The organism is Variovorax sp. CF079 (assembly GCF_900101545.1).
GTDB lineage: Bacteria > Pseudomonadota > Gammaproteobacteria > Burkholderiales > Burkholderiaceae_C > Variovorax.
Map to the genome: position 1 here is coordinate 110,597 of NZ_FMZU01000015.1, position 55,041 is coordinate 165,637.

Annotated in this window: 56 protein-coding genes, 4 tRNA genes and 1 pseudogene (2 of these 61 only partly in view); 38 read left to right on the plus strand and 23 right to left on the minus strand. The window is 67.1% G+C overall.

Going from position 1 to position 55,041, the window contains the following annotated elements; all coding sequences use genetic code 11:
- The 4 genes from BLS74_RS20540 to ureC form a co-directional block, all read left to right on the plus strand.
- Positions 1-186 carry the 3' portion of an urease subunit gamma gene (locus BLS74_RS20540; RefSeq protein WP_093108993.1) on the plus strand. The gene continues 117 nt to the left of window position 1, outside the view, so the window shows 186 of its 303 coding nt (coding positions 118-303); its start codon lies off the left edge, out of view; its stop codon occupies positions 184-186.
- 19 nt (positions 187-205) lie between these two features.
- Positions 206-802: a HupE/UreJ family protein gene (locus tag BLS74_RS20545; RefSeq protein ID WP_093108994.1), complete on the plus strand. Its 597-nt coding sequence runs from the start codon at positions 206-208 to the stop codon at positions 800-802.
- A gap of 88 nt (positions 803-890) precedes the next feature.
- Positions 891-1,196, plus strand: a complete 306-nt coding sequence (locus BLS74_RS20550) for an urease subunit beta (protein WP_093108995.1) — start codon at positions 891-893, stop codon at positions 1,194-1,196.
- A 2-nt stretch (positions 1,197-1,198) separates the two neighbouring features.
- Entirely contained in the window at positions 1,199-2,917 is a 1,719-nt protein-coding gene (gene ureC / locus BLS74_RS20555) for an urease subunit alpha (RefSeq protein WP_093108996.1), read from the plus strand.
- A gap of 6 nt (positions 2,918-2,923) precedes the next feature.
- On the opposite strand, the gene BLS74_RS20560 is transcribed toward ureC, so the two are convergent.
- On the minus strand, positions 2,924-3,316 hold the full coding sequence (locus BLS74_RS20560) for a type II toxin-antitoxin system death-on-curing family toxin (RefSeq protein WP_093108997.1): 393 nt from the start codon (positions 3,314-3,316) through the stop codon (positions 2,924-2,926).
- Complete coding sequence (locus BLS74_RS20565; protein WP_093108998.1) at positions 3,313-3,537, minus strand: AbrB/MazE/SpoVT family DNA-binding domain-containing protein; 225 nt, start codon at positions 3,535-3,537, stop codon at positions 3,313-3,315. The genes BLS74_RS20560 and BLS74_RS20565 overlap by 4 nt, the downstream gene beginning before the upstream one ends.
- Positions 3,538-3,612: 75 nt before the next feature.
- Between BLS74_RS20565 and ureE the strand changes: the two genes are divergently transcribed.
- From ureE to BLS74_RS20590, 5 genes are all read left to right on the plus strand, one after another.
- Positions 3,613-4,191 carry an urease accessory protein UreE gene (gene ureE, locus BLS74_RS20570; protein ID WP_093108999.1) on the plus strand — a complete coding sequence of 193 codons (579 nt, stop codon included), beginning with the start codon at positions 3,613-3,615 and terminating at the stop codon, positions 4,189-4,191.
- Positions 4,191-4,880 carry an urease accessory protein UreF gene (locus tag BLS74_RS20575; protein WP_093109000.1) on the plus strand — a complete coding sequence of 230 codons (690 nt, stop codon included), beginning with the start codon at positions 4,191-4,193 and terminating at the stop codon, positions 4,878-4,880. Before ureE ends, BLS74_RS20575 begins: the two co-directional genes overlap by 1 nt.
- Positions 4,881-4,886: 6 nt before the next feature.
- Positions 4,887-5,537: an urease accessory protein UreG gene (ureG, locus tag BLS74_RS20580; protein ID WP_093109001.1), complete on the plus strand. Its 651-nt coding sequence runs from the start codon at positions 4,887-4,889 to the stop codon at positions 5,535-5,537.
- 151 nt (positions 5,538-5,688) lie between these two features.
- Positions 5,689-5,958 (plus strand): hypothetical protein, encoded by a 270-nt coding sequence (locus BLS74_RS20585; protein ID WP_093109002.1) that lies wholly within the window; start codon positions 5,689-5,691, stop codon positions 5,956-5,958.
- A gap of 41 nt (positions 5,959-5,999) precedes the next feature.
- Complete coding sequence (locus BLS74_RS20590) at positions 6,000-6,692, plus strand: aspartate/glutamate racemase family protein (protein ID WP_093109086.1); 693 nt, start codon at positions 6,000-6,002, stop codon at positions 6,690-6,692.
- 1 nt (position 6,693) lies between these two features.
- Here BLS74_RS20590 and BLS74_RS20595 read toward each other — a convergent pair whose 3' ends face one another.
- From BLS74_RS20595 to BLS74_RS20605, 3 genes are read right to left on the minus strand one after another with little or no spacing between them, the layout of a single operon-like run.
- The gene (locus BLS74_RS20595; RefSeq protein WP_093109003.1) at positions 6,694-8,664 is read right to left on the minus strand and encodes an acetyl/propionyl/methylcrotonyl-CoA carboxylase subunit alpha; all 1,971 of its coding nucleotides are present in this window, start codon (positions 8,662-8,664) and stop codon (positions 6,694-6,696) included.
- Between the two features lie 3 nt (positions 8,665-8,667).
- Positions 8,668-10,287, minus strand: coding sequence for an acyl-CoA carboxylase subunit beta (locus BLS74_RS20600; RefSeq protein WP_093109004.1), 1,620 nt, complete (start codon positions 10,285-10,287; stop codon positions 8,668-8,670).
- Between the two features lie 18 nt (positions 10,288-10,305).
- Entirely contained in the window at positions 10,306-11,481 is a 1,176-nt protein-coding gene (locus tag BLS74_RS20605) for an acyl-CoA dehydrogenase family protein (protein WP_093109005.1), read from the minus strand.
- A 130-nt stretch (positions 11,482-11,611) separates the two neighbouring features.
- On the opposite strand from BLS74_RS20605, the gene BLS74_RS20610 reads away from it, so the two are divergent.
- The 3 genes from BLS74_RS20610 to BLS74_RS20620 are packed head-to-tail and all read left to right on the plus strand — an operon-like array spanning position 11,612 to position 15,055.
- Positions 11,612-13,402, plus strand: a complete 1,791-nt coding sequence (locus BLS74_RS20610) for an acyclic terpene utilization AtuA family protein (RefSeq protein WP_093109006.1) — start codon at positions 11,612-11,614, stop codon at positions 13,400-13,402.
- Complete coding sequence (locus BLS74_RS20615) at positions 13,403-14,242, plus strand: GNAT family N-acetyltransferase (RefSeq protein WP_093109007.1); 840 nt, start codon at positions 13,403-13,405, stop codon at positions 14,240-14,242.
- A gap of 33 nt (positions 14,243-14,275) precedes the next feature.
- A complete protein-coding gene (locus tag BLS74_RS20620; RefSeq protein ID WP_093109008.1) occupies positions 14,276-15,055 on the plus strand; it encodes a ParB N-terminal domain-containing protein in 780 nt (259 codons plus the stop codon).
- Positions 15,056-15,120: 65 nt separating this feature from the next.
- On the opposite strand, the gene BLS74_RS20625 is transcribed toward BLS74_RS20620, so the two are convergent.
- On the minus strand, positions 15,121-16,950 hold the full coding sequence (locus tag BLS74_RS20625) for a pectate lyase (RefSeq protein WP_093109009.1): 1,830 nt from the start codon (positions 16,948-16,950) through the stop codon (positions 15,121-15,123).
- A gap of 572 nt (positions 16,951-17,522) precedes the next feature.
- On the opposite strand from BLS74_RS20625, the pseudogene BLS74_RS20630 reads away from it, so the two are divergent.
- Positions 17,523-18,399 (plus strand): annotated as a pseudogene (locus tag BLS74_RS20630) (tannase/feruloyl esterase family alpha/beta hydrolase).
- Between the two features lie 22 nt (positions 18,400-18,421).
- On the opposite strand, the gene BLS74_RS20635 reads toward BLS74_RS20630, so the two are convergent.
- The 7 genes from BLS74_RS20635 to BLS74_RS20665 form a co-directional block, all read right to left on the minus strand.
- A tRNA-Ser gene (locus tag BLS74_RS20635) sits at positions 18,422-18,506 on the minus strand.
- A 39-nt stretch (positions 18,507-18,545) separates the two neighbouring features.
- Positions 18,546-19,106, minus strand: coding sequence for a TetR/AcrR family transcriptional regulator (locus BLS74_RS20640; protein WP_170855670.1), 561 nt, complete (start codon positions 19,104-19,106; stop codon positions 18,546-18,548).
- A 112-nt stretch (positions 19,107-19,218) separates the two neighbouring features.
- Positions 19,219-20,397: a radical SAM family heme chaperone HemW gene (gene hemW, locus BLS74_RS20645; protein ID WP_093109087.1), complete on the minus strand. Its 1,179-nt coding sequence runs from the start codon at positions 20,395-20,397 to the stop codon at positions 19,219-19,221.
- Positions 20,398-20,474: 77 nt separating this feature from the next.
- Complete coding sequence (gene rdgB / locus BLS74_RS20650; protein ID WP_093109011.1) at positions 20,475-21,074, minus strand: RdgB/HAM1 family non-canonical purine NTP pyrophosphatase; 600 nt, start codon at positions 21,072-21,074, stop codon at positions 20,475-20,477.
- Positions 21,071-21,802 (minus strand): ribonuclease PH, encoded by a 732-nt coding sequence (gene rph, locus BLS74_RS20655; protein WP_093109012.1) that lies wholly within the window; start codon positions 21,800-21,802, stop codon positions 21,071-21,073. The genes rdgB and rph overlap by 4 nt, the downstream gene beginning before the upstream one ends.
- Positions 21,803-21,829: 27 nt before the next feature.
- Complete coding sequence (locus tag BLS74_RS20660; RefSeq protein ID WP_093109013.1) at positions 21,830-22,735, minus strand: PP2C family protein-serine/threonine phosphatase; 906 nt, start codon at positions 22,733-22,735, stop codon at positions 21,830-21,832.
- On the minus strand, positions 22,732-23,739 hold the full coding sequence (locus BLS74_RS20665; RefSeq protein WP_093109014.1) for a serine/threonine protein kinase: 1,008 nt from the start codon (positions 23,737-23,739) through the stop codon (positions 22,732-22,734). The genes BLS74_RS20660 and BLS74_RS20665 overlap by 4 nt, the downstream gene beginning before the upstream one ends.
- 91 nt (positions 23,740-23,830) lie before the next feature.
- Between BLS74_RS20665 and BLS74_RS20670 the strand changes: the two genes are divergently transcribed.
- From BLS74_RS20670 to BLS74_RS20685, 4 genes are all read left to right on the plus strand, one after another.
- Positions 23,831-24,748 (plus strand): YicC/YloC family endoribonuclease, encoded by a 918-nt coding sequence (locus BLS74_RS20670; RefSeq protein ID WP_093109015.1) that lies wholly within the window; start codon positions 23,831-23,833, stop codon positions 24,746-24,748.
- A gap of 15 nt (positions 24,749-24,763) precedes the next feature.
- Positions 24,764-25,384 (plus strand): guanylate kinase, encoded by a 621-nt coding sequence (gmk, locus tag BLS74_RS20675; protein ID WP_093109016.1) that lies wholly within the window; start codon positions 24,764-24,766, stop codon positions 25,382-25,384.
- 30 nt (positions 25,385-25,414) lie between these two features.
- Complete coding sequence (gene rpoZ / locus BLS74_RS20680; RefSeq protein WP_093109017.1) at positions 25,415-25,618, plus strand: DNA-directed RNA polymerase subunit omega; 204 nt, start codon at positions 25,415-25,417, stop codon at positions 25,616-25,618.
- A 92-nt stretch (positions 25,619-25,710) separates the two neighbouring features.
- Entirely contained in the window at positions 25,711-27,966 is a 2,256-nt protein-coding gene (locus tag BLS74_RS20685) for a RelA/SpoT family protein (protein ID WP_093109018.1), read from the plus strand.
- Here BLS74_RS20685 and greB read toward each other — a convergent pair.
- Complete coding sequence (greB, locus tag BLS74_RS20690; RefSeq protein ID WP_093109019.1) at positions 27,963-28,532, minus strand: transcription elongation factor GreB; 570 nt, start codon at positions 28,530-28,532, stop codon at positions 27,963-27,965. The two genes, BLS74_RS20685 and greB, sit on opposite strands and share 4 nt — an antisense overlap.
- A 56-nt stretch (positions 28,533-28,588) precedes the next feature.
- Positions 28,589-28,665: transfer RNA gene (locus BLS74_RS20695), tRNA-Arg, on the minus strand.
- 253 nt (positions 28,666-28,918) lie between these two features.
- On the opposite strand from BLS74_RS20695, the gene BLS74_RS20700 reads away from it, so the two are divergent.
- Positions 28,919-29,197, plus strand: coding sequence for a hypothetical protein (locus BLS74_RS20700; protein WP_093109020.1), 279 nt, complete (start codon positions 28,919-28,921; stop codon positions 29,195-29,197).
- 36 nt (positions 29,198-29,233) lie between these two features.
- On the opposite strand, the gene BLS74_RS20705 is transcribed toward BLS74_RS20700, so the two are convergent.
- A tRNA-Ile gene (locus BLS74_RS20705) sits at positions 29,234-29,310 on the minus strand.
- Between the two features lie 34 nt (positions 29,311-29,344).
- Entirely contained in the window at positions 29,345-30,349 is a 1,005-nt protein-coding gene (gene hrcA, locus BLS74_RS20710; RefSeq protein WP_093109021.1) for a heat-inducible transcriptional repressor HrcA, read from the minus strand.
- Positions 30,350-30,377: 28 nt separating this feature from the next.
- Between hrcA and BLS74_RS20715 the strand changes: the two genes are divergently transcribed.
- Genes BLS74_RS20715 through rapZ form a run of 3 tightly spaced genes read left to right on the plus strand, consistent with a single transcriptional unit; the run spans position 30,378 to position 33,830 of the window.
- Positions 30,378-31,274, plus strand: coding sequence for an NAD kinase (locus BLS74_RS20715; RefSeq protein WP_093109022.1), 897 nt, complete (start codon positions 30,378-30,380; stop codon positions 31,272-31,274).
- A gap of 1 nt (position 31,275) precedes the next feature.
- Positions 31,276-32,958: a DNA repair protein RecN gene (gene recN / locus BLS74_RS20720; RefSeq protein WP_093109023.1), complete on the plus strand. Its 1,683-nt coding sequence runs from the start codon at positions 31,276-31,278 to the stop codon at positions 32,956-32,958.
- Positions 32,955-33,830 (plus strand): RNase adapter RapZ, encoded by an 876-nt coding sequence (gene rapZ / locus BLS74_RS20725; RefSeq protein ID WP_093109024.1) that lies wholly within the window; start codon positions 32,955-32,957, stop codon positions 33,828-33,830. Before recN ends, rapZ begins: the two co-directional genes overlap by 4 nt.
- Before the next feature lie 13 nt (positions 33,831-33,843).
- On the opposite strand, the gene mutY is transcribed toward rapZ, so the two are convergent.
- The 3 genes from mutY to mutM form a co-directional block, all read right to left on the minus strand.
- The gene (gene mutY, locus BLS74_RS20730) at positions 33,844-34,875 is read right to left on the minus strand and encodes an A/G-specific adenine glycosylase (RefSeq protein WP_244503945.1); all 1,032 of its coding nucleotides are present in this window, start codon (positions 34,873-34,875) and stop codon (positions 33,844-33,846) included.
- Between the two features lie 25 nt (positions 34,876-34,900).
- Positions 34,901-36,862: a dynamin family protein gene (locus tag BLS74_RS20735; protein WP_093109026.1), complete on the minus strand. Its 1,962-nt coding sequence runs from the start codon at positions 36,860-36,862 to the stop codon at positions 34,901-34,903.
- 71 nt (positions 36,863-36,933) lie between these two features.
- Positions 36,934-37,749 (minus strand): bifunctional DNA-formamidopyrimidine glycosylase/DNA-(apurinic or apyrimidinic site) lyase, encoded by an 816-nt coding sequence (gene mutM / locus BLS74_RS20740; RefSeq protein ID WP_093109027.1) that lies wholly within the window; start codon positions 37,747-37,749, stop codon positions 36,934-36,936.
- Between the two features lie 81 nt (positions 37,750-37,830).
- Between mutM and BLS74_RS20745 the strand changes: the two genes are divergently transcribed.
- The 8 genes from BLS74_RS20745 to BLS74_RS20780 all read left to right on the plus strand — a co-directional run bounded on the left by BLS74_RS20745 (position 37,831) and on the right by BLS74_RS20780 (position 43,959).
- Positions 37,831-39,654, plus strand: a complete 1,824-nt coding sequence (locus BLS74_RS20745; protein ID WP_093109028.1) for a tetratricopeptide repeat protein — start codon at positions 37,831-37,833, stop codon at positions 39,652-39,654.
- Complete coding sequence (locus BLS74_RS20750) at positions 39,651-40,142, plus strand: lipoprotein insertase outer membrane protein LolB (RefSeq protein WP_093109029.1); 492 nt, start codon at positions 39,651-39,653, stop codon at positions 40,140-40,142. Before BLS74_RS20745 ends, BLS74_RS20750 begins: the two co-directional genes overlap by 4 nt.
- Positions 40,139-40,999 carry a 4-(cytidine 5'-diphospho)-2-C-methyl-D-erythritol kinase gene (ispE, locus tag BLS74_RS20755; RefSeq protein ID WP_093109030.1) on the plus strand — a complete coding sequence of 287 codons (861 nt, stop codon included), beginning with the start codon at positions 40,139-40,141 and terminating at the stop codon, positions 40,997-40,999. Before BLS74_RS20750 ends, ispE begins: the two co-directional genes overlap by 4 nt.
- Positions 41,000-41,067: 68 nt before the next feature.
- Positions 41,068-41,144: transfer RNA gene (locus tag BLS74_RS20760), tRNA-Gln, on the plus strand.
- A 78-nt stretch (positions 41,145-41,222) separates the two neighbouring features.
- Positions 41,223-42,197 carry a ribose-phosphate pyrophosphokinase gene (locus tag BLS74_RS20765; protein WP_093109088.1) on the plus strand — a complete coding sequence of 325 codons (975 nt, stop codon included), beginning with the start codon at positions 41,223-41,225 and terminating at the stop codon, positions 42,195-42,197.
- A 96-nt stretch (positions 42,198-42,293) separates the two neighbouring features.
- A complete protein-coding gene (locus BLS74_RS20770; RefSeq protein WP_093109031.1) occupies positions 42,294-42,956 on the plus strand; it encodes a 50S ribosomal protein L25/general stress protein Ctc in 663 nt (220 codons plus the stop codon).
- Positions 42,957-43,034: 78 nt separating this feature from the next.
- Entirely contained in the window at positions 43,035-43,667 is a 633-nt protein-coding gene (pth, locus tag BLS74_RS20775) for an aminoacyl-tRNA hydrolase (protein WP_093109032.1), read from the plus strand.
- A gap of 31 nt (positions 43,668-43,698) precedes the next feature.
- Entirely contained in the window at positions 43,699-43,959 is a 261-nt protein-coding gene (locus BLS74_RS20780) for a hypothetical protein (protein ID WP_093109033.1), read from the plus strand.
- A gap of 188 nt (positions 43,960-44,147) precedes the next feature.
- Here the strand turns inward: BLS74_RS20780 and BLS74_RS20785 are convergent, their stop codons facing one another.
- Positions 44,148-44,408: a YfhL family 4Fe-4S dicluster ferredoxin gene (locus BLS74_RS20785; RefSeq protein ID WP_093109034.1), complete on the minus strand. Its 261-nt coding sequence runs from the start codon at positions 44,406-44,408 to the stop codon at positions 44,148-44,150.
- A 144-nt stretch (positions 44,409-44,552) separates the two neighbouring features.
- Here BLS74_RS20785 and BLS74_RS20790 point away from each other — a divergent pair, with 144 nt between their 5' ends.
- The 6 genes from BLS74_RS20790 (at position 44,553) to BLS74_RS20815 (ending at position 51,224) form a co-directional block, all read left to right on the plus strand.
- Positions 44,553-45,503, plus strand: coding sequence for an ABC transporter permease (locus tag BLS74_RS20790; protein WP_093109035.1), 951 nt, complete (start codon positions 44,553-44,555; stop codon positions 45,501-45,503).
- Entirely contained in the window at positions 45,500-46,381 is an 882-nt protein-coding gene (locus tag BLS74_RS20795) for an ABC transporter permease (protein ID WP_093109036.1), read from the plus strand. The genes BLS74_RS20790 and BLS74_RS20795 overlap by 4 nt, the downstream gene beginning before the upstream one ends.
- 10 nt (positions 46,382-46,391) lie before the next feature.
- Complete coding sequence (locus BLS74_RS20800; protein ID WP_093109037.1) at positions 46,392-47,378, plus strand: ABC transporter ATP-binding protein; 987 nt, start codon at positions 46,392-46,394, stop codon at positions 47,376-47,378.
- A complete protein-coding gene (locus BLS74_RS20805) occupies positions 47,375-48,187 on the plus strand; it encodes an ATP-binding cassette domain-containing protein (RefSeq protein ID WP_093109038.1) in 813 nt (270 codons plus the stop codon). Before BLS74_RS20800 ends, BLS74_RS20805 begins: the two co-directional genes overlap by 4 nt.
- Before the next feature lie 84 nt (positions 48,188-48,271).
- Positions 48,272-49,762: an ABC transporter substrate-binding protein gene (locus BLS74_RS20810; protein WP_093109039.1), complete on the plus strand. Its 1,491-nt coding sequence runs from the start codon at positions 48,272-48,274 to the stop codon at positions 49,760-49,762.
- A gap of 55 nt (positions 49,763-49,817) precedes the next feature.
- Positions 49,818-51,224, plus strand: coding sequence for an amidase (locus tag BLS74_RS20815; protein WP_244503943.1), 1,407 nt, complete (start codon positions 49,818-49,820; stop codon positions 51,222-51,224).
- A gap of 23 nt (positions 51,225-51,247) precedes the next feature.
- On the opposite strand, the gene BLS74_RS20820 is transcribed toward BLS74_RS20815, so the two are convergent.
- Positions 51,248-52,114, minus strand: a complete 867-nt coding sequence (locus BLS74_RS20820; RefSeq protein ID WP_093109040.1) for a LysR family transcriptional regulator — start codon at positions 52,112-52,114, stop codon at positions 51,248-51,250.
- A gap of 108 nt (positions 52,115-52,222) precedes the next feature.
- Between BLS74_RS20820 and BLS74_RS20825 the strand changes: the two genes are divergently transcribed.
- Together BLS74_RS20825 and BLS74_RS20830 are read left to right on the plus strand one after the other, a co-directional pair.
- A complete protein-coding gene (locus BLS74_RS20825; protein ID WP_093109041.1) occupies positions 52,223-52,621 on the plus strand; it encodes a tautomerase family protein in 399 nt (132 codons plus the stop codon).
- A gap of 102 nt (positions 52,622-52,723) precedes the next feature.
- A complete protein-coding gene (locus tag BLS74_RS20830) occupies positions 52,724-54,082 on the plus strand; it encodes a tetratricopeptide repeat protein (protein WP_093109042.1) in 1,359 nt (452 codons plus the stop codon).
- A 27-nt stretch (positions 54,083-54,109) separates the two neighbouring features.
- On the opposite strand, the gene BLS74_RS20835 is transcribed toward BLS74_RS20830, so the two are convergent.
- Positions 54,110-54,475: an SPW repeat protein gene (locus tag BLS74_RS20835; RefSeq protein ID WP_093109043.1), complete on the minus strand. Its 366-nt coding sequence runs from the start codon at positions 54,473-54,475 to the stop codon at positions 54,110-54,112.
- 112 nt (positions 54,476-54,587) lie between these two features.
- Between BLS74_RS20835 and BLS74_RS20840 the strand changes: the two genes are divergently transcribed.
- On the plus strand, positions 54,588-55,041 hold the 5' end (the start) of the coding sequence (locus BLS74_RS20840; RefSeq protein ID WP_244503944.1) for a transglycosylase domain-containing protein. The gene runs 2,597 nt beyond the window's last position; 454 of the gene's 3,051 nt are visible here — the first part of the coding sequence; the start codon lies at positions 54,588-54,590; its stop codon lies beyond the right edge, outside the window.

Genomic DNA, 55,041 nt, shown 5'->3' on the forward strand with positions numbered 1-55,041 from the left:
TCAGCTGCCGTGATGGAAGGTGCGCGCGACGGCAAGAGCGTGGCCGCCCTGATGAGCGAGGGCCGCAGCGTCCTGTCGCGCGCCGACGTGATGGACGGGGTGGCCGAGATGATTCCGGACATCCAGGTCGAGGCCACCTTTCCGGACGGCACCAAGCTCGTGACCGTGCACCAACCCATCGTTTGAAAAACCACCCGCCACCACCATGCGCCTTCTTCGCCAAGCCCCTTTGCTCTTGATTGCGGCGCTGCCGTTGGCCGCGGCCGCCCACACCGGCGCCGATGCCGGCCTGCACCACGGATTCATGTCCGGCTTCCTGCACCCGCTGACGGGGTTTGACCACCTGGCTGCGATGGTGGCGGTCGGCCTGTGGAGCGCGCTCACCGCGCGCCGTGCCTGGCCCGACCTGCTGTGGGCGCCGCTGGGCTTCGCGCTGATGCTGCTGGCCGGCGCGTTGCTCGGGTTGGCGGGCGTGCAACTCCCGGTCGTCGAACCCATGATCGCTGCGTCGCTGCTGGTGCTGGGCCTGCTGGTCGTCACGCAGCGCCGCCTGCCGGCGCTGGCCGCCGCCGCGCTGGTCGGCCTGTTCGCCGTGTTCCATGGCGTCGCGCATGGTCAAGAGCTGGCAGGCGAATCCGGTGCCGCGCTCACCCTGGCCGGCATGCTCGCTGCGACGGTGCTGCTGCATGCGGCCGGCATCGCGATCGGCTGGTCGCTGCGCCATGCGAACCGTTGGGTGCCGCGCGTTGCGGGCGCAGCGGTGGCGATCTTCGGCGTTGCACTGCTCGGCGGCGTTGTATGACCGCCCCCCGGCTTGCCACTTCGTGTGCTTCGCCACCCCCCGAGGGGGAGGCGCCTCCGCCTTGGGGCGGCCCGGCGGCGGAGGCATCATGATTCCCGGCGAACTCATCACCGACGAGGGCGATCACGTCCTCAATCCCGGCCGCCGCGCGATCACGCTGGTGGTGCAGAACACCGCCGACCGTCCGATCCAGGTCGGCTCGCACTACCACTTCGCCGAGACCAACGGCGCGCTGGGCTTCGACCGCGAGGCTGCGCGCGGCATGCGCCTGAACATCGCCTCGGGCACCGCGGTGCGCTTCGAGCCGGGGCAGCAGCGCACGGTCGAACTGGTGGATTTCGCCGGCGACCGCCTCGTCTACGGTTTCCGCGGACTGGTTCAAGGAAAGCTCTAAACATGGCAACGATCGGCCGGCGTGCCTACGCCGAAATCTTCGGCCCCAGCGTGGGCGACCGCGTGCGCCTGGCGGACACCGATCTCGTGATCGAGGTGGAAGAGGACTACACCCTGCGCGCCGGCGGCTACGGCGAGGAGGTCAAGTTCGGCGGCGGCAAGACCATCCGCGACGGCATGGCGCAGTCGCAGCGCACGAGGGCCGAGGGCACGGTCGACACGGTGATGACCAACGCGCTGATCCTCGACCACTGGGGCATCGTCAAGGCCGACATCGGCCTTCGGGGCGGTCGCATCGTCGCCATCGGCAAGGCTGGCAACCCGGACGTGCAGCCTGGCGTGGACATCGTCATCGGCCCGGGCACCGAGGTCATCAGCTGCGAGGGCAACATCGTCACCGCCGGCGGCATCGACAGCCACATCCACTTCATCTGCCCGCAGCAGATCGAAGAGGCGCTCGCGTCCGGCGTCACCACCATGCTCGGCGGCGGCACCGGCCCCGCAACCGGCACCTTCGCGACCACCGCGACGCCGGGGCCCTGGCACATCGAGCGTATGCTGCAGGCGGCCGACGCCTTTCCGATGAACCTCGGCTTCCTCGGCAAGGGCAACGCGAGCCTGCCGGCTGCGCTGCACGAGCAGATCGATGCCGGCGTCATGGGCCTCAAGCTGCATGAAGACTGGGGCACCACGCCGGCGGCGATCAGCAACTGCCTCGACGTGGCCGACGCCACCGACACGCAGGTCGCGATCCACAGCGACACGCTGAACGAATCCGGCTTCGTCGAGAACACCATCGCGGCCGTGAAGGGCCGCGCGATCTGCGCCTTCCACACCGAAGGCGCGGGCGGCGGCCATGCGCCCGACATCCTGCGCGTGGTGGGCGAGCCGAACTTCCTGCCCTCCTCCACCAACCCCACCATGCCCTACACCGTGAACACGCTCGACGAACACGTCGACATGTTGATGGTGTGCCATCACCTCGATGCCGGCATCCCCGAAGACCTGGCCTTCGCCGAAAGCCGCATCCGCAAGGAAACGATCGCGGCCGAAGACATCCTGCACGACCTCGGCGCGATCAGCATGTTCAGCTCCGACAGCCAGGCCATGGGCCGGGTCGGCGAGGTCGTCATCCGCTGCTGGCAGACCGCCCACAAGATGAAGGGCCAGCGCGGCAAGCTGCCGGAAGACGGCGCGCGCAACGACAACTTCCGCGCCAAGCGCTACGTCGCCAAGTACACGATCAACCCCGCCATCGCGCACGGCATCGCGCACGAGGTGGGCAGCATCGAGGTCGGCAAGTGGGCCGACCTGGTGGTGTGGAAGCCGGCCTTCTTCGGCGTCAAGCCCTTCGCGATCCTGAAGGGCGGCACGATCGCGATGGCCGCGATGGGCGATCCCAACGCATCCATTCCGACACCGCAGCCGGTGCACTACCGCCCGATGTTCGGCGCCTTCGGCGGCTCGCTGGCGAAGAGCTCGCTGACCTTCGTCTCGCAGGCCGGCCTGGCCGCCGGCATCGGCGAGCGCTACGGGCTTGCCAAGACCCTGAGCGCGGTGAAGAACATCCGCGGCATCCGCAAGCAGCACATGGTGCACAACGCCTACACGCCGAAGATGGAGATCGATGCGCAGACCTATGCGGTGCGCGCCGACGGGCAGCTGCTCGTCTGCGATCCGGCGGTTTCGCTGCCGATGGCGCAGCGGTACTTTTTGTTCTGAAGCAGCTCAGCCGGTTCGCGCCTGCAAGTGCTCTCGAATCCAGGCGGCGAAGCCTAGCTCGTCGATCGCGCTGGCGGCGACGTCGAACATCACCAAGGTCGCTTCAGCTTGAGCAGCAACCAATCGCTGACCATTCAGTGCGAGAAACAAACCCACAGCAAGGAACGCAGCGCGCTTGTTGCCATCGACAAATGGATGATTCTTGGCAAGCCCGACGCCGTAGGCTGCAGCCAGATCGGCGAGATCAGGCTTGCCGCAGGCAACCAGATTGCGGGGCCGCGCCAATGCAGACTGGAACAACCCTTCGTCACGCAAGCCTGGGGCACCGCCATGCTCCGCCAGGCTCTCGTCGTGCAACAGCATCAGAGACCGCTGGTCGATCCAGCGCCACTGCCTCATTTGGCGAGCTGATGGAACGTGTCCCGAAACTCACGCATGAACTCGCGCCCCAGTTTCAGTTGCTCCTCCACGTCGGGGTCGTACGGTGTCAGGGTCACACCGTTTGCAGCCTCGGTCATGAACAGCGTGTCCCCCTTCTCGACCTTCAAGCGGGCCAGCACTTCCTTGGGCAGGATCACGCCCACGGAGTTACCAATTTGCGTTAGTTTGAGCGCCGACATCGCGATTCCCTGAAGTTATAACTGTTGTTATATTATCGAGGATCAACCGCGGCATCAAGCCCTTCTACATTGCCCATGCTCACAGCCAACAAACTCATGCCCCAAGGCGGCGGCCTCGCGCCGGTGCTGCTCAAGCGCGCCGCCACCGTCGAACTCGACTGGGACGTGCGCCAGAAGAGCCGCTTCGATGCCACCGATTCGCAAGGCCGGCAGATCGGCGTGTTCCTGCCGCGCGGCACCGCGGTGCGCGGCGGCGATGTGCTGGTGGCCGAAGACGGCTCGCTTATCAAGGTGATCGCAGCCAAACAGCCGGTGCTGGTGATCACGCATTGCAGCGAGCACGGCACGCCCTTCGACCTGACGCGCGCGGCCTATCACCTGGGCAACCGGCATGTGCCGATCGAGCTCAAGCCCGACCACCTGAAGATCGAACCCGACCACGTGCTGGCCGGCATGCTGCGCTCGATGCACCTGATCGTGCGCGAAGCCGAGGAGGCTTTCGAACCCGAAGGCGGTGCGTATGGCGCGCATGGCGGCGGCCATGGGCATTCGCATGGCGCCGCGCCGGTGGGGCCGGTGCTGCATCCGGACGCGTACGCGGCGCCGCATGCGCACGATCACGGCCACGATCATTCCCACGGCCACTCGCACTGATGGACGACGCGCCGGGCGCCCTGTCCGCTGCCAGCTTGCTGCAGCTGATCTGGCTGGCCTCGCCGGCGCTGCCCGTCGGCGGCTTCTCCTATTCGGAGGGGCTGGAAGCGGGCATCGAATGGGCCGGCCTCGCCACCGAAGCGGCGGCCTCCGACTGGCTGGCCGACCAGCTCCATCTGAGCCTGGCGCGCGCCGACCTCGCGGTCGTGGCGCAGGCGGTTCCCGCCTGGCGCAGCGGCGACACGGCACGCATCCGCGCGCTCAACGACTGGGTGTTCCAGACCCGCGAATCCGCCGAGTTCCTGCTGCAGACCGAGCAGATGGGCCGTTCCTTCGTCGAATGGCTCAAGCTGCACCATGCCGACGCCGCGAGCGTCTTCGACAGCCTGCCCGCAAGCTATCCCGTAGCCTTCGCCTTCGCCGCCAGCCGCACCGGGGCACCGGTGCGCGACGCCTGCCTGGCCTTCGCCTTCGGCTGGGCCGAGAACATGGTGGCGGCGGCGGTCAAGGCCGTGCCGCTGGGGCAAAGCGCCGGCCAGCGCATGCTGGGCCGGCTGGCCGCGGAAATTCCCACAGCAGTCGAGAGTGCGCTCACACTGGCGGATGATGAACGCCAGGCCTTTTCCCCCATGCTCGCCGTGCTGTCGGCGCGCCACGAAACCCAGTATTCGCGCCTCTTTAGAAGCTGAACCATCATGTCCTCCGCCCTGCACCACATCCCCCACCGCACCAAGAGACTGCCGCCGCTGCGCGTGGGCATCGGCGGGCCGGTCGGCTCCGGCAAGACCACGCTGCTCGAGATGCTCTGCAAGGCGATGCGCGACAAGTACGACCTGATCGCCATCACCAACGACATCTACACCAAGGAAGACCAGCGCCTGCTGACGGTGGCTGGCGCATTGCCGGCCGAGCGCATCATGGGCGTGGAGACCGGCGGCTGCCCGCACACCGCGATCCGCGAGGACGCCTCGATCAATCTCGAAGCCATCGATCGCATGCTGGGCGAGTTCCCCGACGCCGACGTGGTCTTCGTCGAGAGCGGCGGCGACAACCTGGCCGCCACCTTCAGCCCCGAACTCAGCGACCTCACGATCTACGTGATCGACGTCGCGGCCGGCGAGAAGATCCCGCGCAAGGGTGGCCCCGGCATCACCAAGAGCGACCTGTTCGTGATCAACAAGACCGACCTCGCGCCCTACGTGGGCGCCGACCTCGGGGTGATGGAGGCCGACACCCGACGCATGCGCAAGCAGCGGCCCTTCGTGATGACCAACCTCAAGACCCACACCGGTCTGGCCGAGGTCGTGGCCTTCATCGAAGAGCGCGGCATGCTCGTCGGCGACTGAGCGGGCGCACGCATAGACGAGAGCGCTTCAGCCCCCATTTGTCGCGGCGATTCGAGCAATGCATCACATCTTCGAGACGTCATAGAGCTTCGGGCTTATTTCTTGCTGAGCCCGGAAATCCGATACTTCCGTAACGAATACGAAAGTTCCTATGGCCTCCGAAGCAACCTTCCATCCCGCGACCAGCAGCGTCCAGTTCGCGATCTACCCCGACGGGTACGACGGCGCACGCATCATTGCCCGGATCGACGAAGAGGCGCTGCACGCCCGCTTCCATGCACCTGAGGGCGACACCGAACTGGTGCGCGCCTATGCGGAGAACGCCGACTCCATCGACGCGCTGGCGACCGCCCGCTACCGCGAGAACCCGATGGCCGCCATCTGCCTGCACAGCACGGACTTCCAGGCCAGCGGTTTCTAGCGGGAAGGCGGCCTGCGCCTTCGCCGGTGGAGAATCCGGCCATGCCCCAGCACATCGGAATCGTCGGCTGCTCCGCCGAAGGCGCGGCCCTTTGCTACAAGACCATTTGCGCCGACGGCGCGCAGCTTCTGGGCCCGCATGCCCATCCCGAGGTCTCGATGCACACGCCCTCGCTCGCCGAGTACGTCGAGTGCCTGGACCGCGGCGACCTGCAGGGCGTGGGCGACCTGATGCTCGCCTCGGCCCGCAAGCTCGCGAAGACCGGCGCCGACTTCCTGGTCTGCCCCGACAACACCATCCACCAGGCGCTGCCGCTCATCGAAGCGCGCTCGCCGCTGCCCTGGCTGCACATCGCCGAAGTGGTTGCGGCCGAGGCCGTCGAACGCGGCTATCGCCGGCTCGGCCTGACCGGCACGCGCTGGCTGGTCGACAGCGAGGTCTATCCCGAAAAGCTGGCGGCGCGCGGGCTGGCCTGCGTGCGGCCGAGCGATGCCGAACGCGACGACATCCAGCGCATCATCATGGACGAGCTGGTCTACGGCGTGTTCAAGCCCGAGGCGGTGGCCCGCTTCCAGCAGCTCATCGGGCGCATGAAGGACGAGGGCTGCGATGCCGTCATCCTCGGCTGCACCGAGATTCCGTTGATCGTCAACGACACCAATTCACCGCTGCCGCTGCTCGACTCCACGCGCCTTCTGGCGCGGGCAGCGCTGCGTCGGGCGGTGCAGGCCTAGTTCAGGGCGCCTCGATCGCCAGTTCGGCCACCACGCGGCTGGCCGCGACCTGGTCGCCGGTCTTCACATGCAATGCCGTCACCCGGCCCGACGACGGCGCCGCATGCACGTGCTCCATCTTCATGGCTTCCAGGGTCACCATGGGCTGGCCGGCCTCGACGCTGTCGCCGACAGCCACCATCACCGCGACCACGCGGCCGTTCATCGATGCGCGCAGCTTGCCGTCGCCGGCTGCGTCACCGGACTTGAGCGCGGCCGCGCGCGTGTGGTCTTCCACGCGCAATTGGCGGCCCCGGTAGTGCAGGAGCAGCAGGGGGCCGTCGCGATGGCAGACCGCGCGCTCGGCCAGGCCGTTGCAGACGAAGCGCACCGAAGTCTGCACCCGTTCGACTCGATCGATCTCGAAGACGCCTTCGTCGATGCCCACGCTGAACCGATCGGGATGCGCGCGCACGACGCCGGCGCCGAGCATCCGGCCGTCGAGCGTGAAGCGCAGCGAGATCGGCAGCGTGTGCGTCAGGGGGCGCCCTTGGGACGGCCGCTCTCCGGCAACGTCGCAGAGCAGCACGGCCGCGAGCGCGGCGGCACGGTCCTGCGTGGCGCTGTCCGATGCGAGCAGCTCTTCCTGCTGCTGGTCGATGAAGGCGGTGCTCGCACCGCCGGCCGCGAACACCGGGTGCGCAAGGCAGCGCTGCATGAAGAGCTGATTGGTCGTCACGCCCAGCGCCACCGCATCCTCGAGGCCGGCCATCAGCTTGCGCCGCGCCTCCTCGCGCGTGCGGCCGTGCGCGATGAGCTTGGCGATCATCGAGTCGTAGAAGGGCGGAATCTCGGCGCCCGAGCGCAGCGCATCTTCCACGCGCAACTGCGGCGGCATCTGCCACAGCGCCATGGTGCCGCTCTGGGGCATGAAGCCTTGCGCAACGTCTTCTGCACAGAGGCGGACCTCGATCGCGTGGCCGTCGAAGCGCACCTCCGCCTGCGCGAGCGGCAAGGGCTCGCCGGCCGCCACGCGCAGCTGCAGCTCCACCAGGTCGAGTCCGGTGATGGCCTCGGTGACCGGATGCTCCACCTGCAGCCGCGTGTTCATCTCCATGAAGTAGTAGTTGCCCTCGCCGTCGAGCAGGAATTCGAGCGTGCCCGCGCCCTCGTAGCCGATGGCCTTCACCGCCGCTACGGCCGTCGCACCCATGCGCTCGCGCAGCACCGCATCCACCGCCGGCGAGGGCGCCTCCTCGATGATCTTCTGGTGGCGGCGCTGCACCGAGCAGTCGCGCTCGCCGAGATGGATGGCATGGCCGTGGCGGTCGGCGAAGACCTGGATCTCGATGTGGCGCGGCGCGACCATCGCGCGCTCGAGGATGAGCTCCGGGTTGCCGAAGGCAGCTTCCGCTTCGGAGCGCGCGCTCTGCAGCAGCGCGGGAAACGCCTTCGCCGAGGGCGCCAGCCGCATGCCGCGCCCGCCGCCGCCGGCGGCGGCCTTGATCATCACCGGGAAGCCGATGCGCTCGGCTTCCGCGGCGAAGCGTGCATCGCTCTGGTCGTCGCCCTGGTAGCCCGGAATGCAGGGCACGCCGGCGGCCTGCATCAATGTCTTGGCACCGGCCTTGTGGCCCATCGCGGCGATCGCCTCGGGCGAAGGGCCGATGAACACCAGGCCGGCCTTCTTGCAGGCACGGGCGAAGGCTTCGTTCTCGGCCAGGAAGCCGTAGCCCGGATGCACCGCGTCCGCGCCCGCCAATGCGGCCGCTTCGAGAATCGCCGGGATGCACAGGTACGACTGCGACGGCAAGGGCTCGCCGATGCAGACCGCCTGGTCGGCCTCCTGCACGTGGCGCGCATCGGCATCGGCGGTGGAATACACGGCCACGGTGCGAAAGCCGAGGGCACGCGCGCTGCGGATGATGCGCAGCGCGATCTCGCCGCGGTTGGCGATGAGGATCTTGTGGAAGGGCGTGGATGGCATGGCCATGACTCAGGGACGCGCCACGGAGAACTGCATCGCCTGCGGCCGGCGCAGCTCGGCATCGCGGCAGATCGAGAGCACCTGGGCGATCACGGCGCGCGTGTCGCGCGGATCGATCACGCCGTCGTCGAGCAGGCGCGCGCTGGTGGTGAACACGCTGGTCTGGCTCTCGAAGCGCTCGATGATGCGGCGCTCCAGCTCGTCGAGCTTGGCCTGGTCCACCGCGCCCTTGCGCTTCATCGCGGCCTCGGTGACCATGACCATGGTGCCGGCCGCCTGCTCGGCGCCCATCACGGCCGTCCTCGCGTTGGGCCACGAGAAGCAGAAGCGCGGATGGAAGCCGCGCCCGCACATGCCGTAGTTGCCGGCGCCGTAGGAGGCGCCGCAATAGAGCGTGATCTGCGGCACGGTGGCGTTGGTCACGGCCTGGATCATCTTGGAGCCGTGCTTGATCATGCCGGCCTCCTCATGCGCCTTGCCGACCATGTAGCCGGTCGTGTTGTTGAGGTAGAGGATCGGCGTCCGTGCCTGGCAGCAGGCCTGGATGAAGTGGGTTGCCTTGTTGGCGCCGGCGCTGTCGATGGGGCCGTTGTTGGTGACGACGCCGAGCGGCAGCCCCTCGATCTTGATGTGGCCGACCACGGTGGCGCTGCCGTAGTTCTCGCCGAAGGCCAGGAACTCGGAGTCGTCGGCGATGCGCGTGATCACCTGCCGCATGTCGACCGGGCGCTTGGGATCCATGGGCATGATGCCCAGCAGCTCCTCGGCGTCGTGGCGCGGCGGCTTGAAGCGGCGCGGCGCCTCGGCCGGCAGCTCGCGGTTCCAGTCGATGTGGGCGAGGATCTCGCGCGCGATGCGGATCGCGTCGCGGTCGTCTTCGGCCAGGTAGTCACCGAGGCCCGAGATCGAGGTGTGCATGAGGGCGCCGCCCAGCTCCTCCTCGGTCGCGATCTCGCCGGTCGCGGCCTTCAGCAGCGGCGGCCCGGCGAGAAAGGCGCGCGAGCGGCCCCGCACCATCACGATGTAGTCCGACAGGCCCGTCTGGTAGGCGCCGCCAGCGGTGGAGGAGCCGTGCGTCACCGTGATCACCGGCAGGCCGGCCGCCGACATGCGCGCGAGGTTGCGGAACAGGCTGCCGCCCTTGATGAACTCCTCGACCTTGTAGGTGAGCAGGTTGGCGCCTGCGCTCTCGACCAGCTGGACGTAAGGCAGCTTGTTCTCGAGCGCGAGCTCCTGCATGCGCAGCGCCTTGTCGAGGCCCATGGGCTGCAGCGCGCCGGCATCGATGCCTGAGTCGGAGGCATTGACCATTACGCGCACGCCCGAGACCCAGCCGATGCCGCCGATGATGCCGCCGCCCGGCACGCTCTGGTCGAGCTCGGGCTTGTCCAGGCCGAGACCGGCCAGCGATGCGATTTCGAGAAAAGGCGAGCCCGGATCGAGCAGCAGCGAAACCCGATCGCGCGGCAGCAGCTGGCCGCGTTGCTCGAAGCGCTCGCGCGATCGGGCCGAGCTCGCCGCGCTGCGCTGCTCGCAGGCGCGCACGCGTTCGAGCAGGGCCAGCATGCCCTCGCGGTTGGCCTGGAAGGATTCGCTGTCGGGATAGATGGTCGACTCGATGCTTGCCATGTTCTTTTTCCTTGCGCCTCAAAGGCCCAGCTGCCGCGCGGCCAGGTCCTTCATGACCTCTTCCGATCCGCCGCCGATCATCATCACCTTGACCTCGCGGTAGATGCGCTCGCTCTTCGTGCCGCGCATGTAGCCCATGCCGCCCAGCAGCTGCACCGCCTGGTCGGCGCAGAACTGCATGGCCTGCGTCGCCTGGACCTTGGCCAGGCAGATGCGCGCCACCAGTTGCGCCGGATCGGCGAGCTGGTGCTCGATGCGGTAGGCCAGGTCGTAGACGAGCGTGCGCGCGGCGTCGATGCGCAGGGTCATGTCCATCAGCTTGTGGCGCACCACCTGCCGCTCGGACAGCGCCGTGCCGCCGATCGTGCGCTGGCGCGCCCAGTCCACAGCCTCCTCCAGACAGACCTCGGCATAGCCGCAGGCCAGCGACGCCATCAGCAGGCGCTCGGTGTTGAAGTTGCGCATGAAGAGCTTGAAGCCGCGGTTCTCCTCGCCCACGAGGTTGGCCACCGGCACCCGGCAGTCGTCGAAGCGAAGGTGCGCGGTGTCGGAACTCCACCAGCCCATCTTCTTGAGCGGCGTGCGGGTGAGCCCCGGCGTGCCACCCTCGATCACCAGCGCCGAGATGCCGCCGGCGCCCAAGACCTTCGGGGCGGTGCGCACCGCAGTCGTGATGAAGTCGGCGCGCACGCCCGAGGTGATGAAGGTCTTCTCGCCGTTCACGATGTAGTGATCGCCGTCGCGGATCGCGGTGGTCTTCAGGTTGGCCACGTCGGAGCCCCCCGAGGGCTCGGTGACGGCCAGCGCAGCAATCTTGCGACCCGCGAGCACCGGCGGGATGACGCGGCGTTTCAACTCTTCGTTGCCCGCGGCAAGAATCGGCGGCAGCGCGATGCCGTGCGAGTTCATCGAGGCCTGCACGCCGCCAGAACCGCAGCGCGCGAACTCCTCGGCCACCACGAGCTGGTAGAACACGTCGGCCGGCGTGCCGCCGTATTCCTCCGGATAGCCCAGCCCCAGGATGCCGAGTTCGGCCGAGCGCGCATAGAGCGAGCGCGGAAAGGTCTCGGCCTCGTCCCACGCGTTCACGTTGGGTGTGATCTCGCGCGAGATGAAGTCGCGGACGCTGGCGCGGAACTGCTCGTGATCGGGACTGAAATAGAAGGGCAGCGGCGGCGCATCGAGAAAGTCCATTGACGACTCCTTGTCGCGACCAAGGCTATCGGCCCGGCGCGCCCAGGTCTTGCGCCTAGTGGCTGCGGCCCCGGTCCACTAGCGAGTTGACGCAAGCGCAGCGCGCGGCGGATCGCTAAGCTGCATCTCCATGACAAGCAGCAGCAAGATCGTCCGCATCGGCGGCGCCTCCGGCTTCTGGGGCGACAGCATGGTGGCCGCGCCGCAACTGGTGAAGGGAGGGCGGCTCGACTACCTGGTGTTCGACTACCTGGCCGAGACCACGATGGCCATCCTGGCGGCGGCGCGCGCCAAGCAGCCCGAGCTGGGCTGGGCCACCGACTTCGTCGACATCGCGATGAAGCCGGTGCTCGGCGAGGTGAAGCGGCAAGGGATCAAGGTGATCAGCAACGCGGGCGGCATCAATCCGCACGGCTGTGCGGCCGCGCTGCAGGCCATGGCCGAGGCCGAAGGCATCGCGCTGCGCATCGCCGTGGTCGAGGGCGACGACATCGGCGCGCAGATGCCGGCCGTGCGCGAGCGCGGCATCCAGGACATGTTCAGCGGCGAAGCCTTGCCCGAGAAGGTGCTGAGCGCCAACGCCTACCTCGGCGCCGCGCCGATCGCCGCCGCGCTGGCGGCCGGTGCCGAGGTGGTGATCACCGGACGCTGCGTCGACAGCGCCGTGACGCTGGGGCCGTTGATGCGCGAATTCGGCTGGACCCACGACGACTTCGACCTGCTGGCCTCCGGCAGCCTCGCCGGCCACATCATCGAGTGCGGCTGCCAGGCGACCGGCGGCCTGCACACCGACTGGGAAGAGATCCCGGACTGGGCAAACATCGGCTACCCGATCGTCGAGTGCCATGCCGACGGCAGCTTCGTCCTGATCAAGCCCGAGGGCACCGGCGGCAAGGTGGTCCGCGCGGCGGTGGCCGAGCAACTGCTCTACGAGATCGGCGACCCCGGCGCCTATCTGCTACCGGACGTGAGCTGCGACTTCCGCGAGGTCGTGATCGAGCAGCAGGGAGAGAACCGCGTGCGCGTGAGTCCTGCCAAAGGACGCCCGCCGACGCCGAGCTACAAGGTTTCGGCGACCCAGCAGGGTGGCTACCGCTGCGCGGGCAGCCTGGTGATCGTCGGCATCGATGCCGAGAAGAAGGCCCGACGCACGGCCGAGGCGATCATCGAGCGCACCGGCCGCATCCTGCGCGAGAGCGGGCAGCCGCCCTTCACCTCCACCTACATCGAAGTGATCGGCGCCGAGTCGCTCTACGGCCCGCATGCGTGCACGCGGGCGTCGCGCGAGGTCATGATGCGGGTGGTGGCCAATCATCCGCAGAAGGCCGCGCTCGCGATGTTCGCGCGCGAGATCGCGCCGGCGGGCACCTCGTGGGCGCCCGGCACCACGGGCCCGGGCGGCGGGCGGCCTTCGGTGTCGCCTCTGATCGAGCCCTTCTCTTTTCTGCTGGAGAAAGAGGCGGTGCCCGTCGCCTTCGTGCTCGACGGCGAGCGGCATGCGGTGCCCGTTCCGGCGGGAACGGGTGACGGTGTCGCGCCCGATGTGCCAACGCCCTCTCCATGGATCGATCCCGATGAGCCGATGGAGGAAGTGCGCCTCATCCAGCTCGCCTGGGCGCGCAGCGGCGACAAGGGCAACCTCTCGAACATCGGCCTGGTCGCACGCCGCCCCGAATGGCTGCCGCTGCTGTGGGAACGCGTGACGCCCGATGCCGTGGGCGCCTATTTCGCGCACCTGGTTCACGGCAAGGTGGAACGCTTCTACCTGCCCGGCATCGCCGCGATGAACCTGCTGCTGCACGATGCGCTCGACGGCGGCGGGCCTTCATCGATGCGCATGGATCCGCTCGGCAAGGGCATGGGGCAGATGCTGCTGGACATGCGGATCAAGGTTCCGCGTTCGCTGGCCGCGGGGCTTTGAATGCAGAGCAGGCCCGACACCCGCTTCGGCCCCGCCGCCGAATTCGGCCGCAGCGAACTCACCGCGCTCTGGAATCGCGCCTACGAAAACTACTTCGTTCCGATCGCCTTCACCGAACCGCTCTTCGAGAGACATCTGCGGCGCGCGAGCGCCGACCTGGACCTTTCCAGGCTGCTCCTGATCGGCGACGCGCTCCATGGCCTTTCGCTCGTGGGCCGCAGGCAGGAGCGCGCCTACTTGGCCGGCTTCGGCATCGCCGGCGCGCAGCGGGGCCGAGGGCTGGCAAGGGCGCTGCTCGAGGCACAGATCTCGGCCTTGTCGGACGCGGGGATGCGCGAAATCGTCCTCGAGGTCATCGAGCAGAACCCGGCCCGCATGCTGTACCGCAAGGCGGGCTTCGCGGAGATTCGGCCCTTGGTGGTTCTGGAGGGAACACTTGCGCAAGGCCGCGCATCTGCCGGTATGGCGCTCGACGCTGCCGCCCTCGCATCCGCGCATGCGCTGTGCAATGCGGACACACGTCCGACCTGGCGCCGCGAAATCCCCACGGTGCTGGGCGCCGTCGCGACCGAGGGGGCAGTAGCCCTCGGCGTGCAGCGGGACGCCGCCATCGTCGGCTACGCCGTCTATCTCGAAGGCAGCGAGAAAAGCGCGCTGCTCGATGCCGGCGCGCTCGACGAGGCCGCGGCTTCCGATCTGCTGGACGCCCTCGCCTGCGCGCGCGTCGGCACGACATGGCGGCTGGTCGACGAGCCGCCGGACAGCGCCCTGTTTCGCGCGGCGACCGCGCGCGGGCTGGCAACCGGCATCCGTCAGGTGGAGATGCAACTCGCGCTCTGAGAGAATGCCGCCCCTATCCCTGATCCCGCATCCATGAATATCGTCGTCAACGAAGAACTAAGAACCTATATCGACCCGTTGACCCCCGAGGAACACGAAGCGCTGGAGCGAAGCATCCTGGCCGAAGGCTGTCGCGATGCACTGGTGCTGTGGGGCGATGTCCTGGTAGACGGCCACAACCGCTACGGCATCTGCCAGAAGCACGGGCTGCCGTTCCAGACTGTGCAGAACACGCGCTTCCAATCCATCGAGGACGTGCACCTGTGGATGATCGACCAGCACCTGGGCCGACGCAGCGTCTCGGACTTCCTGCGAGGCGTGCTGGCGCTCAGAAAGAAGGAGATCGTGGCCGAACGGCAGGCCCGCACGCCGGCAGCGACCGCGCCGGCAGAGGTTCAGACCTCGGCAGACTCGTCCGCGCCGTTGAACAGCCGTGAAGCCGTCGCCAAGGCCGCGCGCATCAGCAGCAGCCAGGTGGTGATGATCGAGAAGATCCGCAAGCAGGCCGCGCCCGAGCTGGTGGCGGCCGTCAAGTCCGGCACGATCTCGATCAATGCCGCGGCGGCCGTGGCGAGCTTGCCGGCCGAAGAACAGGTGGCTGCCGCAATCGCCGGCAAGGATGAACTGAAGCAGGTCGCAAAGCGCGTCCGCGAGGCCAGGCGCAAGCCGCGCGAAGAATCGGCGCCATCCGACGACTCGGCAAAGCCCGATCTCGTGCAACGGCTGGAACAGCGCGTGGCCGAACTGACGGCCGAGAACGAAGACTTGCGCAGGCAAGTGGCCGATCTGCTGCAGGCGCAGCGGACGGGCTAGCCGAAAGGCTGGTGCCCCTCTGCTGCACCAGCCTTTCTGTTACAGCGGATTCACCCGCCCCGCTCTCACACCACCGGAGCGAGGAACGCGACCAGCTTGCCCGTGTTGGCGACGAAGTCGCTGGTCGAGATGCCCAGCGGCCGCTCGCGCGGCTGGTAGGGCTCGATCTCGGGCGGGGTGAGCGGGTCGTACGGCGAGGTGTCGTAGACGTCGCCCACGTGCTTGCTGCGGTAGGCGTCGCCCGTATACGGCGTGGTGGGGCCGTTGCCGCGGAACGGGTTGGTGACGAACGCGATCGGCGAGAGCCAATAGTCCTTGTCGCCGAGCGCGTCGACCACCGCCTGTGCCTGCGCCTCGGTGACCGTCGGGCTGGTCATCGTCGCGCCCGCGAACAGGTCGGGGAAGTCGACTTCGCGCAGCGAGAAGTACTTCGGCAGGTCTCTCGGCCTGCTGACCTTCAGCGGCGACCCCGCAGTCATCTCGGCGATCGCGGCATCGCTCATCGACGCGAGCAGGTCGTAGGTTGCCTGAAGACTGCCGATGTTGACGCTGCGGCCCGCCGAGTAGTGGCTGAGCGTGGCGCGATGGTCGTGATCGAAGTAGTACGCACCGCTCCAGATGTTCGAGCCGTAGCGGTGGACAAAACGCGGCTGGTTCGTCCCCAGCTCGATGAAGGTGGGATGCGTGCGTCCGGCGAGCTGCGGGTTGTCGGCAATCATCTCGGGCGTCAGCTTGCAGCTGTTGAGCCACGCGATCGCTTCCGGCACCCGCGCCAGGAACGTCCTGTCGCCGGTCAGCCGGAAGTAGTGGAACAGCTGCAGCACGTTGGTCTGCGTCGTGTGCGTCGCGAGCGAGCGCGGCTCGTAGGTGCGCGCGCCGGCCGGCGCCCCGGCCGGGCGGCCGTCGCGGTCCTCGGTCAGGTGCTGCAGCGCCCAGCCGGCCTGCGGCACCGGCTGCTGCAGGCGCCGCAGGCATTGCATCGCGCGCTGCACCGGTTCGATCAAGCGGGTCTCGCCGAGTCCCACCACGCACATCAGCATGAACTTGATGTTCTCGCCGGCCACGTCGTCGTTGAACGTGATCTGGCGCGTGTAGTCGCCGTCTTCCATGCCCTGGGTCGCGCCGGGCGGCAGCTGCTGCGGGTTGGGCAGCGGCATCGACGAGACCGAGCCCGGGAACGGCGGATAACGTTGCGGCCAGCCGCCGTCGGCGATGCCGCTGCTGAACTGCGCGCCGGTCACGAAGTCGATCGCCTTGTACAGCGGGCCGCGGAAGCGCCGATCGCGCTTCTCGAGGTACATGCGCAGCAGGAACTGCGACGCCACCGCGGTGCCCGCGTCGTCGAAGGTCGCGTTGCCGTAGTAGTGCTGGAACTCCTCGAGCCGCCAGCCGTTGGCGCCGATCGTCTCGTACCAATGCTTGAGCGAGGCCTCGCCGGCGAAGTCATGGATGTAGTTCCAGCCGCCGGCCGGATGCTGCGCCGCAATCAGCGCAAGCGCGGTGCGCTCGGCGGCCTTGTAGAAGAGCTCGTCGCCGGTCGCGTGGTAGGCGTCTAGGAAGGCGTGGCCGGCCGAAGGCGTGCCGGGCGGCTGGATCCAGCACATGGTGCGCTTGGCCTCCATCTCGCCCCAGCTGACCGACAGGTCGGGCAGGTAGGCCCAGACGTAGCCGCCTCGGTAAGACACTTCTTCGTCCATGAAGCGGACCGCTTGCCGCAGCGCCGAGCGGACGCGCTTGCGGAACTTGTCTGCGGCATCAGGTTTCTCGTCCGCGACAGCGTCGGGTTTCGAGCTCCCGGCGCTGGCAAGGGCTGGGGCCCCGCCATCGCCGCCGCCACCGCAGGCGGCCAGGGCCAGCGGGCTGAGTCCGGACATCACGAATTTTCTGCGTTTCATCGCTGCTCCTCAAAAGGTGGATTCGCCCACCTCCGGTAACACCGGGGGAATCTCATGCCCTGGTGGCCGGGGATCGGGCCGTGGACGAGACCCGGCCGGGCGGCGAGCGCACGGCACGGTTTCGACGGCATGTGCGCCGGAACGCCTGGTTGTCATGATTCTTGGCGCCACGGTGCAGCATGTCGTCGGTCATCGTATGACTTGAACTTCCGGTCAGGACTGGTGGAAACCATGACTGGCACAGTACGCCCGCCACTGAAGTGCAATCAACGGCTGCGGATCAGGTCCGTCTGCACACCTATGACATCAGACGACATAGACGTGTGATACGCCATCGCGCTGCCGCCGTGTCGACCGAGGTCCTGCGGGTTTCCCCTATTTTTTAGTTATCTATGAAAACTATATTGATTATTTGAAATAACGTTATAGCTACCCAGGTCCACCCCGGGCCAGGAGTCCAAGATGCTCGCCCCGTCGGCATTGAAGACGAGCCCCGTTTTCCCGGTCACATCGATGGCCCACGAACGGCCTCACCTCAGAGGGCCGTGCGGTCCGCCTTCACGCAAGCGGAGATGAACACGGTGGCCAACTCGGTGCTCGCGCGTTGCGACGCACTGGACGGAGCGGCGGACGGGATGGTCGCGGACGTCCAGATGTGCAAACAGGCATTCGATCTGGCCACCGCCGTACCCACATGCGGCGGCGTGCGCGACGGCAGCTGCCTCACGGCCGCGCAAAAGAGCGTGCTCGACAACGTCTTCTCCGGCGCGAGGAACAGCGCGGGCACGGCGATCTACAGCAGCTTTCCCTACGATGCCGGCATCAACCGTGCCGATTGGCGCCAGTGGGAGTTCTCCAATTCGCAAAGCCTGGATACCGCTGCGGTCGGCTTCGTTTTCAGCACCCCGCCGCTGGGACCGAGCCGCCCGTCCGGCATCGATTTCGCGCTCGGATTCAGCATGGACATCGATGCGCCGAGCATCTTCGCGAGCACTGCGCTCTACACCGAGTCATCGATGTCCTTCATGACGCCGCCGAACCCGAGCAACGTTTCCGCGCTTCGCGACCGCGGCAGCAAGCTCATCGTCTATCACGGCACCAGCGATGCGGTGTTCTCGTCCGACGACACGACAAGTTGGTACGAGCAATTGCGCGCGGCGAACGGCGGCGATGCAGCTTTGCTCGCTTCTTTCCGGTGCCCGGCATGAATCATTGCGGGCGCGGCCCGACCAGTTCGACATGCTGACGCCGCTCGTCGCATGGGTGGAACAGGGCAAGGCGCCTACGGCGATCATTGCCGCGGCTCGCGGGGCGGGCACCAATGTGGTCAACACCGAATTGCCTGCCGACTGGTCGGCCGATCGCACGCGGCCGCTGTGCCCGTATCCAAAAACGGCGGCCTACGTAGGCGACAGCATCGAATCGGCCTCCAGCTTCGCGTGCCGATAGCAGCCGGTGCGCACCTGGCCGGCGGAGAGTGTGAGATTCGAACTCACGGACGGTTGCCCGTCGGCAGTTTTCAAGACTGCTGGTTTAAACCACTCACCCAACTCTCCGGGACTGTCTTCGCTTTGCGCGAAGGCGTGCGGGCGATTTTAGTCGCCGGGCGGAGTCGGGGCCCACCCGCGCATCACCAGGTCCACAATGCCCGTGGCCCAGGCGCGGCGCTCTTCGGGGCCTGCGAGCGGCTTCGAGATGAAGAAGCGCACGCCGCCAAAGGCCAGCGTCGAAAGCTGCACCGCCGCCAGTTCGGCAGAAGGCACGTGCAGCTTTCCGGTGCGGTGCGCCTCGGCCAGGTACTCGACCACCGGTGCGAGCACGTAGCTGTTCTCGGCATAGAGCGACTTCGCGAGTTCAGGAAAGCGCACGGCCTCCGCGATCACCAGGCGCAGCAGGGCCAGCGTCTTCGGCTCGGTGGCGCCGAGGTACATGCGTTCGACCAGGTCGAGCAGGATCTCCCTTTCGTCGGCACCGTGCCGCACGAGAGTGGCCTGCATGGTGTCGCGGGCACTGCTGACCGCACGGTGCACGACCTCCCGAAACAAGGCCTCCTTGTTCTCGAACTGGCGGTAGATGGTGATCTTGGCGACGCCCGCATCGCGCGCGATGGCCTCGATGCTGGTCGCCGCGTAGCCGTTCTCGAGAAAAGACTTCAATGCAGCAGCGAGGAAGGACTCGCGCAGGGCCGCCGCCTGCTCTGGACTGGGTCGTCCACGCGACCTGCGCTGGGTTTCATCCGGGAGCATTCGGTTCGGCATGGTTTTCCGCTCACGCATCCGGCAGGAAGATGGCCTGCAGATCGCTCAGGAAGTCGAAGCCGCGCGCCGTCGGCCAGACGCGCGCGAGGTCACGCTCGATCAGGCCTTTGCGCTCGGCTTCCTCGAGCCCGCGCTGAATGGCGGTGATGGCCAGCCCGGTGCGTTCGCCGAACTGCGCCAGCGTGAAGCCCTCCTTGAGGCGCAGGGCGTTGAGCATGAATTCGAAGGGCAGCTCGGCAAGGCCGACCTCGTCGCTCTGCGCGACGGCCTGGCCGGCGAGCGCATTGTCCATGTAGAGACGCGGCTCCCGGAAGCGGACCTGCCGTACCACGCGGTGCGCAAAACTCAGCTTGCTGTGCGCGCCGGCGCCGATGCCGAGGTAGTCGCCGAACTGCCAGTAGTTGAGGTTGTGCGCGCAATGGTGACCCACGCGCGCATAGGCCGATATCTCGTAGCGGTTGAGACCATTCTGCGCGGTGCGCTCGGTGATGCGGTCGAGCATCGCGTAGGCGGCATCGTCTTCCGGCACCACCGGCGGAAACTTGGCGAAGTAGGTGTTGGGCTCGATGGTCAGGTGATAGACCGACAGATGCGGCGGCGCCAGCGCCAGCGCCTGATCGAGGTCCGCGTCGAGGCCCTCCAGGGTCTGGCCCGGCAGCGCGTACATCAGGTCGAGATTGAAGGTGTCGAAGGCCATCGCTGCCTCCTCGACCGCCGCGATGGCCTGCGCGCGGTCGTGCACGCGGCCGAGCGCCTTCAGGTGCTCGTCGTTGAAGCTCTGCACGCCGACCGACAGCCGCGTGACGCCGGCCGCCCGGTAGGCCCGGAAGCGATCGCGCTCGAAGGTGCCGGGGTTGGCCTCCAGCGTGATCTCGCAGTCGGGCGCGAGCTTGAGCCGGGCACGCAGGTCGCCGAGCAGGCGGTCGATGGCGGCCGGCGAGAACAAGCTGGGCGTGCCGCCGCCGATGAAGATGGTGTGCACGCTGCGGCCCCAGATCAGGGGCAGAGCGGCGTCGAGGTCCGCGATCAGCGCATCGAGATAGCGTTGCTCCGGCAATGCGTCGCCATCGCCGCCGCGCCACTCGTGCGAGTTGAAGTCGCAGTAAGGGCACTTGCGCAGGCACCAGGGCAGATGGACGTAGAGCGACAGCGGCGGCAGCGCCGACAGCTGCAGCGGCCCCGGCCGCATCAGGTGCAGCACGTCGTTGGCATGAGCCACACCACCGGCGCGCTCCTGCGCGTTGCTGGTGATCGGGACGACGAGGCTCACAGCCAGCGCTCCCGCATCAAGGCCAGCATCGCGCGCGCTGCCTGGCCGCGATGGCTGTTGGCGTTCTTCACTTCGGTCGGCAACTGGGCGAAGGTCTTGCCGAACTGCGGCAGCCACATGACTGGATCGAAACCGAAGCCGTTGTCGCCGATGGGCTCGCGCGTGATCTCGCCCGCGGCGCGACCCACCGCGATCAAGGGTTCGGGATCGTCGGCGCGGCGCAGCGCAACCAGCGTGCTGACGAGCGCGGCGCGGCGGTCGGCGACGCCGGCCATCTGCTCGAGCAGCGCGCGCACGTTGTTCGCGTCGCCCTTCTCGTAGCCGAACTGGGTGGCGTAGTAGGCGGTGGCCACGCCGGGCAGCCCGCCGAATGCCTCGACGCAAAGGCCCGCATCGTCCGCGATGGCCGGCAGGCCGGTCGCTGCCGAGGCGTGGCGCGCCTTGGCCAGCGCGTTCTCGACGAAGGTGAGAAAGGGTTCCTCGGCCTCGCCGACCTGGAGTTCAGACTGCCGCACCAGCTCGACGCCGAGCGGCGCAAACAAGGCCTGCAGCTCGGCGAGCTTGCCGGCGTTGTTGGAGGCCAGAACCAGCTTCATCCGTTCGACAATGCCTGCGCCTGCAGCCTAGTCAATTCGGCGATACCCTTTTCGGCCAGCACCAGCAGCGCATTCATCTCTTCGCGCGAGAAGGCCGCTCCTTCGGCCGTGCCCTGCACTTCGACGAAATGGCCGGCGCCGGTCATCACCACGTTCATGTCGGTGTCGCAGGCCGAGTCTTCGATGTATTCGAGATCCAGCAAGGGCGTGCCCTGCACGATGCCGACGGAGACCGCGGCCACGTGGCCGCGAATGGGCGAGGCCGCGATCTTGCCCGCGGCCAGCAGCTTGTCGACTGCATCCTGCGCCGCCACGAAGGCGCCGGTGATCGCGGCCGTGCGCGTACCGCCGTCGGCCTGCAGCACATCGCAGTCGAGATGGATCGTGCGCTCCCCCAGCGCGGCCAGATCGAACACGGCGCGCATGGAGCGGCCGATGAGGCGCTGGATTTCCTGCGTGCGGCCGCTCTGCTTGCCGCGCGCCGCTTCTCGATCGCTGCGCGTATGCGTGGCGCGCGGCAGCATGCCGTACTCGGCCGTGACCCAGCCCTCGCCGCTGCCGCGCTTGTGCGGCGGCACCTTTTCCTCGACCGAGGCGGTGCACAACACGCGCGTCTGGCCGAACTCGATCAGCACCGAGCCCTCGGCGTGAATCGTGAAACCGCGCGTGACGCGCACGGGGCGCAACTGGTCGGCGGCACGGCCGCCGCTTCGTACGAAAACTGTCATGTGGAGCGAAAAAAGAAGGAAGAAAAATCAGGCTTTGCGCGCAGCGGAGCGTCGTATCGCCTCGTTGATTTCGGCAATCGAGCGTTCGATCGCGTCCTCGTCGAGGTCGTCGAGTTCGCTGTCGGAGGGCATGCCGGCCTGGATGGTCGAGGCGAACACGCCGTCGCTGATGCTGTCGGTCGACACGCCGCGTGCCTGGCCCGTCGCCTCGGGCATCTCCCACTCGAGCGCGATCAGCGTCACGTTGTCGCTGTGGGTGCCGCCGTTGCGCAGTGCCATCTCGGCCAGGTCGGGCGCCGCATCGGAGACGGGCTTGCCGGAGGAGAGCGTGTGCACGATCAGGGCTTCGTCCAGCACGCCCCAGAGGCCGTCGGAGCACAGCATGATGCGGTCGCCGCGCTGGAGCTGCAGCGGCGCCGAGATGTCGAACAGCGGCGTGGTCGGGGAACCCAGACAGGTCAGCAGCAGGTTGCGGTTGACGATCTCGGCCCCGGCGTTGGCGCGCGGCCGCTCGGCGTGGGAGTGGTCGCGCGTGCGGGTCAGCAGCTCGCCGTCGCGCACCACGTAGAGCCGCGAGTCGCCGCAATGGATCCAGGTGGCGGTGGTCCCCTGCAAAACGGCGGCAACCACCGTCGTGCGCGGGGTGTCGAGCATGCCCTTGTTGCCTGCGTAGCGCATGATCTGCTGGTGCGCGGCCATCACCGACGCAGTCAGGAATGCCTTGACGTCCTTGACGATCGGTCGCGCCTCGCGCTGGTACAGCGCCGCGATGGTCTGCAGCGCCAGCTGGGCCGCCACCTCGCCTTCGGGATGCCCGCCCATGCCGTCCGCCAGCACGAAGAGGCCCGATTCGCGCGTGTAGCAGTAGCCCATGCGGTCTTCGTTCTTGAGACGGCCACCCTTGCGGCTGACCTGGAAGACGGAGAATTTCATGCCGGACGTGTCGTCGGCGCTGCCGCCTTCGGCAACCCCTTCTTTTCGAAGGACCGCATGTTGTCGATCGACAGCCGGACCTTCTCGCTCACCGTGAGCTTGGTGTAGCGGCGCTCGCCTTCGCGGCTCAGCTCCTTCTGCAGCGCGAAGACCGACTGCGGACGCGAGAGCGGGTCGAGCGACATGCACCACTCGACCACTTCGATCAGGTTGTCGGAGTAGATGCCGCGCAGGCGCGAGAGCGACAGGCCGAGCCGGTCTTTCTCGATGCGCTGCGGGGCGTCGTTCGGGGGATAGCCCTGCATGCAGGCATAGATGCAGGCGCCGATGGCGTAGATGTCGGTCCAGGGGCCCATCGACGAATCACGGCGGTACATCTCTGGCGCCGCGAAGCCGGGCGTGTACATCGGGCGGATGAAGTTGCCTTCCTTGGAGAGCACTTCGCGCGCGGCGCCGAAATCGATCATCACCGCGCGATCGTCGTCGGTCACGAAGATGTTGGCCGGCTTGATGTCCAGGTGAAGCATCTTGTGCTGGTGCACGATGCGCAGGCCGCGCAGGATCTCGTCGAACAGCGAACGGATGGTGGACTCACGGAAGACCTTCTGTTTCTTGAGGTCCCGCGCGGTCACGATGAAATCCTGCAGGGTGGCGCCCTCCAGGTAGTTCATGACCATGTAGACGGTTTCGTTCTCGCGGAAGAAGTTGAGCACGCTGACCACCGAGGCATGCGAGATCTGCGCGAGCGAACGCCCTTCCTCGAAAAAGCTCTTCAGCCCCAACCGGTAGAGCGACAGCTTTTCGGGCGGCACCTGGGGAGCAAGCTCGCCGGTGCCCCGGGTTGCCAGGGAGGAAGGAAGGTATTCCTTGATGGCCACCTGCTGGCCACTTTGGTCGACAGAGAGGTAGACGACGCCGAAACCACCGGCAGAAAGCCGACGCACGACGCGATAACCGCCGATGACCGTGTCAGGCAACAGGGGCGAAGGTTTGACCTTTGACATAATCCGGGAGTTTCGCCCGAAGGCGATGGTGCGGCAAGCGAACGCCGTGCCGTCGTCTCGGTGCGTACACACAATTTCACAGCGAGGCGCAATGCCAGTTTACAGCATGACCGGCTATGCCAGCGGCCAGAACGGCCCCGCGGGCAGCCACGCCGACACCGAGCCGCGGCCCCATGGCGCGGGCCGGCTCGGGGTCGAGATTCGCTCGGTCAACAGCCGTTTTCTCGACCTCACTTTCAAATTGCCCGAGGAGTTGCGCCAGCACGAGCCGGCCTTGCGCGAATTGCTGACGGGGCAGCTCAAGCGCGGCAAGGTCGAGCTGCGCGCCTCGATCGAAGGCGGCGGTACCGCGGGCATCGGCGAACCCTCGCCCAAGTTGCTGCAGCGGCTCAACGGCGTACAGGACAACATCAAGTCCTGGCTGCCGGCTGCCCGGGAACTCAGCGTGGCGGACGTACTGCGCCTGGCGGCCGGCGACACACAGGCGAAGGGTGACTTGGGGCCTGAGCTGTCCGAGGTGGCGGAGAAGACGCTCAAGGCGCTTGTTTCGGCGCGCGAGCGCGAAGGCGCCCGGCTTGCGCGGATGCTGCAGGATCACCTTGCCCAGCTGCGCAAGCTGGTCGAGCAGGCGCTGCCGCTGGTGCCCCAGCTCGTCGAGCAGCAGCGCACCCGCTTTCTCGAGCGCTGGCAGGAGGCCATGGGCCTCGCCGCCGGCGGCACGCCACCGGAAGCGGCGCAGGATCGCGCCATGACCGAAGCCACGGCCTTTGCGATCCGCATCGATGTCGCCGAGGAGCTGACGCGCCTTAACTCGCACCTCGAAGAGATCGAGCGGCTGGTCAAGAAGGGCGGCGAGATCGGCAAACGCCTCGATTTCCTGATCCAGGAACTGCATCGCGAGGCCAACACCCTGGGCTCCAAATCGGCGACGCTCGAACTCACCCGGATCGGCGTCGACATGAAGGTGCTGATCGAGCAGATGCGCGAGCAGGTCCAGAACATCGAATAAGTAGAGAACGAGCGAATGGATTACCCCGGCAACATTTTCGTGGTCGCAGCGCCGAGCGGCGCCGGCAAATCAAGCCTGGTCAAGGCCCTGATGGAGCTCGATTCCGCCGTGCAGCCATCGGTGTCGCACACCACCCGCCCCCCGCGCGGCCAGGAAAAGCATGGTCGCGAGTACTTTTTCGCTTCGCACTCGGAGTTCGACGCGATGGTCGCCTCCGATGCCTTCGTCGAATGGGCGCACGTTCACGGCCAGCGCTACGGCACCTCGAAGAAGGCAATCGAAGAGCGGATCGCCCAAGGCGCGGACGTCATCCTCGAAATCGACTTCCAGGGCGCGCTCCAGATCCGAAAGACCTTTGCCAACGCGGTGACGATCTTCATCCTGCCGCCGAGTTGGGAGGAACTGCGGTCCCGGCTCGAACGGCGCGGGGAGGACAGCGCCGCGGTCATCGAGCTGAGGCTGCAGAACGCCGCCGAGGAGATGGCACGCGCAAACGAATTCGACTTCGTTATAATCAACGAGTTATTTGAGCGCGCACTTTTTGACCTCAAGGCGATTGTCCACGCTCAGCGGCTCCGGTATTCCGCACAGCGCCGCGCGCGAGCCGACACTTTTGCCGCGCTGAACATTCCCTGATCCCGATCACCTGTACGTCGAAAGATCCTCATGGCCCGCATCACCGTCGAAGACTGCCTGCAACACATTCCGAACCGCTTCCAGCTGGTGCTGGCAGCCACCTACCGTGCGCGCATGCTGAGCCAGGGCCACGCGCCGAAGATCGAAAGCAAGAACAAGCCCGGTGTCACTGCCCTGCGCGAGATCGCAGAGGGCAAGATCGGGATCGAGATGCTCAAGAAAGTGCCCGGCTGAGTTGACGCACGCTTGCAACAAAGAGCACCGCCTTGCGGTGCTTTTTTTATGCCTGGACGCGTCGAATCGACTGCCACGCTAAAGTGGAAGCCATGAGCGTGGTTGTCAAGTCCCAGTCCGATGCCCCCCGAGGCACGCCACGGCCGAGTCCGGCGGCGTTGAACGCGGCTGCCGCCAGCTTCGCTGCGCTGACCGACCGGCTCGACTACCTGAGCGTCGAAGACGTCGAACAGGTGCGCCGCGCCTACCGCTTCGCCGATGAGGCGCACTTGGGACAGCTGCGCAACAGCGGCGAACCCTACATCACGCATCCTATCGCGGTGGCGGCGCAATGCGCCGAATGGAAGCTCGATGCGCAGGCCCTGATGGCCGCCCTGCTGCACGATGCCATCGAGGATTGCGGCGTGACCAAGTCGGAGCTGATCGAGCGCTTCGGTGCACCGGTCGCAGAGCTCGTCGACGGCCTCACCAAGCTGGACAAGCTCCGCTTCAACACGCGCGAGGAGAACCAGGCCGAGTCCTTCCGCAAGATGCTGCTCGCCATGGCGCGCGATGTGCGGGTGATTCTCGTCAAGCTGGCGGACCGGACGCACAACATGCGCACGCTCGACGATGCGCCGCGCGAGAAATGGGCCCGGATCTCGCGTGAGACGATCGAAATCTACGCGCCCATCGCGCACCGGCTCGGGCTCAACCAGACCTACAGGGAACTGCAGGACCTGTCGTTCCGCCATCTCAGGCCCTGGCGCTATGCGATCCTCGCAAAAGCGGTCACCAAGGCCCGCGGCCGACGCCGCGACCTGATTCAGAAGGTGCAGCAGGAACTCGAAACTGCCTTCGCGGCAGCTGGCATGAGCGTGCGGATGGCCGGCCGCGAGAAGACGCTCTATTCCATCTACCGCAAGATGGAAGAAAAGCATTTGAGCTTTGCCCAGGTGACCGACATCTACGGCTTCCGCCTGATCGTGCCGACGGTGATCGCTTGCTACACCGGGCTCGGCATCCTGCACCAGATGTACAAGCCCCTGCCCGGCAAGTTCAAGGACCACATCGCGATCGCCAAGCTCAACGGCTACCAGTCGCTGCACACCACGCTGGTCGGCCCGGCCGGCGTCAACGTCGAATTCCAGCTGCGCACCGAGGCCATGCACGTGGTGGCCGAGTCCGGCGTGGCAGCTCACTGGCTCTACAAGGCGGCCGAGCCCAGCGCGGCGACCAGCGATCGTCTGGGCGCCAAGTGGCTCCAGTCGCTGCTCGACATCCAGGATGAAACGCGCGATGCGGCCGAATTCTGGGATCACGTCAAGGTCGACCTGTTTCCCGACGCGGTCTACGTGTTCACGCCCAAGAGCCAGATCCTGGCGCTGCCCCGCGGCGCGACGGTTGTCGATTTCGCCTATGCGATCCACAGCAACATCGGCGACCACACTTCAGCCGCGCGCATCAACGGCGACCAGGTTCCGCTGCGCACCGAGCTAAAGAATGGCGACGTGGTCGAGGTGATCACGGCGCCCGTGTCGACGCCAAATCCCGCGTGGCTCGGCTTCGTGCGAACCGGACGGGCCCGCTCCAAGATCCGCCACTACCTCAAGACTCTGGCGCATGCCGAATCCGAAGGCCTGGGCGAAAAACTCCTCGCCCAGGCGTTGCGCGCCGAGGGCCTCGGCAACCTGCCCGACGATGACGAGGAGCACCAGCAGATCTGGGAAAAGCTGCTGCGATTCACCGGCAACCGCACGCGTTCGGAGTTGCTGACCGACATCGGTCTCGGCAAGCGCATCGCCAGCATCGTTGCGAAGCGGCTCATGGCGCTCCTGGCAGAACGCGGCGAGAAGCCCGATGCGCTGATGCTGAGCCGCGAGCGCTTCACCGCGCACGAAGCCGTCTCGCAAGGGGCTGTCACGCTGGACGGCAGCGAGAACTCCTCGGTCCGCTTCGCGCTCTGCTGCCGCCCCATTCCGGACGACCCGATCATGGGCTACCTCGGCCATGGCGAAGGCTTGGTCGTGCACACCGAAGCGTGCGGGGTTGGCCAACGTTTGCGCCACAAGGACAGCGAACGTTTCTTTGCCGTGGAATGGGCCGACGACCCGGTCCGGACCTTCGAGACAGGCGTCGTCATCACGGTGCGCAACGACAAAGGTGTGCTCGCACGCGTCGCCGCAACGCTGGCGGACGCGGAGGCCGACATCACCCACGTGGAGATGGCCGACGAAACTCCGCAGGACTCCACCGATCTGCGTTTCGTGATCGCAGTGCGCGACCGCACGCATCTCGAGGCCGTGCTGCGGGCCGCGCGGCGTACGCCATCCGTGCTCGCGGCCGCACGGACAGTGCCGACCCCTTAAGCTGCAGCGGGCGGCGGATAGCTCACCGCCAGTATCTCGATCTCGTGCACGCCGCCCGGTGTCGCAAGCTTGACCACATCCCCCTCCCGCGACTTCAGCAGTGCCCTGGCAATCGGAGAAATCCAGCTGACCTGCGCTTGCGCGCTTTCGGCTTCATCGATGCCCATGATGGTCACGACGCGCTCCTCGCCGGTCTCGTCGGCGTAGCGCACGGTGGCGCCGAAGAAGACCTGGTCGCGGCCATGATGGACCGAAGGGTCCGTCACCTCCGCCACCTCGAGCCGCTTGGTGAGAAAGCGGATCCGCCGGTCGATCTCGCGCAGCCGCTTCTTTCCGTAGAGGTAGTCGCCGTTCTCCGAGCGATCGCCGTTCTTGGCCGCCCAGTGCACGGCCTCCACGACCTTGGGCCGCTCGACATCCATCAGTTCGAGCAGCTCGGCACGCAGGCGCGCGTAGCCCTGCGGGGTGATGTAGTTCTTGCTCCCGGCGGGGAGAGGCGGCGCGGCGCCGGCCGTACCGTCGTCATCATCGCCTGCATCGTTTTCTTTGGTGAATGCCTTGCTCATCGCAGAAAGCTCCAATGAAAAAAGCCCGCAACTTTCGTTGCGGGCTTTCCTGATGATGGTGCGGCTGGCAGGAATTGAACCCACGACCCCTTGGTTCGTAGCCAAGTACTCTATCCAACTGAGCTACAGCCGCACAGCTTGCGATTATAGCATCCTCGCAACACCCCATCGCTGGGCAGCGAAAGAAAGAGAGCGGTAGATCGTGTTGGACTTGAGCCGTCGATCAACCGCCTGTGAGTCTACGTCGAGTCAGTTGTGCATCAAAGTCTTGGCAGAAATGTGAACTAAATCATGACATTCCAATCACATGGGCACTGCACCTACAGCGCCACTTGGCCGACTGGCGCTAAAAACGGCTTCCATTGGTTTATTGGATGGAGGTCCCGATGTTCAGCTTTTTCCAGCCCAATCGAAACGGCCACCTCAGGCGAGTCATGGCGCTTCTCGAAGAAGCCCATCTCGCGCGTATCGAGCATCAGGCTGCTGCCGAACATCACGGGGCCTTGGCCCGGATGTATTCCGAACGCGCCAAAAGACTGGAGCGCGAGCTCTACGGCTCGGCACAAATGCCGCTCGGGGACGCATCCACCAAGGGCCAGGACGAGAAAGCGGTCCTCTATGCCCTGGATCCAGGTCGCCGGATCGAGACACAGGCAAAGGCCTGAGGAGTTGGCCCCGCGACTGAGGGCGACAAGGCGTGGTGGTAGGCCGTGATGGGCTTGAACCATCGACCAACGGATTATGAGTCCGCTGCTCTAACCAGCTGAGCTAACGGCCCGCACATCAGGGATTCTAGTGGGCGCCGGGCGCCGCTATTTGCGGTGGCTCAGCGCATTGGTGACCAGCCGCGACGTGATGTCGACGATCTGGATCATGCGCTCATAGGGCATGCGCGTCGGACCGATGACGCCAAGCGTACCCACCACCTCGCCGTCGACCTCGTAGTTCGCGCTCACGATCGACAGGTCGTCGAAGGGCACCACCTGGCTTTCCCCGCCGATGAAGATGCGCACGCCGTCCGCCTTGCTCGACACGTCGAGCAGGCGCATCAGTTGGGCCTTCTGCTCGAACAGCTCGAACGCACGACGCAGGTGGCTCATGTCGCTGGAGAAATCGGTGACGGCCAGCAGATTCCGCTCGCCCGCGATCACGACTTCGTCCTGGGCTTCCGTCAGCACCTCGGAACTCACCTGGACAGCGGCCTGCATCAGCGCAGCGATCTCGCCGCGCAATTGCTCCATCTCGGACTGAAGCCGATCGCGCACCTGCTCGATCGACAGACCCGCAAAGTGCGTGTTGATGTAGTTCGATGCCTCGACCAGTTGCGACTGCGAATAGTCGACCTCGGGGAAGATCACCCGGTTCTGCACATCGCCGTCGGGCGACACGATGATCACGAGCAGGCGGCGGTCGGAAAGGCGAAGGAATTCGATCTGACGAAAAACGGATGCGCGGCGCGGCGCCATCACCACGCCGACGAACTGCGACAGGTTCGACAGCAGGTTCGCCGCGTTCGCGATCACCTTCTGCGGCTGGTCGGGCGCGAGGCTCGGCGGCGTGAACTGCTCGCGCTGGGCAGTCAGCATGGTGTCGACGAAAAGCCGATAGCCGCGCGCAGTCGGAATGCGGCCTGCTGAGGTGTGCGGACTGGCGATCAGCCCGAGCCCTTCGAGGTCGGACATCACGTTGCGGATGGTCGCAGGCGAAAGCTCCAGCCCCGAAGCCCGGGAAAGCGTGCGCGAGCCCACCGGCTGGCCCTCGGCGATATAGCGCTCGACCAGCGTCTTGAGAAGCAACTTGGCGCGATCGTCCAGCATCGACTGATTTTAATGTTGTAATTTGTACATGACATCCAGCTTTCGGCGCGTCGCCCTGATAGGTAAATACCAGGCTTCGGGCGCGCGGGCGCAGGCCGGCGCGCTGGACGAGGTCATGGAGGGCATCGGCGCCTTCCTGGAAGCGCAAGGCTGCGAGGTCTTTGTCGAACAGCCGCGCGACGGCGAGTGCGGCCAGACCCGCTACCCCGCGCTGACTGTCGAAGAGATCGGCCAGCGATGCGATCTGGGCCTGGTGGTCGGCGGCGACGGAACCATGCTCGGCATCGGGCGCCAGCTGGCGTGCTACGGCGTTCCGCTGATCGGCATCAACCGCGGCCGGCTCGGCTTCATCACCGACATTTCCCTCGACAACTACCAGGCGACCCTGATCCCGATGCTGGCCGGCGAATACGAGGAAGACCACCGCAGCCTCATGCACGCCCAGGTGATGCGCGACGGCGTGTCGGTGTTCGATGCGCTCGCCATGAACGACGTGGTGGTCAATCGCGGCGCCACCTCGGGCATGGTGGAACTGCGTGTTTCGGTCGGCCGCCATTTCGTTGCCAACCAGCGCGCCGATGGAATGATCATCGCCTCGCCCACCGGCTCCACCGCCTACGCGCTGTCGGCCGGCGGTCCGCTGCTGCATCCCGCGGTCCCGGGATGGGTGCTGGTGCCCATCGCGCCGCACACGCTCTCGAACCGCCCGATCCTGCTGCCGGATGCCGACGAGGTCCTGATCGAGCTGGTGGGCGGGCGCGACGCGAGCGCCAATTTCGACATGCAATCACTGGCTTCTCTTGCCATCGGCGACCAGGTCGTGGTGCGCCGCTCCGACTACCGCGTGCGTTTTCTGCATCCGAAAGGCTGGAGCTATTTCGACACATTGCGCAAGAAGCTGCACTGGAACGAAGGAGGTTCCTGACATGGCATTGCGCCGCATCGCCCTGCGCGACTTCGTGATCGTGCGCGCGCTCGAACTCGATCTCTCCACGGGCTTCACCGTCCTCACCGGCGAAACCGGCGCGGGCAAGTCGATTCTGATCGACGCGCTCCAGCTGGCGCTCGGCAACCGTGCCGATGCCGGCGCCGTGCGCGAAGGCGCCGAGCGCCTGGACGTGAGCGCGGAGTTCGACACCGATCCTGCCCTGGCCGCCTGGCTGGACGAAGGTGGCTTCGAAGCGGGCGATGTCCTGCTTCTGCGCCGCACCGTCGACCTCCAGGGGCGCAGCCGCGGCTGGATCAACGGCAGCCCCGCCACCGCGACCCAGCTGCGCGAGCTCGGCGACCAGTTGCTGGACATCCACGGCCAGCACGCCTGGCAGAGCCTCACCCGGCCCGAAGCCGTGCGCGGCCTGCTCGATGCATACGCCGGTGTCGGCACTGCCGCGCTCGACAGCGCCTGGCAGAACTGGCGGCAGGCGATCGCTGCGCTCGACAAGGCGCGCTCGGCGCAAGACTCGCTGCAGCGCGAGCGAGAACGACTGCAGTGGCAGGTTGGCGAGGTAATGAAGCTCGCGCCCGGCGCCGACGAGTGGGAGGAACTCTCGGCCAGCCACACCCGCATCTCCAACGCGCAGGCGCTCATCGATGCCGCCGAGGGCGCATGCAGCGCCCTGGAAGACGACGACAGCGGCGCGCTCGCCGCATTGAGCCGCGCCGTAACGCTGCTGCAGAATTGCGAGCACATCGAGCCGGAGTTCAAGGCGCTGGGCGAGGTTCTGGCATCGAGCGTGGCGCAAGCCTCAGACGCTGCGCATTCGCTGCATGGCTACCTGCGCCAGGCCGACACCGACCCCGAGCGCCTTGCCGAACTGGACGAGCGCATGGGACTCTGGATGTCGCTCGCCCGCCGCTACAAGCGCACGCCGGCCGAACTGCCCGCCTTGCTGGCCGGGTGGCAGGCCGAGCTGCAAGCCCTGGACGCGCAGAGCGACCTCGAAGCCCTCGAGCGTGCCGAACAGACGGCACAGCAGGCCTACATGAAAGAAGCCAAGACGCTGGGCAAAGCGCGCAAGCAGGCGGCACCGCGGCTGGCCCAGGCGGTGACGCAGGCCATGCAGGGCCTCGGCATGCAGGGCGGGCGTTTCGAAGTCGCACTGGAGCCGCTCGCCGAACCGGGCCGAGCCGGGCTCGAAGACATCGCCTTTCTCGTGAGCGGCCACACCGGCAGCACGCCGCGCCCCATCGGCAAGGTGGCTTCAGGCGGTGAACTCTCGCGCATCGCCCTGGCGATCGCGGTCACGACCAGCCAGCTCGGCGCGGCACAGACGCTGATCTTCGACGAGGTCGATGCGGGCGTCGGCGGCGCCGTGGCCGAAACCGTCGGCCGCCTCATGAAGCAGCTGGGCCGCGACCGCCAGGTGCTGGCGGTCACCCACCTGCCCCAAGTCGCCGCCTGTGCGGACCACCATCTGCTGGTCGCCAAGCATCAGACCAGCGCCAAGAGCCAGGACGGCATTCGCACGGAAAGCGGTGTCTCGGTGCTCGACGAGGACACCCGGCCGCGCGAGATCGCACGCATGCTGGGCGGCGAGCGCGTTTCGCAGACCTCGCTCGCGCACGCGCGCGAGATGCTCGGCAAGAAGACGCCGGAGACCTCGTCGTGAGCCTGGAACTCGTGCTGATCACCGGCATGTCCGGCTCAGGAAAGTCCGTCGCGCTGCATGCCCTCGAAGACGCGGGCTACTACTGCGTCGACAACCTGCCGCCCGAGTTGCTTGCGCCCTTCATCGCGCTGCAGCGGCAACAGCAGACGCCGCGGGTCGCGATCGCGATGGACGTGCGCAGCGGGGTTTCGTTGCCGCTCGTTCCGCAGCAGCTCGACGGCCTGCGGCGCGACGGCATATCGCTGCGCTCGCTCTTCCTCGATTCGACCACCGATGCGCTGGTGCGCCGCTATTCGGAGACCCGGCGCCGCCATCCCTTGTCGCGCCAGGAAGGCCGGACCGATTCCCCCGAGCAGCAGCGAGCGCTGATCCAGGCCATCGAGCTCGAGCGCGAGTTGCTGGCCGATCTGCGCGACGGGGCCGACGTGATCGACACCAGCATCATCCGCCCGGCCCAATTGCAGAGCTACATCAAGGCACTGATCGCGGCGCCGGAGAGCACGCTCACGCTGGTATTCGAATCCTTTGCGTTCAAGCGCGGCGTGCCGCTCGATGCCGACTACGTGTTCGACGTGCGCATGCTTCCCAATCCGCACTACGTGCCCGCGCTGCGACCGCTGACCGGGCGCGACACGGCCGTGATCGACTGGCTGCGCGAACACGATGATGTCGCCCGCATGTATGGCGATATCGAACAGTTCCTCGATCGCTGGCTCGACGCGCTGGCCCGCGACCATCGCAGCTACGTCACAGTAGCCATCGGCTGCACCGGCGGCCAGCACCGCTCGGTCTTTCTCGTCGAGCAGCTGGCGCGCGGTTTCGGCGCACGCTGGGCGGCGCTCAAGCGGCATCGCGAACTCGACAGCGTTTAGGCCTGTTCAGGCCCTAAGCCGTCAGCAGTTTGCGCACGGGCGCGGGCAGGCCGAGCGTCGACCACCGGCCGGCCTCGAACCATGCGCCGGCGTCGCTGAGGGGCTGCGCAGCAACGCACTCGACCGACACAGGATGCAGGTGCAGATCCTTGTGCGTGAGCACGTGCACGAAAGCCGCATCGTCGCGTGCGGTCCTGCGGTCGTCGGGCGCCAGCTCGTCCAGCAGCGAGGCCCGGCTCTCGTAGACCGGCAGGCAATAAAGCCCCGCCCAGATGCCGCGCGAGGGACGCTTCTCGAGCCACACGCGGCCGTGCACATCGCGCGCCTGCAGCATCCACAGCGACTGGGCGCTGCGCCGGAGCTTGCGCGTCTTGACCGGAAAGCGCTCGGGCTCGCCCTCGCGCCGCGCCGCGCACAGCTCGTTGACCGGACAGATCATGCAACTCGGCTTGCGCGGCAGGCAGACGGTGGCGCCCAGATCCATCAATCCCTGCGTATAGCGTGCGATGGCACGCCGCTGTGTCGCCAGCGGCAGCAGCTCGGCCGCCATGGTCCACAGAGTGCGCTCCTGCATGGCGGACGACAGATCGCCCTCGAAAGCCAGCACCCGCGCAAGCACCCGCTTCACGTTGCCGTCCAGGATGGCGACCCGCTCGCCAAAGCAGAAGGCAGCAATCGCGGCGGCTGTCGAACGGCCGATGCCCGGCAGTGTCTGGAGTTCGGCAGCGGTGCGCGGAAATGCGCCGCCGAAGCGCTCGACTACCTCCTGCGCGCAGCGGTGCATATTGCGCGCCCGGCTGTAGTAACCCAGGCCGCTCCACAAGCCGAAGACCTCGTCCTCGGTGCCGGCGGCAAGAGCCTGCACCGTCGGAAATCGTTCGAGAAAGCGCGCGAAGTAACCCAGCACGGTCGACACCTGGGTCTGCTGGAGCATGACCTCGGAAAGCCAGACGCGATAGGGATCGTGCGTGTTCTGCCATGGCAGCTCGCTGCGCCCATGTCTGCGTTGCCAGCCGACGATGTGCGTGGCGAAGCAGGACGCCAGCTCCTGCACCGCTGGTTCCGGATCTTTAGGCGGCACTGAGTTCGTTGCGCGCCGCGGCGGCAGTGGGCGCTTCATTGCTCGTGAGCAGGCCGGTGAATTCGCGCAGTCGCACGTGCAGTTCCGTAAGACCGCTTTCCTGGGCAGCGAGCTCGGCGAGGCGCTCATCGAGATTGCCCGCCGCGCCCTGAATGCGCTCGACCGCCTCGATGCGCTTGGTGAAATTGCGGCGGCGCTCCTTGAGCTGCGCATCGAGCTGGGCGCCGGCGCCCTTGCTCCAGCGCTCCACCTCGGTCATGGCCGCTTCGTTGACCACGCGCAGCCGGCTTGCCAGCGCGCGCACGAGCTTGTCGCAGAAATCCGGCTGCGCGAGCTTGAGCAGGTTGCCGACGCCGAGGTAGTGGATGTGGCTGCGCTCGATCTGGCTCAGTTGCTGTTCGAAGCCCAGCAGGTCGGGCTCCGCCGGCGCCTGCAGCGCAAAGCCGTGCTCGGCATTGAGCTGGCGGAACGTGGCGTGCAGCATCGACTGGATCTCGGCCGTGGTCGCCTGCACCTCGCGCAGATTGTTGCGTAACGAGTCGAAGGTTTCTCCGTACACCTTGCGCACGTTGAACTTGATGCCCGGGCGCTTGAGCGCAGAGGCCAAGCGGCCCATGTCGGCCTTGAGCGCGGTGCTGCCGAGCACCGCGTACACCTCGCGCAACAGCTTGCCCTGCACCGAGCGCAGCGCCAGGATGCGCGCGTTGCTGCCTTCGAACTCGGTTTGCTCCTGCTCGATGCGGCTTCGCATGTGGCGGATGACCGACACGTTCTTGCCGCGCAGGCCCTGCAGTTCCAGCGCCTGCTCCGAGAGATCGCGCTGGCGAACCTTGAGGATGCGCGCCGCTTCGGCCTGCAGGGCCGCGATGCCCGCATCGACGGCGAGCCGCAGCATCTTTTCGCGCTTGCCGAGCAGGCCCTCGCCCAGCACGGCTTCGAGCGCGGGAAGCCGGCTTGCCTGCAGCAGCGGCACATCGCGGCGGATCTTGGCCTGCAGTCCTTTTTGCGCCGACACCGGCAGCACCTGCGGCAGCGGCACGCCGAGCAGTTCGGCAGCGCCCTTGCGCTGGCGCTGGATCTGCGCGTCGATCTGCGCCGGCGTGCTGAGGGTGTCCCACATGGTGTCGATCTTGTTGAGCACCACGATGCGGGTTTCGCCCGCCTCGCTTTCGGTGATCAGATGCTCGCGCCAGATGGCGAGATCGGAGCGCGTCACGCCGGTGTCCGCGCCCAAGATGAAGACCACGGCGTGGGCCTGCGGGATCAGGCTCACGGTCAGTTCGGGCTCGGCGCCGATCGCGTTGAGTCCTGGCGTATCCAGAATCACGAGGCCCTGCTCGAGCAGCGGATGCGGCATGTTCAGCACCGCATGGCGCCAGCGCGGGATTTCGACGCGCCCCTCGGCGTCGGGCACCGGGTTGTCCTCGGGGGAATCGTCGTTCCAGAAGCCCAGCGAGCGCGCCTCGGCCTTGGGCACCCATCGGACTTCAGCCACCTTGTTCATCGTCTGCGACAACTGCTCGGCATCCTCGACGTCGATCGAGATCTCGGTCCAGTGCTCGGGCTTGTCACGCCAATGAGAGAGCGAATACGGCTCGAGCCGGGTTTCGATCGGCAACAGACGCAGGCAGGGAAGATGGGCAGCGTCGTAACCGAGTTCGGTCGGGCACATCGTCGTGCGGCCCGCGCTGGCCGGCATGATGCGGCGCCCGTAAGCGGCAAAGAAGATCGCATTGATCAGCTCGGACTTGCCGCGCGAGAACTCGGCGACGAAGGCCACCATGACCTTGCTGGTGCGCATCTGCGATTCCAGATCGCGCAACCGCTCGGCCACGCTCTGATCGAGCAGCTCGTTCTCATCCAGCCAGCGCGACAGCCATTTGAGGCGATGCGCGAAGTTGCGTCGCCAGGCGCCATGCTGGTCGAATTGCTGATTGAAAGAACGTGTCAAGGGCGATGTAAAAGTTGCTTACAAAATATAGCACCCACCGGGGCTTGGCGCCTCATCTGTCCGTAGGGCTTTCAGTGCTTTTGGCATTTTGGACAGAAATAAGTGGATCGCTGGCCTTGGCGCATCTGCCGGACAGGTGTCGCGCACACGCGGCATGGTTCCCCGGTACGTCCGTAAACGGTCGCTTCCAGCTGGAAGTATCCACTCTGGCCGTCGACATTGGAAAAGTCGCGCAAGGTGCTGCCGCCACGTTCGACGGCCCGCGCCAGAATTTCCCGCACCGCGGCATGCAAGCGCACGGCGCGCGGCCGGCTGATTCGCGAAGCAGACATCGTCGGGCGGATGCCGGCAAGAAAGAGCGCCTCGGAGGCATAGATGTTGCCGACGCCCACCACCACGTCGCCGGCCAGCAACACCTGCTTGATCGGCGCCCGGCGCCGCCGCAGCCCGGCGTAAAAGCGGTCGATATCGAAAGCCTCGCCCAGGGGCTCCATTCCCAGGCCGCCCAACAGCTTGATCGCCAGCGGCGCGGCTTCGTCCTGCACATAGACCACTGCGCCGAAGCGCCTCGGGTCGTTGAGGCGCAGCGTGCCGCGGCTGGTCACCAGGTCGAAATGGTCGTGTGTACCGGGTGCTGGCAGGCCCGCATCGAAACGCAGGCTGCCCGACATGCCCAGGTGCATCAGCAAGAGGCCGGCATCCAGGTCGATCAGCAGGTACTTGCCGCGCCTGCGCACGGCGCGCACGGTGCGTCCCACCAGTTCAGCCGGCTCCACGGCCAGCGCCCAGCGCAGCGGCTTGCCCACGCGCACGGCATCGATGCGCGCGCCGGCAATGCGATCGGCGAAGCCGAGCCGCGTCACTTCGACTTCAGGTAATTCCGGCATGGACGAAGGCTGACATGAAAAGAAGCCGAGGCCGAAGCCCCCGCGTGACCATCGTTCAAAAGCCTGGATTATTATGGTTCGATGACCCCATCGCTCCGCCGATCCCGCCTTGCGGCGGCCGCGCTTCTGACTCTTGCCGCGCTCGCCGTCCAGGCGCAGCCCGGAACGCCAGTCCCTGCAGCACCGACCAGCCCGGCTCCCATCATCGAACCGGCCGCGCCTGCGGTAACGACACCGGCGGCCGCAGTCCAACGCGCCGAAAAGGCCCAAGCCTCGGCGCTCACGGCGGAGCTGTTCTACGAAGTGCTGATGGGCGAGCTGACCGCACGCACCGGCGATCCGGGCTCAGGCTACGCGCTGGTCCTCGATGCTGCGCGCAGGTCGCGCGACGGCAAGCTGTTCCAGCGGGCGGTCGAGATCGCATTGCAGGCGCGCTCCGGCGATGCCGCACTGGCAGCTGCTCGCGCCTGGAAGGAAACGCTGCCCGAGTCGCGCGAGGCACGGCGTTTCGAGCTGCAAATCCTGATCGCGCTGAACCGCATCGGCGAAACCGCCGAACCACTGCGGGCTGAACTGGCCGCCACGCCGCAGGTGGAACGTCCGTTCCTTATGGCCGTGATCGCGCGCAACTATGCGCGAGCCACCGACAAGAAGCTCGCCGCTTCGGTGGTCGAACAGGCGTTGGCCGACGAACTCAAAAGCCCCGCGACGGGCGGTGCGGCCTGGAGCACGGTCGGCCGCCTGCGGTTGGCAGCGGGCGACACCTCGGGCGCACTCGAGGCGGCGCAAAGAGGCCAGGAAGCCGATCCTTCCTCGGACGGCCCCGCCATGCTGGCTCTGGAACTGATGGACCCCGGCCAGCCGCTGGCCGAACCGCTGGTGAAGCGCTACCTCGCAGGCCCCAAGGCACTCCCGGAACTGCGCGTCGCCTACGCACGGGTGCTGGTGGAAGGGCGCCGCTATGAGGATGCCAGCGCGGAACTCGCCGCGCTCACCGTGGCCCGTCCCGAATTGCCCGAACCCTGGCTGCTGCTCGGCAGCCTGCAGACACAGGCGCGCCAGGACGCGGCGGCCGAAAGCTCGCTCAAGCGCTACATCGGCCTGGCCGACACGCAGCGCGATGCCGAGGCGCGCAGCCGCGGCCAGACCCAGGCCTTCTTGCTGCTGGCGCAACTGGCGGAGCGCCGCAAAGACTTCACGGGTGCCGAGCACTGGCTGGGCCGCATCGACAGCACCGAAGACCTGGTAGGCGCGCAGACACGCCGCGCGGCACTGCTGGTGCGCCAGGGCAAGCTGCCCCAGGCCCGCGAGCTGGTCCGCGGCTTGCCGGAACGCACTGCGGACGAAAAGAAGCAGAAGTTTCTGGCCGAGGTCCAGCTGCTGCGCGATGCCAAGCAGTACCAGGCCGCCTACGACATGTTGACCGAGGCCAGCACGGCCTCACCTCAGGACACCGACCTGATCTATGACCGGGCCATGGTGGCCGAGAAGCTGAACCGTCTCGACGAAATGGAACGCCTGCTGCGCCGCCTGATCGAGCTCAAGCCCGACAACCAGAACGCCTACAACGCGCTCGGCTACTCGCTGGCCGATCGCAAGGTCCGGCTGGAAGAGGCGCGCACGCTGATCCGGAAGGCCGTGCAGCTGGCTCCGGAAGATCCGTTCATCGCGGACAGCCTCGGATGGGTCGAGTTCAGGCTCGGCAACATCGACGAAGCCATGCGCATCCTCGAAGCGGCCTACAAGCGCCGGCCCGACCCGGAGATCGGCGCGCATCTCGGCGAAGTTCTCTGGGCCAAGGGCCAGCGCGATCGTGCGCTTTCCATCTGGAAGGAAGCTCACCTGGTCGATGCCGACAACGAGACGCTGCAGGAAACGCTCAAGCGCCTGCGCGTGAAGCTTTGAACCGTCGCCTGGCATTGAGCGCCGGCTGCGCCGGCGTGTTGCTGCTGGCAGGCTGCGCCAGTCCGGTCGGCCCGACCAGCGCAACCGGCGCGGAAGCCTGGAGCGGCCGGCTGTCGCTGCGCATCGATAGCGAGCCGGTACAAACCTTCTCGGCCCTGTTCGAGCTGCGCGGCGCGCCACGGGCCGGCGAACTTACGCTGACCAGCCCGATCGGCAGCACCCTGGCTCAGCTTCATTGGTCACCCGGCGAAGCGCTGTTGAAGGACGGCAGCAAGACGCGGCGTTTCGACTCGCTCGACGCGCTCATCGAGGCGGCGACGGGTGCCGCCATTCCGGTGGCTGCGCTGTTCGGCTGGCTGGCCGGCCGCGAAGAGCGCGTGCCGGGCTGGCGGCCAGACCTGTCCCAGATCGGCACCGGACGATTGCAGGCCACCCGCGACGCGCCTCAGCCGCGGGCCGATCTGCGCATCGTCTTCGAACGCGCATGAAGGCGCTCTACGACCTTCCGGCGCCGGCCAAGCTCAACCTCTTTCTGCACATCACCGGCCGGCGTGCGGACGGCTACCACCTGCTGCAGTCGGTGTTCATGCTGATCGACTGGTGCGACACCCTGCATGTCGAAGCGCGCAGCGACGGCGCCATCACCCGCGAAGACCTCACCACCGCACTGCCGGTCGACGACCTGGTGCTGCGTGCCGCGAAGGCGCTCCAGGCCTTTGCGCAAACCCCGCAGGGCGCCCATATCGGGATTGCCAAGCAGGTGCCGGCCCAGGCCGGCATGGGCGGCGGCTCCTCGGATGCCGCCACCTGTCTCCTGGCGCTCAATCGCCTGTGGGACCTGAAGCTGCCGCTATCGAAACTGGAGCAGATCGGCCTCACGTTGGGCGCTGATGTGCCCTTCTTCCTGCGCGGACGGAACGCCTGGGTCGAGGGAATCGGCGAAGAGATCACCCCCATCGAGCTGCCGCCAGGCTGTTTTGCCGTTGCCAAGCCGCCCGAGGGACTGGACACCCGTCTGATTTTTGCAGCGCCGGATCTTCAGCGCGCCACACCCGCTGCTATAATCTCGGGCTTTGCTGCACACAGCGGGGCTGGAGCCACAAGTTTCAGCTTTGACTTCGGTCATAACGATCTGCAGCCGGTTGCCGAGCGGCTTTGTCCCGCGGTCACCGAGGCCATCGAATGGCTCGGTCGCCAAGGACTCCAGGCCCGGATGACCGGTTCGGGGAGTTCGGTGTTCGCAGCGATGCCGCATGAAGCGGAACTCGCCGCGGCGCCCTCGGGCTGGCAGGTTCGCAAGTGCAGCAATCTGGCCGTTCATCCCCTGGTGGGCTGGGCGGGCTAGAAGATCAGAGCGCTTTTGTGATCTGATGCGACATATATCGGTTGACGACCTTGGTCGTCGACCCGTGTAGGGGAGTCGCCAAGCTGGTTAAGGCACTGGATTTTGATTCCAGCATGCAAAGGTTCGAATCCTTTCTCCCCTGCCAAATCTTCATTGACACGTAGATTGGCGGCCCTCCAAAAGGGCCATTTCGCATTGCCGGATGCATTTTGCCGGGACGCTCATGCAGGTTCACCACCCTGATTTCATGGTTTTCACCGGCAACGCCAACCCTGGCCTTGCCGCAGAGATCGCGCAGCATCTGGGCACCTCGCTGGGCGCCGCCCGCGTCGGTCGCTTCTCCGACGGCGAAGTCACCGTCGAGATCAACCAGAACGTGCGGGCGCGCGACGTGTTCGTCGTCCAGTCGACCTGCGCGCCGACCAACGAGAACCTGATGGAGCTGCTCATCATGGTCGACGCGCTCAAGCGCGCTTCGGCCGAGCGCATCAGTGCGGTGATCCCCTACTACGGCTATGCGCGCCAGGACCGTCGCCCGCGCTCGAGCCGGGTGCCGATCTCGGCCAAGGTGGTGGCCAACCTGCTCGAAACGGTGGGCGTCGCCCGCGTGCTGACCATGGACCTGCACGCCGACCAGATCCAGGGCTTCTTCGACATTCCGGTCGACAACATCTATGCGTCGCCGGTGCTCTTGGGCGATCTGCGCCAGCAGAACTACGAAGACCTGATCGTGGTCTCGCCCGACGTCGGCGGCGTGGTTCGTGCGCGCGCCCTGGCGAAGCAGCTGAATTGCGACCTGGCGATCATCGACAAGCGCCGTCCACGCGCCAACGTGAGCGAGGTCATGCACGTGATCGGCGAGATCGACGGCCGCAACTGCGTGATCATGGACGACATGATCGACACGGCCGGCACCCTGGTGAAGGCGGCCGAGGTCCTGAAGGAACGCGGCGCCAAGAAGGTGTACGCCTATTGCACGCACCCGATCTTCTCGGGCCCCGCCATCGAGCGGATCGCCCAGGGCAGCGCGCTCGACGAAGTGGTCGTGACCAACACGATCCCGCTGTCCGGCGTCGCGACGGGCTGCACCAAGATCCGCCAGCTCTCCGTGGCGCCGCTGATCGCCGAGACGATCCAGCGCATTGCCAAGGGCGAGTCGGTGATGAGTTTGTTTTCGGACCAGGAAAATCTCTTTTAGAAGAGCCTGGTCTGAGCAAGAAGCCGGGCTCTCTTCGAGGAGCCCATGTTGAAACCGGAGTCGCACTGGTCGCGGTCGACTTCCACAGGAGTAGTTATGAAATTCGTCGCTTATGAGCGCGCAAAGCAGGGCACGGGTGCGAGCCGCCGTCTCCGCATCACGGGCAAGACGCCCGGTATCGTCTACGGTGGCGAAGGCCAGCCGCAGCTGATCGAGCTCGATCACAACGCGCTGTGGCATGCCCTCAAGAAGGAAGCCTTCCACTCGTCCATCCTCGAGATGGAACTCGCCGGCGCCACGACCAAGGTCCTGCTGCGCGACGTGCAATACCACCCGTTCCGTCCGCTCGTGCAGCACGTCGACTTCCAGCGCGTCGATGCCCGCACCCGCATGACCGTCAAGGTGCCGCTGCACTACAAGGGCGAGGAAGAGTCCACGGCCGTCAAGCTGGACCACAACCTCGTGAACCACGTGATGACCGAAATCGAAGTCAGCTGCCTGCCGGCCGACCTGCCCGAGTTCATCGAGGTCGACCTCTCCGGCCTGACGAAGAACGCCACGCTCCACGTCAACGACATCACCCTGCCCAAGGGTGTGAAGTTCGTGAGCCACGGCAAGGTCAACCCGGTGCTCGTGTCGGCCGTGCCGCCGCTGGTCGCTGAAGAAGCCGCGCCGGCCGCCGAAGGCGCCGCCCCGGCAGAAGGCGCCCCGGCCGCCGCCAAGACGGACGCCAAGGCTGCGCCTGCCAAGAAGAAGTAATTCTTCCCGCGCCCCCCAGCCAACGGCCCGCCTCGCGCGGGCCGTTTTCTTTGGGCCAGCCACGGATAATCCGGCTCCATGATCAAGTTGTTCGTCGGCCTGGGCAACCCCGGCCCGGAGTACGAAGCCACGCGGCACAACGCGGGCTTCTGGTGGATCGATGCGCTCGCGCGCGATCGTAAGCTCACGCTCTCGCCCGAGCGCGCCTACCACGGCCTGGTCGCGCGCATGCAGGTGGGCGGGCAGCCCGTATGGCTGCTCGAGCCGCAGACCTTCATGAACCTCTCGGGCAAGTCGGTTGCCGCGCTGGCCCGCTTCTTCAAGATCGAGCCGAACGAAATCCTGGTGGTGCACGACGAACTCGACGTGGTGCCCGGCCAGGCCAAGCTGAAGCTCGGGGGCAGCCATGCCGGCCACAACGGCCTGCGCGACATCCACGCGCAGCTCGGCACCCGCGACTACTGGCGTCTGCGCCTCGGCATCGGCCATCCGGGCGTGAAGTCCGAGGTGGTCGGGTGGGTGTTGAAGAAGCCGCTCAAGGAGCAACGCGAAGCGATCGACGACGCGATCGCCCGCACCCTGCATGCCTTCCCGGCTCTGGTGGCCGGCGAGATGGACAAGGCGACCCTGCTCATTCACACGAGCAAGCCGCCGCGCCCCAAACCGCCGCGGCGCGAGCCGGGCGACGGGGGTACATCCGCCGCGGGCTAGCGGAACGTGAGCCAAGGGAGAGAGACAAAAAATGAAACTGTCACCAGCACCGATCGCCGCCCTCCTGGCGGCGGCCTGCGCTCAACTGGCGCCGCTTGCAGCCCACGCAGGCACGGAGACCTGGCGCTGCGGCAACACCTACACCGACCAGCCCTGCAAGGATGGCAAGGCAATTGATCTCGACGACGCGCGCGACGCGACGCAAAAACGCGAAGCCGATGGCGCGACGCGCGAGGCCCGGGCTGCCGCCGACCGGCTGGAGCGGGAGCGTGTCCGCCAGGAGGCCGCGTAGGCACGCCGCGCAGCCACGCTGATCGACAACAAGCCGCTCAACGCGAAGCCGGATTCATCGCAAGGCCCGGGCGTCGCGCAGAAAAAGAGGAAGAGCAAGAAAGAATCCGACTACTTCAGCGCGCACGACCCGGTCACAACGGCGAAGAAAAAGGCCGCGAAGGCCGGCAGCAAGAGCCCGGCGAAAAGCTAGGAAGCCGCCTTGGCGGCAGTCAGCCGCTGGAACTTCTGCCACAAGGTCTCGCGCGTCTCCAGGTGCGCGGGATTCTTCGGGATGCAGGCCACCGGGCACACCTGCACGCACTGCGGCTCGTCGAAGTGGCCGACGCACTCGGTGCACTTGTGCGGGTCGATCTCGTAGATCTCCACGCCCATGTAGATCGCGTCGTTGGGGCACTCCGGTTCGCACACATCGCAGTTGATGCATTCGTCGGTGATCATGAGGGCCATGGCGCGAATTATCCGCCGGCCGCCGCTGGGCCGCCCCAAGGCGGCCGAAGCCCCCACGGGGGGCAGTGAGGACGCGAAGCGCCGAATGTGGGGGCAAACAGTTCAAGCATGGTCGTTGCGTCGGGTTATGCTGCCCCCCGCCCTATGAGCCTGTTCCTGTTCAAGCGCTTCGTGACGCTGATCGCCACCCTGATCGGCGCTTCCGTCATCGTCTTCCTCGTGCTCGAGATCCTGCCCGGCAATGCCGCGCAGATGCTCATGGGCCCGGACGCCTCGCCCGACGCGGTGGCGGCGCTGGCCGCCAAGCTCGGGCTCGACCAGCCGGCCTGGACCCGCTACTGGCACTGGATCGGCGGCCTGCTGACCGGCGAGCTCGGCGACAGCTACGCCTACAGCTCGCCGGTGCTCGACCTGATCCTCGAGCGCCTCGCGCTGACCGTGCCGCTGGCGCTGCTCGCGATGACCCTCACCACCGTGCTGGCGCTCATCGTGGGCGTGACGGCGGCGGCGCGCCACAACAAGCTTGGCGACGTCGGCCTGATGGGCCTGACACAGGTGGGCATCGCCATCCCCAACTTCTGGTTCGCGATCCTGCTGATCCTCGTCTTCTCGGTGCAGCTGCAATGGTTCTCGGCCGGCGGCTTCGAAGGCTGGGAGGAAGGCGTGTTCGCGGGGCTCAAGGCGCTGCTCTTGCCGGCCCTCTCGCTCGCGGTGGTGCAGGCGGCGATCCTGGCGCGCATCACGCGCTCGGCCGTGCTCGAAGTGATGCGCGAAGACTTCGTGCGCACCGCGCGCGCCAAGGGCGTTTCGCAGCGTGCGGTGCTCTGGACGCACGTGCTGCGCAACGCGCTGATCCCGGTGATCACCGTGATGGGCATGCAGTTCTCCGAGCTGCTGGCCGGCACCATCGTGGTGGAGAACGTCTTCTACCTGCCGGGCCTCGGCCGGCTGATCTTCCAGGCCATCAGTAACCGCGACCTGATCGTGGTGCGCAACTGCGTGATGCTGCTGGCCGCGATGGTCGTCATCGTCAACTTCGTGGTCGACGTGCTCTATGCCGTCATCGACCCACGCATCAAGGCCAGCGACATATGAGCGCAGTTCCCAGCGCCGTACCGAGTGCGGCCGCCTTCAAGGTGCCCGGCTTCTGGCGCCGCGCACTGCACCATCGCAGCTTCACCATCGGCGCCGTGCTCACCCTGCTGCTGCTGCTCGCGGCCGCCGTCTCGCTGGTCTGGACGCCGTGGTCCCCCTACGAGATGGACATCGCCAACAAACTCAAGCCGCCGAACGGCGCGCACTGGCTGGGCACCGACACCTTCGGCCGCGACGTGGCTTCGCTGCTGCTGGTGGGCGCGCGCGCGTCCATCCTGGTCGGCGTGATCGCGGTCGGCATCGGCCTGGTGGTGGGCACCGCGCTCGGCCTGCTCGCCGCGGCGCGGCGCGGCTGGGTGGAGGAAGCGATCATGCGCTTCACCGACTTCTCGATGGCCTTTCCCGCCATCCTGTCGGCCATCATGATGACGGCGGTGTTCGGCGCCGGCATCGTCAACGCGATCATCGCCATCGGCATCTACAACATCCCGACCTTCGCGCGCATCACGCGCGCATCGGCCAACGCGATCTGGTCGCGCGAGTACGTGGCGGCCGCGCGCGCCTGCGGCAAGGGCGCGTTCGCGATCACCATGCAGCACGTGCTGCCCAACATCTCGGCCGTGCTGATCGTGCAGATCACGATCCGCTTCGCGATCGCAATCCTGGCCGAGGCCGCCCTCTCCTACCTGGGCCTCGGCACGCAGCCGCCGCAGCCCTCCTGGGGCCGCATGCTCAGCGAGGCACAGACCATGATGTTCCAGGCACCGCTGCTGGCGGTCTTTCCGGGTATGGCGATCGCGTTCGCAGTGCTCGGCCTCAACCTGCTCGGTGACGGTCTGCGCGACCTGCTGGACCCGCGCCTGGCCCGTGCCCGCTAGATCCCGCACCATGCCTCTGCTCGAAGTCGACAACCTTCACGTCCAGCTGCAGACACAGCGCGGTCCCGCCGAGGCGGTGCGCGGCATCGGCTTCACGCTGGAGCGCGGCGAGACGATGGGCATCGTCGGCGAATCGGGCTGCGGCAAGTCGATCACGGTGCAGTCGCTGATGGGGCTCCTGCCGGCCAGCGCCAAGGTCACGGGCAGCATCCGCTTCGACGGCAGCGAGCTCGTCGGCCTGCCCGAGCGTGCGATGTGCGAGATCCGCGGCAACCGCATCGGCATGATCTTCCAGGAGCCGATGACGGCACTGAACCCGGTCCACACCATCGCGCGCCAGGTCGGCGAGCCCCTCAGGCTGCACCGCGGGCTGTCGAACGCCGACGCGCGCAAGGACGCGCTGGCGCTGCTCGAACGCGTCGGCATCCCCGATGCCGCATCGCGGCTCGATGCCTATCCGCACCAGTTCTCGGGCGGCCAGCGCCAGCGCATCGGCATCGCGATGGCGTTGGCCTGCGGCCCCGACCTGCTGATCGCCGACGAGCCGACGACCGCGCTCGACGTCACGATCCAGAAGCAGATCCTCGAGCTGATCCAGAGCCTGGTGGCCGAGCGCGGCATGGCGCTGATCCTGATCTCGCACGACCTGGGCGTGATCGCGCAGAACGTCTCGAAGATGCTCGTGATGTATGGCGGCAGCGTGGTCGAGAGCGGGCCGACCGCGGCCGTTTTTGCCGAACGTGCGCATCCCTACACGCAGGGCCTGTTCGCCGCGCGCCCCGCGCTCGGCGCACCGCGCGGCCTGAAGCTCGCGACCATCAAGGGCAGCGTGCCCGAGCTGGTCGACCTGCCGGTGGGCTGCCCCTTCGCGGGCCGTTGCCGCTTCACGATCGACGACTGCCATACGACGCGGCCGCCGGCCACGCAGATGCCGCACAACCACCAGGTGCGCTGCATTCGGCTCGAAGAGGTCGCTGCACAAGAGGCCGGCGCATGACTACAGGCTTGCCACTCCTCGAAGTCAGCGACCTCGTTCGCCACTACGCGCTGCCGCGCGAAAAATTGCTCGGCCCGCGACCAACGGTCAAGGCGCTCAACGGCGTGAGCTTCAGCCTGCGCCCGGGACGGAGCCTGGGCATCGTCGGCGAATCGGGCTCGGGCAAATCGACCATCGCGCGTCTGGTGATGGCGCTCGACAAGCCCACTTCGGGCACCGTCAAGCTGCTCGGGCGCGACCTCCATGCGCTGCCCAAGGAAGAACTGCGTGCGGCGCGGCGCGACGTGCAGATGGTGTTCCAGGACCCCTACGGTTCGCTCGACCCGCGCCAGACCGTGGCCCGCATCGTCGCCGAGCCGCTCGAGGCGCTGGCCGAAACCAGTCGCGCCGAGCAGCGCGAGCGCGCCGGCGAATCGCTCGCCGCCGTCGGCCTGCGGGCCAGCGACCTCGGCAAATACCCGCACGAGTTCTCCGGCGGCCAACGCCAGCGCATCGCGATCGCGCGCGCGCTGATCACGCGGCCCAAGCTGATCGTGGCCGACGAGCCGGTGAGCGCGCTCGACGTCTCGGTCCAGGCGCAGGTGCTGAACCTCATGCAGGACCTGCAGCAGCAGTTCGGTATCAGCTACCTGCTGATCAGCCACGACCTCGCGGTGGTCAACCACCTGTGCGACGAGGTCTGCGTGCTGCACCGCGGATTGGTGGTCGAGCGCGGCACGCCGCAGCGACTGTTCGCGCATGCGGAACACCCCTATACCCAAGCCTTGCTCGCTGCGGTACCACGCGCTGAGCCTGCGGCCAGGCCATAAGCAAATGCTTGCCGCCGGCGAGGCCGCTCGCGCATGATGTAACGATTGCTTTCTTCTTCTCAGTTTTTTCCTGGAGCCCTGACCATGTTGAAACGCCGCACCCTTCTGACCACCGCCGCACTGGCCACCGTGCCGCTCGCGCTGCCGCAAGCGGCGCTGGCGCAGGGCCGCAAGGATTCGATCGTGCTCGGCATGGCGCTGGAACCGCCGGGCCTGGACCCGACCGCGGGCGCCGCTGCCGCGATCGCCGAGATCGTGCAATACAACGTGCTGGAAACGCTGACCAAGATCAACGCCGACGGCAGCGTCACACCGCTCTTGGCCGAGAGCTGGGAGGTGTCGCCGGATCTGCGCACCTACACTTTCAAGCTGCGCCAGGGCGTCAAGTTCCAGAACGGCGAGCCCTTCAATGCGCAGACGGTCAAGTTCTCCTTCGACCGCGCCGGCGGCGAGAAGAGCACCAACAAGGACAAGCGCACCTTCGCCAACATGACGACGCAGGCGGTCGATGCCAACACCGTGGTGATCATCAACAAGGAGATCGACCCCGACCTCCTGTTCGTGCTGGGCCAGGCCACCGCCGTCATCGTCGAGCCCAAGAGCGCGGACACCAACGCCACCAAGCCGGTCGGCACGGGCCCCTACAAGCTCGACAGCTGGAGCAAGGGCTCTTCGCTGGCGCTGAGCAAGTGGGAGGGCTTCCGCAACCCCGGCGCGGCGAAGATTCGCAAGGTCACCTTCCGCTTCATTTCCGATCCGGCCGCGCAGGCCGCATCGCTCCTGGCCGGCGACGTCGACGCCTTTCCGCGCGCGGCGACGCGCATCGTTCCGCAGTTCAAGAACAACCCGCAGTTCCAGGTGATCCTCGGCGGCTCGCGCGCCAAGACCATCCTGGCCTTCAACAACAAGAAGAAGCCGCTGGACGACGTGCGCGTGCGCCGCGCGATCTCAGCGGCCATCGACCGCAAGGCCGTCGTCGAAGGCGCCGCCGACGGCTTCGGCGTGCCGATCGGCAGCCATTACGTGCCGGGCGCCACCGGCTTCGTGGACACCACCGCCGTCAATCCCTTCAACATCGAGAAGGCCAAGGCCCTGCTCGCCGAAGCCGGCGTCAAGACGCCGCTCGAACTCACGATGACGCTGCCGCCCCCGCCCTATGCGCGCCAGGGTGGCGAGGTGATCGTCGCGCAGCTGGCCAAGATCGGCATCACCGTGAAGGTGCAGAACGTCGAATGGGCGCAGTGGTTGAGCGGCACCTATGGCAACAAGGACTACGACCTGACGATCATCTCGCACGTGGAGCCCTTCGATCTCGGCAACTACGCCAAGTCGGACTACTACTGGGGCTACCAGTCGAAGGAATTCAACGCGCTGTTCGACAAGATCAAGACCACGCCCAATCCGGCCGAGCGCGTCAAGCTGCTCGGCGACGCGCAGAAGCTGCTCGCCGCCGACGCGGCCAACGGCTTCCTGTTCCAGCCCCAGTTCCCGACCATCGCGAAGAAGGGCGTAAAAGGACTCTGGAAGGACATGCCGATCTTCGCCAACGATCTGTCGGCGCTGTCGTGGTCGTGAGGCGCCGGGCCGCCCCCAAGGCGAACGCCGCAGCGCGCAGCGCGGAGGCTGCCGAGTGAGCACCCGCCTGTACGACCTGTCCGCACAGGAACTCGCCACCGCCTACCGCGACGCCAGCCTCTCGCCGGTCGAAGTCACGCAAGCCGTGCTCGATCACATCGCGCGCTGGGAGCCCCATCTGCAGGCCACCTGGCTGCTGCGCCCCGAAGCCGCGCTCGAACAGGCGCGCGCTTCGGAAGAGCGCTGGCGGCGCGGCGAGCCGCTCGGCCCGCTCGACGGCGTACCGACGACGATCAAGGAGAACATCGCGACGCGCGGCGATCCGATGCCGGCCGGCACGGCTGCCGTCGAACTGCGTCCCGCCGCGGCCGATGCGCCGCCGGCCGCTCGCCTCAAGGAAGCCGGCGTGGTGATCGTGAGCAAGACCACCATGCCCGACTATGGGATGCTGTCCTCCGGCCTCTCGAGCTTCCACACGCTGGCACGCAACCCCTGGGACCTGCGCAAGACCCCGGGCGGATCGAGCGCCGGCGCAGGTGCCGCAGCGGCCGCAGGCTACGGCCCGCTGCACATCGGCACCGACATCGGCGGCTCGCTCAGGCTGCCGGCCGGCTGGTGCGGCATCTTCACGCTCAAGCCCAGCCTGGGCCGGATCCCGATCGATCCGCCCTACATGGGCCGTGCGGCCGGCCCGATGACGCGCAGCGTTGCCGATGCCGCACTGATGATGCAAGCCCTGGCCCGGCCCGACGTGCGCGACAGCATGAGCCTGCCGGCGCAGGACATCGCGTGGTCCGAGTTCGATGTCGCTGCGGATCACCTGCGCGGCCTGCGCATCGGCCTTTTGCTCGATGCCGGCTGCGGCCTCGCGGTCGAGCCCGAGATCCGCGCGGCGGTCGAGCATGCGGCGCGCCTCTTCGAGCAGGCCGGCGCCATCGTCGAGCCGATGCAGCCCTTCATGTCGCAGGCCATGCTCGACGGCATGGACCACCTGTGGCGCATGCGCTCGCTGGTGGACATGAACGCGCTCCCGCCCGCGCAGCGCACGAAGGTCCTGCCCTACATCCGCGAATGGGCCGAGAGCGCAGCGGCCTTCAGCGGCGAACACGTGTTCCGTGCCTTCAGCCAGTTCCATGCGACGCGCGTCGCGGCGGTGGCGGCCTGCGCAAGCTTCGACTACGTGATCTCGCCCACCGCGCCGAACTCCCCGGCAGCCGCCGAACTGCCCTCGCCCACCAACGACCCGCTGCGGCCGCTCGAGCACATCGGCTTCACCGTGCCTTTCAACATGTCGGAGCAGCCGGCCGCGTCGATCAATTGCGGCTACACCAGCGAAGGCTTGCCGATCGGGTTGCAGATCGCGGGGCAGCGCTTCGACGATCTCGGCGTACTCAAGATCTCGCGTGCCTTCGAACTGATCCGCGAGCCGCAGCGGCCCTGGCCGGAACCGCCCGGCGCCTGAGCTTGGCGCTGCCGGCCCGCACCTCAGCCGAGGTGCGAAGCCAGCAGTTCACGCGCACGCGCGACGAAATCGGATTCGCCGCGCCGGGCCGGCAGGAAATGGAAGGCCACCCGCGGCAGCGCCGGCAGGCCATGCGGTGGCGGCAGGCGCGCCACGCCCTCGCACAGCGCCGATTCGTTGAGGCAGGCCACGCCCAATCCGGCCGCCAGTGCCGACTGCAGGCCGGCCACGCCCGAAGCCACGTGGGCCACCGCATAGGGCACGCGCCGCTTCTGCAGCAGTTGCACCGTGAACTGGTGCAGCGAGCAGGTGTCGGGCAAGACCAGCAGGCGCAGCGGCTCGCCGCGTGCGATGCGCAGGCCGGCCGCGCCCATCCACGCCAGCGACTCGCGGCACAGCACCGGCGCATCCGACCTGGCCGCGGCGCCCGGCGTGCCGGTGATGCGCATCGACAGGCCGACGTCGAAGTCGCCCTTCGCATACCCGGCCTCGATCGCGCCGCTCTTGAGGATGCTCACGTGCAAACGCACCTGCGGATAGCTCTCGCCGAGGCGGCTCAACAGCCGGGTCAGATCGCCCGGCCTGAAATAGTCGGTGACCGCAAGCCGCAGTTCGCCCTGCAGCGTCTCGCCGCGCATGTCCCTGAAGGCTTCGTCGGAGAGTGCCAGAAGCCGATGCGCATGCGCCAGCAAACGGATGCCCGCTGCCGTGGGCACCACGCCGGCCTTGCTGCGCGTCAGCAGCGACTGGCCGGCGCGCTCCTCGAGCTTGCGCATCTGCTCGCTGACGGCGGACTGCGAGAGAAAGACCTGCGGCGCCGCTGCCGTGAGGCTGCCCGCTTCGGTGACGGCGACGAAGGTTCTCAGCTGCTCGAGGTCGAAGGTCTGCATTGGCTCTATCCATTCGTAAAACAGATGACAAGCATCATATCTTCCCGCTTTTCCGATGTCATCGATCTTTCCACAATGGCAGCACCAACCACTGAAAAGGAAAGAACCATGCCTCACATCGTCATTCATCTCTCCGGCCAGCCCGACGCCCAGCTCACCCGCCGCACCGTCGACACGGTGACCGAACTGACCCAGACCGTGCTCGGCAAGAAGCTGCCGGTGATCGCCGTCGCGGTGCAGTACATCGCAGATGACGCCTGGTTCGTAGGCGGCCGATCGCTGGCCGAGCTCGGCAAGTCGGCCTTCCACCTGGACATCAGCATCACGGACGAGACCAACACCAAGGCGGAGAAGGCCCGCTATTTGCGCGAGATCCACGCCGCGATGGCGGCGCTGCGCAAGAACCTGCACGAGGTGTCGTATGTGCACCTGATCGACGCGCGCGCCGCGGCCTACGGCTACGGTGGCCTCACACAGGAGTACAGGCACCAGCAGGCCGGGGTGTGAGAAGCCCCCCGGCTTGCCACTCCGTGTGCTTCGCCCCCCCGAGGGGGAGGCGCGGCCCGCCTTGGGGCGGCCCGGCGGCGCCCGCGCGGCAAAATAGGCTTCATGCAAGACAGCCTCGGCAACCCGGTCAGCTTGACAGACGCCGCCAGCCTGCGCGCGGTCAACGACTTCGTCGAAGGCTTCATTGCCTGCGAGGCGCGCGCAGTCGACGTGCTGGCCGCCGCGCAGGACGAGAGCCCGATCGTGCAGGCCTATTGCGCAACGCTGCACCTGTTTGCCGAATCGCGGGACGCCGCCTCCAACGCGCGCCCCTTTCTCGAACGCGCGCGGGCCGGCGCAGCGCGCGCCAGCTCGCGCGAGCAGCGCTACATCGCGGCCGTCGCGGCGTGGGCGGATGGCGACATCGCGCGCGCGATCGCGCTGCACCAGGAGCAGGCGCGCGAACATCCGCGCGACCTGGCCTCGCTCAAGCTCGGCCAGTACCACTGCTTCAACACCGGCGACTGCCCCGGCATGCTGCGGCTCGCGCTGGCGGCGCTCCCCGCGGCCGCCGATGTGCCCTATCTGCACGGCATGGCTGCCTTCGGCTACGAGCAGTGCCACCTGATGCGCGAGGCCGAAGCCAGCGCGCGCCGCGCGATCGCGATGGAACGCAAGGAGCCCTGGGCGCACCATGCGCTCGGCCACGTCATGCTGACCGAGGGCCGGCTCGCCGAGGGCCTGGCCTTCATGCAGGAGGTGAGCGGCACCTGGGTCGAGCTCAACTCCTTCATGGTCACGCACAACTGGTGGCACGTGGCGCTGTTCCTGATCGACCTGGGCAGGGACGACGAGGCACTCGCCGTCTACGACCGGGAGGTGTGGGGTGTGGTCAAGGACTATTCGCAGGACCAGATCGGCGCGGTATCGCTGCTCGCGCGCTTCGAGCTCGCGGGCATCGATGTGGGCGAACGCTGGCAGGACCTGGCCGCCTACCTCGCGCAGCGGCTCAACGACCACGTGCTGCCCTTCCTCGATCTGCAGTACCTCTACGGCCTGGCTCGCGCCGGACGGCCCGAGGCCGAGGCCTTGCTGCGCAACATCGAGGCCTACGCACCGCGTGCGCCGGCCTCGACGCGTGCCGCCTGGCAGCGCGTCTGCGTGCCCGCGGCGCATGGACTTCTTGCCCATGCGCGTGGCGACTTCGGGGCAACGATCGAATCGATGGGGCAGGCGCTCCCGCGCCTGATGGAGATTGGCGGCAGCCATGCGCAGCGCGACCTGTTCGAGCAGGTCTTCCTCGACGCGCTGATCCGCAGCGGCATCGAGGCCGCGATGGCCGGTGCCCAAGGCATCCTGCAGCAGCAGGTCAACGGGCAGCCGGAATCGCTGCGCCTGCGCCGGCAGGCCGATGCGGTCTACACCGCGCTGGGCTTGCGGGCGGCGGGCAGGTGGGCGCCGGCGGCGAAAGATCCCGCCTGAGCGCTATCCGCACGCGGGGTCACCCCGTCAGTGCGCGGTCCGGTCGTGCCACCAGCGGCTGTAGTCCTTGTCGGTCAGGAGCGTCCACAACGCCAGCACCAGGACCACGAGGCCGGTAATGACCGCCGTGAGCATGGCGTCGCCATGGGCGTTGAAGCCGAGCACCCAGGGGGACGCCATCAGCCAGAGCCCCAGTGCCGCTTCGACCCACTCTTCCCAGGCCTGGGGGAGCAGCATGGCGCCGAAGGCCGCGGCGATGAGCGCCACGCCGACGATCACTGCGTTCGGCATGGCAGCAGCCTCGCCGGTGTAGCCCAGGATCCAGGGCGAAAGAGCCAACCAGACACCCAGCGCACCGTTGACCGGGTCTTGCCAATGCTTGAGTTGCATCATGGTCTGTACCTCCAGCCGGCAATAAGGCGCCGGCATCCGTTGGAGCCGCGCTTGGCAGCCGAGTTTCCGGCCTAGGGAGCTATGCCAAATAGCGCCGAAAGGAGCATCATTCATGCTGACGAACCCACGGTACGGGCTCATTGCGAGGCAGAGCGTGGCAAGGTTCAGAACGGTCTTCTGGCTCGGCGCGGCGCTCGCCGGGGTGGCTGCGCTCGTCGCATTCGCCGTGGACGAGCTCAAGACCTCGCGGCTGCAATCGGCGCTGTGGCACGACTATGCCCGCGACGCGCGCTTCAGCGTCGATGCCGGCGCCAGCGCCGCCATCCGTTTTCCCCATAGCGGACCCTACGACGAGCGCTTGGGCTACCGCCAGCTGCCCAACTACATCGAGCGCCTGCAGGCCCAGGGCTATGTGCTGACCCGCCAGGCACGCATGTCGCCGCGGCTGATCGAGCTGCACGAACGCGGGCTTTTCGGGCCTTACCGCGAGAAGAACCAGGCCGGCCTGACGGTGAGCGACTGCCGCGCCCAGACGCTGCTGCGCACGCGCGTGCCGCAGCGCGTGT

Coding starts and splice junctions, on each gene's coding strand:
- BLS74_RS20545 (WP_093108994.1), top strand. CDS start 206: ATGCGCCTTCTTCGCCAAGCCCCTTTGCTCTTGATTGCGGCGCTGCCG.
- BLS74_RS20550 (WP_093108995.1), top strand. CDS start 891: ATGATTCCCGGCGAACTCATCACCGACGAGGGCGATCACGTCCTCAAT.
- ureC (WP_093108996.1), top strand. CDS start 1,199: ATGGCAACGATCGGCCGGCGTGCCTACGCCGAAATCTTCGGCCCCAGC.
- BLS74_RS20560 (WP_093108997.1), bottom strand. CDS start 3,316: ATGAGGCAGTGGCGCTGGATCGACCAGCGGTCTCTGATGCTGTTGCAC.
- BLS74_RS20565 (WP_093108998.1), bottom strand. CDS start 3,537: ATGTCGGCGCTCAAACTAACGCAAATTGGTAACTCCGTGGGCGTGATC.
- ureE (WP_093108999.1), top strand. CDS start 3,613: ATGCTCACAGCCAACAAACTCATGCCCCAAGGCGGCGGCCTCGCGCCG.
- BLS74_RS20575 (WP_093109000.1), top strand. CDS start 4,191: ATGGACGACGCGCCGGGCGCCCTGTCCGCTGCCAGCTTGCTGCAGCTG.
- ureG (WP_093109001.1), top strand. CDS start 4,887: ATGTCCTCCGCCCTGCACCACATCCCCCACCGCACCAAGAGACTGCCG.
- BLS74_RS20585 (WP_093109002.1), top strand. CDS start 5,689: ATGGCCTCCGAAGCAACCTTCCATCCCGCGACCAGCAGCGTCCAGTTC.
- BLS74_RS20590 (WP_093109086.1), top strand. CDS start 6,000: ATGCCCCAGCACATCGGAATCGTCGGCTGCTCCGCCGAAGGCGCGGCC.
- BLS74_RS20595 (WP_093109003.1), bottom strand. CDS start 8,664: ATGGCCATGCCATCCACGCCCTTCCACAAGATCCTCATCGCCAACCGC.
- BLS74_RS20600 (WP_093109004.1), bottom strand. CDS start 10,287: ATGGCAAGCATCGAGTCGACCATCTATCCCGACAGCGAATCCTTCCAG.
- BLS74_RS20605 (WP_093109005.1), bottom strand. CDS start 11,481: ATGGACTTTCTCGATGCGCCGCCGCTGCCCTTCTATTTCAGTCCCGAT.
- BLS74_RS20610 (WP_093109006.1), top strand. CDS start 11,612: ATGACAAGCAGCAGCAAGATCGTCCGCATCGGCGGCGCCTCCGGCTTC.
- BLS74_RS20615 (WP_093109007.1), top strand. CDS start 13,403: ATGCAGAGCAGGCCCGACACCCGCTTCGGCCCCGCCGCCGAATTCGGC.
- BLS74_RS20620 (WP_093109008.1), top strand. CDS start 14,276: ATGAATATCGTCGTCAACGAAGAACTAAGAACCTATATCGACCCGTTG.
- BLS74_RS20625 (WP_093109009.1), bottom strand. CDS start 16,950: ATGAAACGCAGAAAATTCGTGATGTCCGGACTCAGCCCGCTGGCCCTG.
- hemW (WP_093109087.1), bottom strand. CDS start 20,397: ATGCGGCCGGGGCCGCTGCAGCTGTCGGCGCTGCCGCCGCTGTCGCTC.
- rdgB (WP_093109011.1), bottom strand. CDS start 21,074: ATGAAGCTGGTTCTGGCCTCCAACAACGCCGGCAAGCTCGCCGAGCTG.
- rph (WP_093109012.1), bottom strand. CDS start 21,802: ATGACAGTTTTCGTACGAAGCGGCGGCCGTGCCGCCGACCAGTTGCGC.
- BLS74_RS20660 (WP_093109013.1), bottom strand. CDS start 22,735: ATGAAATTCTCCGTCTTCCAGGTCAGCCGCAAGGGTGGCCGTCTCAAG.
- BLS74_RS20665 (WP_093109014.1), bottom strand. CDS start 23,739: ATGTCAAAGGTCAAACCTTCGCCCCTGTTGCCTGACACGGTCATCGGC.
- BLS74_RS20670 (WP_093109015.1), top strand. CDS start 23,831: ATGCCAGTTTACAGCATGACCGGCTATGCCAGCGGCCAGAACGGCCCC.
- gmk (WP_093109016.1), top strand. CDS start 24,764: ATGGATTACCCCGGCAACATTTTCGTGGTCGCAGCGCCGAGCGGCGCC.
- rpoZ (WP_093109017.1), top strand. CDS start 25,415: ATGGCCCGCATCACCGTCGAAGACTGCCTGCAACACATTCCGAACCGC.
- BLS74_RS20685 (WP_093109018.1), top strand. CDS start 25,711: ATGAGCGTGGTTGTCAAGTCCCAGTCCGATGCCCCCCGAGGCACGCCA.
- greB (WP_093109019.1), bottom strand. CDS start 28,532: ATGAGCAAGGCATTCACCAAAGAAAACGATGCAGGCGATGATGACGAC.
- BLS74_RS20700 (WP_093109020.1), top strand. CDS start 28,919: ATGTTCAGCTTTTTCCAGCCCAATCGAAACGGCCACCTCAGGCGAGTC.
- hrcA (WP_093109021.1), bottom strand. CDS start 30,349: ATGCTGGACGATCGCGCCAAGTTGCTTCTCAAGACGCTGGTCGAGCGC.
- BLS74_RS20715 (WP_093109022.1), top strand. CDS start 30,378: ATGACATCCAGCTTTCGGCGCGTCGCCCTGATAGGTAAATACCAGGCT.
- recN (WP_093109023.1), top strand. CDS start 31,276: ATGGCATTGCGCCGCATCGCCCTGCGCGACTTCGTGATCGTGCGCGCG.
- mutM (WP_093109027.1), bottom strand. CDS start 37,749: ATGCCGGAATTACCTGAAGTCGAAGTGACGCGGCTCGGCTTCGCCGAT.
- BLS74_RS20745 (WP_093109028.1), top strand. CDS start 37,831: ATGACCCCATCGCTCCGCCGATCCCGCCTTGCGGCGGCCGCGCTTCTG.
- ispE (WP_093109030.1), top strand. CDS start 40,139: ATGAAGGCGCTCTACGACCTTCCGGCGCCGGCCAAGCTCAACCTCTTT.
- BLS74_RS20765 (WP_093109088.1), top strand. CDS start 41,223: ATGCAGGTTCACCACCCTGATTTCATGGTTTTCACCGGCAACGCCAAC.
- BLS74_RS20770 (WP_093109031.1), top strand. CDS start 42,294: ATGAAATTCGTCGCTTATGAGCGCGCAAAGCAGGGCACGGGTGCGAGC.
- pth (WP_093109032.1), top strand. CDS start 43,035: ATGATCAAGTTGTTCGTCGGCCTGGGCAACCCCGGCCCGGAGTACGAA.
- BLS74_RS20780 (WP_093109033.1), top strand. CDS start 43,699: ATGAAACTGTCACCAGCACCGATCGCCGCCCTCCTGGCGGCGGCCTGC.
- BLS74_RS20785 (WP_093109034.1), bottom strand. CDS start 44,408: ATGGCCCTCATGATCACCGACGAATGCATCAACTGCGATGTGTGCGAA.
- BLS74_RS20790 (WP_093109035.1), top strand. CDS start 44,553: ATGAGCCTGTTCCTGTTCAAGCGCTTCGTGACGCTGATCGCCACCCTG.
- BLS74_RS20795 (WP_093109036.1), top strand. CDS start 45,500: ATGAGCGCAGTTCCCAGCGCCGTACCGAGTGCGGCCGCCTTCAAGGTG.
- BLS74_RS20800 (WP_093109037.1), top strand. CDS start 46,392: ATGCCTCTGCTCGAAGTCGACAACCTTCACGTCCAGCTGCAGACACAG.
- BLS74_RS20805 (WP_093109038.1), top strand. CDS start 47,375: ATGACTACAGGCTTGCCACTCCTCGAAGTCAGCGACCTCGTTCGCCAC.
- BLS74_RS20810 (WP_093109039.1), top strand. CDS start 48,272: ATGTTGAAACGCCGCACCCTTCTGACCACCGCCGCACTGGCCACCGTG.
- BLS74_RS20820 (WP_093109040.1), bottom strand. CDS start 52,114: ATGCAGACCTTCGACCTCGAGCAGCTGAGAACCTTCGTCGCCGTCACC.
- BLS74_RS20825 (WP_093109041.1), top strand. CDS start 52,223: ATGCCTCACATCGTCATTCATCTCTCCGGCCAGCCCGACGCCCAGCTC.
- BLS74_RS20830 (WP_093109042.1), top strand. CDS start 52,724: ATGCAAGACAGCCTCGGCAACCCGGTCAGCTTGACAGACGCCGCCAGC.
- BLS74_RS20835 (WP_093109043.1), bottom strand. CDS start 54,475: ATGATGCAACTCAAGCATTGGCAAGACCCGGTCAACGGTGCGCTGGGT.